This is a genomic window from Collinsella sp. TF08-11AT (genome assembly GCF_003437035.1).
GTDB lineage: Bacteria > Actinomycetota > Coriobacteriia > Coriobacteriales > Coriobacteriaceae > Collinsella.
The window spans coordinates 1-57671 of sequence record NZ_QSRL01000011.1 but is presented as its reverse complement, the minus strand read 5'-3'; the positions used below and the strand labels follow the sequence as shown (position 1 = coordinate 57671).

47 protein-coding genes, 4 tRNA genes, 1 other RNA gene, 1 pseudogene and 1 riboswitch (1 of these 54 running past the window's edge) are annotated in these 57671 nt (G+C 61.5%); of the genes and pseudogenes, 10 read left to right on the top strand and 43 right to left on the bottom strand.

What is annotated here, in order from left to right; genetic code table 11:
- The 23 genes from tig to glp form a co-directional block, all read right to left on the bottom strand.
- Positions 1–638, bottom strand: partial view of a trigger factor gene (gene tig, locus DXC79_RS07730; protein WP_233503072.1) — the start only. The gene continues 664 nt to the left of window position 1, outside the view; the window shows 638 of its 1302 coding nt (coding positions 1–638); its start codon is at positions 636–638; its stop codon lies beyond the left edge, outside the window.
- 88 nt (positions 639–726) lie between these two features.
- Positions 727–810, bottom strand: a tRNA-Leu gene (locus DXC79_RS07725).
- Between the two features lie 140 nt (positions 811–950).
- Complete coding sequence (locus DXC79_RS07720) at positions 951–3782, bottom strand: molybdopterin cofactor-binding domain-containing protein (RefSeq protein ID WP_117635751.1); 2832 nt, start codon at positions 3780–3782, stop codon at positions 951–953.
- Positions 3782–4684, bottom strand: a complete 903-nt coding sequence (locus DXC79_RS07715) for a xanthine dehydrogenase family protein subunit M (protein WP_199408674.1) — start codon at positions 4682–4684, stop codon at positions 3782–3784. Before DXC79_RS07715 ends, DXC79_RS07720 begins: the two co-directional genes overlap by 1 nt.
- A 167-nt stretch (positions 4685–4851) precedes the next feature.
- The gene (gene gdhA, locus DXC79_RS07710; RefSeq protein WP_117635749.1) at positions 4852–6207 is read right to left on the bottom strand and encodes an NADP-specific glutamate dehydrogenase; all 1356 of its coding nucleotides are present in this window, start codon (positions 6205–6207) and stop codon (positions 4852–4854) included.
- Between the two features lie 262 nt (positions 6208–6469).
- Positions 6470–6566 (bottom strand) — tRNA-Sec (locus DXC79_RS10065).
- 214 nt (positions 6567–6780) lie between these two features.
- Positions 6781–8751 carry a selenocysteine-specific translation elongation factor gene (selB, locus tag DXC79_RS07705; RefSeq protein ID WP_117635748.1) on the bottom strand — a complete coding sequence of 657 codons (1971 nt, stop codon included), beginning with the start codon at positions 8749–8751 and terminating at the stop codon, positions 6781–6783.
- A complete protein-coding gene (gene selA, locus DXC79_RS07700; protein ID WP_158550993.1) occupies positions 8751–10205 on the bottom strand; it encodes an L-seryl-tRNA(Sec) selenium transferase in 1455 nt (484 codons plus the stop codon). Before selA ends, selB begins: the two co-directional genes overlap by 1 nt.
- Positions 10206–10391: 186 nt before the next feature.
- Positions 10392–11228 (bottom strand): formate/nitrite transporter family protein, encoded by an 837-nt coding sequence (locus DXC79_RS07695; RefSeq protein WP_117635770.1) that lies wholly within the window; start codon positions 11226–11228, stop codon positions 10392–10394.
- A 323-nt stretch (positions 11229–11551) separates the two neighbouring features.
- A tRNA-Gly gene (locus DXC79_RS07690) sits at positions 11552–11625 on the bottom strand.
- Positions 11626–11631: 6 nt separating this feature from the next.
- A tRNA-Pro gene (locus tag DXC79_RS07685) sits at positions 11632–11708 on the bottom strand.
- A gap of 91 nt (positions 11709–11799) precedes the next feature.
- Positions 11800–13158: a branched-chain amino acid transport system II carrier protein gene (gene brnQ / locus DXC79_RS07680; RefSeq protein WP_117635746.1), complete on the bottom strand. Its 1359-nt coding sequence runs from the start codon at positions 13156–13158 to the stop codon at positions 11800–11802.
- A gap of 68 nt (positions 13159–13226) precedes the next feature.
- The gene (locus DXC79_RS07675) at positions 13227–14366 is read right to left on the bottom strand and encodes an aminotransferase class V-fold PLP-dependent enzyme (protein WP_117635745.1); all 1140 of its coding nucleotides are present in this window, start codon (positions 14364–14366) and stop codon (positions 13227–13229) included.
- Positions 14363–14614: a DUF3343 domain-containing protein gene (locus DXC79_RS07670; protein WP_022095212.1), complete on the bottom strand. Its 252-nt coding sequence runs from the start codon at positions 14612–14614 to the stop codon at positions 14363–14365. Before DXC79_RS07670 ends, DXC79_RS07675 begins: the two co-directional genes overlap by 4 nt.
- A 19-nt stretch (positions 14615–14633) precedes the next feature.
- Positions 14634–15260 (bottom strand): sulfurtransferase-like selenium metabolism protein YedF, encoded by a 627-nt coding sequence (gene yedF, locus DXC79_RS07665; protein ID WP_117635744.1) that lies wholly within the window; start codon positions 15258–15260, stop codon positions 14634–14636.
- 61 nt (positions 15261–15321) lie between these two features.
- Positions 15322–16371 carry a selenide, water dikinase SelD gene (gene selD / locus DXC79_RS07660; RefSeq protein ID WP_117635743.1) on the bottom strand — a complete coding sequence of 350 codons (1050 nt, stop codon included), beginning with the start codon at positions 16369–16371 and terminating at the stop codon, positions 15322–15324.
- Positions 16372–16441: 70 nt separating this feature from the next.
- The gene (locus DXC79_RS07655) at positions 16442–17206 is read right to left on the bottom strand and encodes an acyl-CoA dehydratase activase (protein WP_117635742.1); all 765 of its coding nucleotides are present in this window, start codon (positions 17204–17206) and stop codon (positions 16442–16444) included.
- Positions 17207–17365: 159 nt separating this feature from the next.
- A complete protein-coding gene (locus tag DXC79_RS07650; protein ID WP_199408672.1) occupies positions 17366–18532 on the bottom strand; it encodes a double-cubane-cluster-containing anaerobic reductase in 1167 nt (388 codons plus the stop codon).
- Between the two features lie 431 nt (positions 18533–18963).
- Positions 18964–20034, bottom strand: coding sequence for a sulfate/molybdate ABC transporter ATP-binding protein (locus tag DXC79_RS07645; protein ID WP_117635741.1), 1071 nt, complete (start codon positions 20032–20034; stop codon positions 18964–18966).
- A 3-nt stretch (positions 20035–20037) separates the two neighbouring features.
- A complete protein-coding gene (modB, locus tag DXC79_RS07640) occupies positions 20038–21480 on the bottom strand; it encodes a molybdate ABC transporter permease subunit (protein WP_233503068.1) in 1443 nt (480 codons plus the stop codon).
- A 68-nt stretch (positions 21481–21548) separates the two neighbouring features.
- Positions 21549–22421 carry a molybdate ABC transporter substrate-binding protein gene (gene modA, locus DXC79_RS07635; protein ID WP_117635739.1) on the bottom strand — a complete coding sequence of 291 codons (873 nt, stop codon included), beginning with the start codon at positions 22419–22421 and terminating at the stop codon, positions 21549–21551.
- A 205-nt stretch (positions 22422–22626) separates the two neighbouring features.
- Positions 22627–23106, bottom strand: a complete 480-nt coding sequence (locus tag DXC79_RS07630) for a molybdenum cofactor biosynthesis protein B (protein ID WP_117635738.1) — start codon at positions 23104–23106, stop codon at positions 22627–22629.
- A gap of 10 nt (positions 23107–23116) precedes the next feature.
- Complete coding sequence (gene glp, locus DXC79_RS07625; protein ID WP_117635768.1) at positions 23117–24379, bottom strand: gephyrin-like molybdotransferase Glp; 1263 nt, start codon at positions 24377–24379, stop codon at positions 23117–23119.
- A 211-nt stretch (positions 24380–24590) separates the two neighbouring features.
- Here glp and DXC79_RS07620 point away from each other — a divergent pair, with 211 nt between their 5' ends.
- Together DXC79_RS07620 and DXC79_RS07615 are read left to right on the top strand one after the other, a co-directional pair.
- Positions 24591–26012, top strand: a complete 1422-nt coding sequence (locus DXC79_RS07620) for a chloride channel protein (protein WP_192934585.1) — start codon at positions 24591–24593, stop codon at positions 26010–26012.
- An 86-nt stretch (positions 26013–26098) separates the two neighbouring features.
- Complete coding sequence (locus DXC79_RS07615; RefSeq protein WP_117635737.1) at positions 26099–27061, top strand: diacylglycerol kinase family protein; 963 nt, start codon at positions 26099–26101, stop codon at positions 27059–27061.
- 21 nt (positions 27062–27082) lie between these two features.
- Here the strand turns inward: DXC79_RS07615 and DXC79_RS07610 are convergent.
- From DXC79_RS07610 to DXC79_RS07595, 4 genes and pseudogenes are all read right to left on the bottom strand, one after another.
- Positions 27083–27391, bottom strand: a pseudogene (locus tag DXC79_RS07610) (peptide chain release factor-like protein); the annotation flags it as partial.
- 156 nt (positions 27392–27547) lie between these two features.
- Positions 27548–28126, bottom strand: coding sequence for a xanthine phosphoribosyltransferase (locus DXC79_RS07605; protein WP_117629416.1), 579 nt, complete (start codon positions 28124–28126; stop codon positions 27548–27550).
- 158 nt (positions 28127–28284) lie between these two features.
- Positions 28285–29589: an MFS transporter gene (locus tag DXC79_RS07600; RefSeq protein WP_117635736.1), complete on the bottom strand. Its 1305-nt coding sequence runs from the start codon at positions 29587–29589 to the stop codon at positions 28285–28287.
- 141 nt (positions 29590–29730) lie between these two features.
- A complete protein-coding gene (locus DXC79_RS07595) occupies positions 29731–31014 on the bottom strand; it encodes an O-acetylhomoserine aminocarboxypropyltransferase/cysteine synthase family protein (RefSeq protein ID WP_117635735.1) in 1284 nt (427 codons plus the stop codon).
- A gap of 234 nt (positions 31015–31248) precedes the next feature.
- On the opposite strand from DXC79_RS07595, the gene DXC79_RS07590 reads away from it, so the two are divergent.
- Positions 31249–31695, top strand: coding sequence for a C-GCAxxG-C-C family protein (locus DXC79_RS07590; protein WP_117635734.1), 447 nt, complete (start codon positions 31249–31251; stop codon positions 31693–31695).
- A 67-nt stretch (positions 31696–31762) separates the two neighbouring features.
- Here the strand turns inward: DXC79_RS07590 and DXC79_RS07585 are convergent, their stop codons facing one another.
- The 3 genes from DXC79_RS07585 to rpsA form a co-directional block, all read right to left on the bottom strand.
- On the bottom strand, positions 31763–32401 hold the full coding sequence (locus tag DXC79_RS07585) for a YigZ family protein (protein WP_195403962.1): 639 nt from the start codon (positions 32399–32401) through the stop codon (positions 31763–31765).
- A gap of 213 nt (positions 32402–32614) precedes the next feature.
- Positions 32615–32976: RNase P RNA component class A (gene rnpB / locus DXC79_RS07580), an RNA gene on the bottom strand.
- Between the two features lie 340 nt (positions 32977–33316).
- Positions 33317–34483: a 30S ribosomal protein S1 gene (gene rpsA, locus DXC79_RS07575; RefSeq protein WP_022095232.1), complete on the bottom strand. Its 1167-nt coding sequence runs from the start codon at positions 34481–34483 to the stop codon at positions 33317–33319.
- 315 nt (positions 34484–34798) lie between these two features.
- Here rpsA and DXC79_RS07570 point away from each other — a divergent pair, with 315 nt between their 5' ends.
- A complete protein-coding gene (locus DXC79_RS07570) occupies positions 34799–35557 on the top strand; it encodes an HAD family hydrolase (protein WP_117635733.1) in 759 nt (252 codons plus the stop codon).
- A gap of 271 nt (positions 35558–35828) precedes the next feature.
- Here DXC79_RS07570 and DXC79_RS07565 read toward each other — a convergent pair whose 3' ends face one another.
- Positions 35829–37148, bottom strand: a complete 1320-nt coding sequence (locus DXC79_RS07565) for a serine dehydratase subunit alpha family protein (protein ID WP_117635732.1) — start codon at positions 37146–37148, stop codon at positions 35829–35831.
- A 271-nt stretch (positions 37149–37419) separates the two neighbouring features.
- On the opposite strand from DXC79_RS07565, the gene rpiB reads away from it, so the two are divergent.
- The gene (gene rpiB / locus DXC79_RS07560) at positions 37420–37887 is read left to right on the top strand and encodes a ribose 5-phosphate isomerase B (RefSeq protein WP_117564619.1); all 468 of its coding nucleotides are present in this window, start codon (positions 37420–37422) and stop codon (positions 37885–37887) included.
- 176 nt (positions 37888–38063) lie between these two features.
- Here rpiB and ndk read toward each other — a convergent pair whose 3' ends face one another.
- The 4 genes from ndk to DXC79_RS07545 form a co-directional block, all read right to left on the bottom strand.
- A complete protein-coding gene (ndk, locus tag DXC79_RS07555; protein WP_055251725.1) occupies positions 38064–38468 on the bottom strand; it encodes a nucleoside-diphosphate kinase in 405 nt (134 codons plus the stop codon).
- Positions 38469–38845: 377 nt separating this feature from the next.
- Positions 38846–40276: an argininosuccinate lyase gene (argH, locus tag DXC79_RS07550; protein ID WP_117635731.1), complete on the bottom strand. Its 1431-nt coding sequence runs from the start codon at positions 40274–40276 to the stop codon at positions 38846–38848.
- A gap of 118 nt (positions 40277–40394) precedes the next feature.
- Complete coding sequence (locus DXC79_RS10060) at positions 40395–40565, bottom strand: hypothetical protein (protein ID WP_158550992.1); 171 nt, start codon at positions 40563–40565, stop codon at positions 40395–40397.
- A 231-nt stretch (positions 40566–40796) separates the two neighbouring features.
- Complete coding sequence (locus tag DXC79_RS07545) at positions 40797–42023, bottom strand: argininosuccinate synthase (RefSeq protein ID WP_035138001.1); 1227 nt, start codon at positions 42021–42023, stop codon at positions 40797–40799.
- A 553-nt stretch (positions 42024–42576) separates the two neighbouring features.
- Between DXC79_RS07545 and DXC79_RS07540 the strand changes: the two genes are divergently transcribed.
- Complete coding sequence (locus DXC79_RS07540) at positions 42577–43404, top strand: Cof-type HAD-IIB family hydrolase (RefSeq protein ID WP_117584207.1); 828 nt, start codon at positions 42577–42579, stop codon at positions 43402–43404.
- Positions 43405–43748: 344 nt separating this feature from the next.
- On the opposite strand, the gene polA is transcribed toward DXC79_RS07540, so the two are convergent.
- On the bottom strand, positions 43749–46499 hold the full coding sequence (polA, locus tag DXC79_RS07535) for a DNA polymerase I (RefSeq protein ID WP_117635730.1): 2751 nt from the start codon (positions 46497–46499) through the stop codon (positions 43749–43751).
- A 166-nt stretch (positions 46500–46665) separates the two neighbouring features.
- Here polA and DXC79_RS07530 point away from each other — a divergent pair, with 166 nt between their 5' ends.
- Both DXC79_RS07530 and DXC79_RS07525 read left to right on the top strand, forming a co-directional pair.
- Positions 46666–48063 carry an aminopeptidase gene (locus tag DXC79_RS07530; protein ID WP_117635729.1) on the top strand — a complete coding sequence of 466 codons (1398 nt, stop codon included), beginning with the start codon at positions 46666–46668 and terminating at the stop codon, positions 48061–48063.
- A 103-nt stretch (positions 48064–48166) separates the two neighbouring features.
- A complete protein-coding gene (locus DXC79_RS07525) occupies positions 48167–48976 on the top strand; it encodes a YaaA family protein (protein WP_117635728.1) in 810 nt (269 codons plus the stop codon).
- A 23-nt stretch (positions 48977–48999) separates the two neighbouring features.
- Here the strand turns inward: DXC79_RS07525 and DXC79_RS07520 are convergent, their stop codons facing one another.
- Positions 49000–49515: a hypothetical protein gene (locus DXC79_RS07520; RefSeq protein ID WP_117635727.1), complete on the bottom strand. Its 516-nt coding sequence runs from the start codon at positions 49513–49515 to the stop codon at positions 49000–49002.
- Between the two features lie 62 nt (positions 49516–49577).
- A riboswitch (TPP riboswitch) is annotated at positions 49578–49694 on the top strand.
- Between DXC79_RS07520 and thiC the strand changes: the two genes are divergently transcribed.
- Together thiC and thiD are read left to right on the top strand one after the other, a co-directional pair.
- Entirely contained in the window at positions 49686–51020 is a 1335-nt protein-coding gene (gene thiC / locus DXC79_RS07515) for a phosphomethylpyrimidine synthase ThiC (RefSeq protein WP_117635726.1), read from the top strand. (Overlaps the previous riboswitch by 9 nt.)
- Positions 51021–51198: 178 nt before the next feature.
- A complete protein-coding gene (gene thiD / locus DXC79_RS07510) occupies positions 51199–52029 on the top strand; it encodes a bifunctional hydroxymethylpyrimidine kinase/phosphomethylpyrimidine kinase (RefSeq protein ID WP_117635725.1) in 831 nt (276 codons plus the stop codon).
- A gap of 145 nt (positions 52030–52174) precedes the next feature.
- Here the strand turns inward: thiD and DXC79_RS07505 are convergent, their stop codons facing one another.
- From DXC79_RS07505 to DXC79_RS07480, 6 genes are all read right to left on the bottom strand, one after another.
- The gene (locus DXC79_RS07505; protein ID WP_117635724.1) at positions 52175–52786 is read right to left on the bottom strand and encodes a pentapeptide repeat-containing protein; all 612 of its coding nucleotides are present in this window, start codon (positions 52784–52786) and stop codon (positions 52175–52177) included.
- 79 nt (positions 52787–52865) lie between these two features.
- A complete protein-coding gene (locus DXC79_RS07500; RefSeq protein WP_158550991.1) occupies positions 52866–53525 on the bottom strand; it encodes an SGNH/GDSL hydrolase family protein in 660 nt (219 codons plus the stop codon).
- 75 nt (positions 53526–53600) lie between these two features.
- On the bottom strand, positions 53601–54734 hold the full coding sequence (locus DXC79_RS07495; protein WP_117635722.1) for a TIGR02452 family protein: 1134 nt from the start codon (positions 54732–54734) through the stop codon (positions 53601–53603).
- Between the two features lie 140 nt (positions 54735–54874).
- Positions 54875–55570 (bottom strand): Bax inhibitor-1 family protein, encoded by a 696-nt coding sequence (locus DXC79_RS07490; protein ID WP_117635721.1) that lies wholly within the window; start codon positions 55568–55570, stop codon positions 54875–54877.
- Between the two features lie 80 nt (positions 55571–55650).
- Positions 55651–55989, bottom strand: coding sequence for a hypothetical protein (locus tag DXC79_RS07485; protein ID WP_147327487.1), 339 nt, complete (start codon positions 55987–55989; stop codon positions 55651–55653).
- A 377-nt stretch (positions 55990–56366) separates the two neighbouring features.
- On the bottom strand, positions 56367–57629 hold the full coding sequence (locus DXC79_RS07480) for an IS30 family transposase (protein ID WP_117635719.1): 1263 nt from the start codon (positions 57627–57629) through the stop codon (positions 56367–56369).
- Positions 57630–57671: the final 42 nt, after the last annotated feature.

Sequence of the window (57671 nt, the reverse complement as noted above, 5' to 3'; positions counted from 1 at the left end):
GACTTGACGTCGTCAACGTTGGCGCCGATCAGAGCCTCGTTGAACTCGGCGGGGTTGCTGTCGCTACCGGCGATGAGCATACGGCCCTCGGCGGCAAAGTTGTCGGCGTTCTCGACGGCCTTGAGGTCGACGGTGACGTAGTCCTCGGCCTCGACGGCGCGACCCTCAACGTCCTCGAAGGCGGCACGGTAGTTGAGGAGCATCTCGACCTGGTTGTTGATCTCGGACTCGGTGACCTCCGCAGGGGGCATCTCGATCTCGACAGCGTCGAAGGAGGAGAGCTCAGCGGCGGGACGCAGGGAGAACTCGACGGTGTAGGTGTAGTCCTCGTGATCCTTAGCGAGGTCGAGGTCCTTGTAGTCACCGTTCTTGGTGGGGACGATGTCCAGCTCGTTGAGGACGGCGGGCTCGTTGGCGGCGATCAGGTCGTTGGTGGCCTGAGCGAGGGTAGCCTCGGCGCCAAGAGCAGAGTCGATAACCGGACGGGGAGCCTTACCGGCGCGGAAGCCCGGGAAGCGGTACTTCTTGGCGGTGTCCTTGTAAGCCTTCTTGATCGCGGCGTCGACGTCGGCGGCCGGGATGGTGACCGTAGCGGTGAGCTTGGCGTCCTTGACGTCAGAAGCGGTGATGTTCAACACGTTCCTCCTCATACTGCCCAGCTTATCTGAGGTGCTGGTACCTTTATGCAACAAAGAGTCGCGACGGCCAGGGCCGACGCAGATGCGTTGGTGCGGGCGAAAGGACTCGAACCTTCACGGGAATCCCACCAGAACCTAAATCTGGCGCGTCTACCAATTCCGCCACGCCCGCATGAGCGCACAGACTAGGAATGATAGCAGATACGAGCGACAAGCGCACGCACACGTTTTACAGGCTCACGACCTCACCACGAGTGCAAAAGGCGGGTCGAGTTGCCCCGCCCCGCCAATTACGACTTGTTCGCCGACCCGCTACTCCCCCAGCAGGGCCTTCTCGGGCGTGATCGGCAGCGAGCGAACCTGATGGCCGGTGGCGTGTGCGACGGCCGAAGCCACGGCGGCGAGCGGCGTGTTGATGACGACCTCGCCGATCGACTTGGCGCCAAACGGACCCGTCGGCTCGTAGCTCGGCTCAAAGGCCACGCGAATGCTGCCGATGTCCAGGCGCGTGGGCAGCTTGTAGCTCATAAAGTTGCCGGTGCGCAGGCGGCCGCGATCGTCGTGCTCAACAATCTCGTAGAGCGCGTGGCCGATACCCTGGGCAATGCCGCCCTCGGCCTGGACGCGCGCGAGTGCCTCGTTGATCACGGTGCCGCAATCCACAGCCGCCGCGTAGTCCACCACGGTCACCTTGCCGGTGGCCTTGTCGACCTCGACCTCGGCAATGCCGGCCATAAACGGCGGGGGCGAAACGGGCAGGCAGGCAGAGGCGTGCGAGGTGAGCGCGTCGCCGCCCGCGATGTTCTTGACGCACAGGTTGGCAAAGTCGCGCAGCGTGAGGTAGCGGCCGCGCTCACGAGCGGCACGCTCGTCGGACAGACGCACGTACTGGCCATCAAAGACCACGTCGGCGGCGTCCACGTCCCACATCTGGGCGGCCTTGACGCAAATCTTCTCGCGCAGCTCGGTCGCGGCGTTCTTGGCGGCAAGGCCCGTCACGTACGTGCCCGAGCTCGCGTACGAGCCGGCGTCGAACGGCGACACGTCGGTGTCCACACCGCGCACCACGATAAGCGAGCTCTCCACGCCCAGCTCCTCGGCGGCAATCTGCGCCAGGATGGTGTCGACACCCATGCCGTTATCGGTGGCGCCGGTGCCGATGGTAATGAAGCCGTCCTCTTCCAGGCGCATGTCGATACCGGCGATATCCACGTTGGAAATGCCAGAGCCCTGCATGGTGAGCGCACAGCCCAGAGCACGCACACGGTCGCCCAGGTCGACGGCCAGCGGCTTGTCGCGCCAACCGATCATGTCCATCGCGCGCAGCAGGCAGCGGTCGAGCGCGCAGGCGTTGAGCTTCTCGTTGTAGTACTGCGGCATGATCTCGCCCTCGCGCACGATGTTCTTAAGGCGCAGGTCGGCGGGGTCCATGTGCAGCATGTCGGCGAGCTCGTTGACGGCGCTCTCCACGGCAAACTGGCCCTGGGTGGCACCGTAGCCGCGATACGCGCCGCCGCGGTTGGTATTGGTGTAGACGGCGTCCCAGCTAAAGCGGCTCGCCTTCACGTGGTTGTAGATGGGTAGGCTCTTGTGGCCCGACAGGCCGATCGTCGTGGTAGCGTGCTCGCCGTACGCACCGGCGTTGGACAGCGTATGCAGATCGATGGCCGTGATGGTGCCGTCGTTCATGGCACCCAGCTTAACAGTCATCTGCATCTGGTGGCGCGAGTTGCCCGCGGTGATGGTCTCCTCGCGGGTGTAGCAGCAGTAGCTCGAACGGCCGGTCTGCTGGGTCACGAACGCAACGAAAATCTCGCAGCAGCCCGTCTGCTTGGAGCCAAAGCCGCCGCCGATGCGCGGCTTAATGACCTGCACCTGCGACTGCGGAATGTCGAGCGACTGCGCGACCATGCGGCGCACGTGGAAGGGCACCTGCGTAGAGGTGGTCACCGAGATGCGGCCGAACGCGTCGGTCGTCGCGAAGGCGCGGAAGGTCTCCATGGGCGCGGTCTGCGTGGCCTGGCTGGTATAGGTGCGCTCAAAGACGATGTCGCTCTGGGCGAAGGCCTCGTCAAGATCGCCAAAGTCGCTCGTGCCGCTGCACACCAGGTTGCGTGGGACGTCGCCGCCCTGCGGGAACATAAAGGTCACGTCGCCCTCGGGGTGGACCACGATGTCGTTATCGAGCGCCTGGGTAAAGTCGAGCAGCGGCTCGAGCACCTCGTAGTCGACCTTGATGAGCTTAAGTGCCTTGTCGGCGGCCTCCTCGGTCTCGGCGGCGACGATCGCCACCTCCTCGTTTTGGTAACGGACGAGGTTCTCGAGAATCAGGCGGTCGTAGGGACTCGGCTGCGGATAGCTCTGGCCGGCGATGGTAAAGCGGCGCTTGGGCACGTCCTCGTAGGTGTAGACGCCAACCACGCCGGGCACCTTCAGGGCGCGCGACGTGTCGATGGAGCGGATCTTGGCGCGGGCATACGGGCTGCGCTTGAGCTTGACGATCAGGGCGCCGGCGGGCACCAGGTCGCCCGTGTAGACCGGACGGCCCTCGAGCAGGGCCTTCGAGTCCTTCTTGGGCTGCTTGTGGGTGATCTGCTTGTAGGAGACGCCGTCGCAGCTGGTGTCGTTGACCGGCAGCTCGGGCATCTCAAAGCCCACCTGCACGCCGGACTCGTTGAGAAAGCGCACGATGGCGCGCAGCTGGCTCTCGTAGCCGCTGCAGCGGCAAAGATTGCCGGCGAGCTGGCGCGACAGCTCCTCGCGCGTGGCGACAAGGCTCGGGTCCTCCTTGGCGGCGCGGGCAAGCGCCAGCACGTTCATGATAAGGCCGGGGGCGCAAAAACCGCACTGCTCGGCGCCTTCGGCAGCCATCGCGCGGGCAAGCGCCTCGGACTCGGCCTTGAGGCCCTCAAGCGTGGTGATGGTGTGGCCCTCAACACGGGCGGCGGGAACCGAGCAGCTCAGCACCGGGTCGCCGTCGAGCCACACCGTACACAGACCGCAGTTGGTGGTTTCGCAAGCACAGCGCACCGACGCGCAACCCTGCTCACGCAAAAGCGAAAAGAGCATGGTGTCGGGGGCAATCTGAACCTTGACCTTGCGGCCGTTGAGCGTAAAGGAAAGATCGATGAGTTTGGCAGCCATTAGCGCACCTCGCTAGAATCGACGCCGGGCACGCGGCGGCAGGAATACTCGTCCGTGGCGAACTTGGGAATCTGCACGCCCTCGAGCTCGTGCGCAAGCGCGGCCGAAAGCTCGATGCCGGCGGCGCGGCGCACGGCCTGGACGGCGAGCGGGGCCGAGATGCGACGGCGGTAGTCGGCCGAGCCCCACAGGTTGGTTCCGTAGCTCAGGGCACGCACGGATGCAGCAAGGGCGCGAAGCTCGTCCTCGGAAGGCTGCTCGCTGGAAAGGCCACATGCCTCGCCCTGCAGCAGGGTCGCGCGCAACGGGCGGGCGCCCACGGTGACGTGCCAGGAGCCGTCCCACCATGCGGCGGTGACGTTCAGCGAGGGGAAATCGGTCGCGGCCTTGCGCACGGCCTCGTAGCTCGCACGGTAATCGTGCTTGACGACTACGACATGCTCGATAACGTCGCGCACGTAGCCCATCCGCACGAACTCCGCGAGCGACACGCGGCCGGCACCCGTCAGCTCAACATAGGAATCGAGCGCGAGGAACGCCGAGAGAACGTCCGAGAAGCCAAAGCGGCCGTAGATGCTGCCGCCCACCGTGGCGGTATTGCGCAGTTGCACGCCCACGATATCGTGAACGGCGAACTCGAAGACATTGTTGACAAGCGCGTTGAGCCCGGCATGGCGCTCGAGCTGGCGCAGGGTGCACATGGCACCGATGCGAAACTCGGTCTCGGTCTCCTCGATCTGATCGAGTCCGCAGGCCGAAAGGTCAATCGCCGTCGCCACACGACGCGAACCCAGACGCATCCAGATGCCGCCGCCCACAATCTTGTTGTTGCGGTTCTTCTGCAGGAGCTCATAGGCTTCGGCCGCGTTTCCAACACGGACGTAGGTACCGAACTTGAGCACGTTCTCCCCCATCTCTTCACTTGTCCAGTACCTTTAAGTGTACCAAACGAGGGGGCACAGCTCATGTCGGGACAAAATGAACCGTTTTCCTCCGTCGCATGCGGATCAAAAAAGGCTCCCAGCCAAGATGACTGGGAGCCTTCTGCGATGCTATGTCGAGCGAAAATTTAGCAGACGCCCTGGGCGAGCATGGCGTCGGCAACCTTCAGGAAGCCGGCGATGTTGGCGCCCATGACGAAGTTGCCCTCCTCGCCGTACTCCTTGGCGGTGTCGTCCACGTTGTGGAACATGCCGCGCATGAGCTGCTCGAGCTTGCCGTCGACCTCCTCGAAGGTCCAGGACAGGTGCTCGGCGTTCTGGCTCATCTCCAGGCCGGACACGAGCACGCCGCCGGCGTTGGCAGCCTTGCCGGGCATAAAGGCGACACCGTTCTCCTGGAAGTGGGTCGTGGCCTCGATGGTCGTGGGCATGTTCGCGCCCTCGCCGACCACCTTGCAGCCGTTGGCGACGAGTGCCTGGGCATCCTCGAGCAGCAGCGTGTTCTCGCGAGCGCAGGGCAGCGCGATGTCGCAGGGAAGCTGCCACACGCCGCGGCCGTCGCCCTCGTGCCACGTGGCATTAGGCTTCTCGTCGACGTACATAGCGAGCGTGACGCCCTTGTCGTGGCCGGAGCGCTTCTTGTTGTAGACATGCTCGAGCACGGTGTAGTCGATGCCGTCGGGATCCTCGACCCAGCCGTGAGTATCGGAGCAGGCGAGCACCTTGCCGCCGAGCTGGGAGACCTTCTGGACGGCGTAGATGGCGACGTTGCCGGAGCCGTGAACGACGACGTTCTTGCCCTCGAAGGAGTCGCCGCGGCTCTTGAGGTACTCGTCCACAAAGTAGACCAGACCGTAGCCGGTGGCCTCGGTACGGGCGAGCGAGCCGCCAAAGGAGAGGCCCTTGCCGGTGAGGACGCCAGTCCACTCGTTGGTCAGGCGCTTATACTGACCGAACAGGTAGGCAACCTCGCGGCCGCCAACGCCCAGGTCGCCGGCGGGAACGTCGGTGTTGGGGCCGATGTGACGATAGAGCTCGGTCATGAAGGACTGGCAGAAGTGCATGATCTCGTTGTTGGACTTGCCCTTGGGGTCAAAGTCGGAGCCGCCCTTGCCGCCGCCCATGGGAAGGGTGGTCAGGCTGTTCTTGAGGATCTGCTCCAGGCCCAGGAACTTGAGCATACCCAGGGTGACCGTCGGGTTAAAGCGCAGGCCGCCCTTGTAGGGTCCAATGGCAGAGTTGAACTCGACACGATAGCCGCGGTTGACCTGGACCTTGCCCTGGTCGTCGACCCAGGGAACACGGAACATGACGATGCGCTCGGGCTCGACGAGGCGCTCAAGCAGGGCGGCCTCCTCGTACTCGGGATGGGCGTCGAGCGCCGGCTGGATGGTGCCGAGGATCTCGGTCGCGGCCTGGATGAACTCAGGCTGCTCGGGATAGCGGGCCTTGAGCTCGTCGAGAACTTTCTGCGTGTAGCTCATGCTTCCTCCAATTGATGGAAAAGAAAAGTGTCGTTCGAGGCGCCCCATGCGCCCCGAGCTTTATCGAGTATGGATAATATCGCACTGTTGCGGGAAAGTTTCGCATAAGCAGACGAGCAGATGTTTCGTTTTGATTACGATGCAGGTAGAGGCGTTTTTGAGTGCCTGACGTGCAAATCGCGTGTTTCGAAGCTGTTTCGTCCACATGGTCCATACCACCACAAAGAGGACAGGCACCTTTGTGGTGGTTGGCAGGATGCGTTGGCGGGAACGTATGTGAATCGAACACATCCAAGACGTTTTGCACGCCTCACAACGGTTTTGAGGACCGCGGGGCCCACCGGAGCCCATCCGTTCCCAAACGTGGCGGTATTTTACCAAACGCGCAGTGTCGCGCCACGAAAACGGCCCATCTACTACGTTTAACCAGCAAGGGTAAACCATACCCACTTTTTCGTAACATCGGCAAGTCATCTACCTGCGGTTTTGTTTTTGCGGTTTTTGAAATGGTCGAGGGTAGTCACTTAAACGTAGTAGATAGGCCGGTTTTGTGGCGAGCGGCGATTCGGAGCCCTAGCGCAGGGATCTGAGACCGCCGGCCTCCTTGTTGAGCGTCGTAAAACGCACCGCATCCAGGTGCTCCAAGATGCTAATGGCTCGTTTGCGCGACACGCCTAAGGCCTCGCGCAGCACACTCGTCGTGGCAACGCCGCCAGCAGCCTCGATAGCCGCGGCGACGACCTCACGTGCATGGGCCTCGGAGGCGGCAGACAAGGCAACGTCGCGTTCGATCTTAACGATCGCGCGGTTGAGCGAAAGCTCGCGCAGGGCACGCGTCATGGTGTCGCGATCGAGCTGCAGACGCTCACCCACCTCGGGCAGCGTCGCCGCACCGAGACCCGCCTCGTCGAGGGCGGCCACGATGCGCTGGCTCGCCTCGCGCACCACACGTATCGCCGCAGCGGCAGAGTGCGGGTCGAACACCTCGGCACCGTCGACGGTGCACACGCCGCGCGCACAGCCCTCGAGAACGAGCGCGGACGCGATGTCTTCGCCCGCTGTCGGCCAGGCGGCATGCGCGACCTCGCCCGGCGTGAAACCCGTCTGCTTGGGCGCGGCCCCGTGCATGGCGGCCAACGTGACGGAGAGCGTGGCGAGGGCGGCATCGAGCACAGCGGGGGCGGCATAGAGCTCCTCGGTCGAGCGCTCGGCATGAAGCGCCACGGCGTCACCCGAGGAAACCGCCCCGTGCAGGAGCGCAGCCGCCTCGGCATGCGAAAGATCGAGAGCACGGGCTGCGGCCGCGGCAGGCACAGGCAGGCGCTGCAGCCCCAACCATGCGGCAACGGCGGCGGCGCGGTCGTCGGCATCCAGGGCCCCGAGCAGCGCGCACTCGCCCGCGGAGAGGACGCGCGAGCGGCGGCACCGCGAAAGAAGAACACGACCGCCGCCGATAAGCACCACCGGCGAGAACGCGAGCACAATGAGGCCGTCGCCCGATCGCACGGGAAGGCGCTCCTCCAGACGGACCTGCACGATACGGGTCTCGCCAGCCTCAATGGGTCCCTCACCCTCCATGAGCATGATACGGCCAAGGACCTCCGCCGTACCCGCCATCACATGAACGCGCGTACCGGACTCGAAGGGCGCGGGCTTGGTGCCCTCGCGCACCAGATACGTGAAGCGGGCGATGAGCCTGAGCGTCGAGCCCTCAGCACCAGACCCGCAGAGGACCTCGCCACGCGGAAGGTCGCCCGCACCGTCGCCCACGATGTTGAGCGCCGCGCGCTGCCCGGGCAACGCCCGAGGAGTATCACCATGCACCTGAATCGCGCGCACGCGGCAGCGCACGCCCGCGGGACATGAGACGAGCTCGTCGCCCACCGCTACGGGGGCATCGTGAAGCGTGCCCGTGACGACCGTCCCGGATCCCTTGATGGTGAAGCAGCGGTCGATGGGCAGGCGCGGGGCCAGACCGGGGCGCACCGGGCGGGATCCGGCATCGGCCAGGAAAGAGTCGATGGCTGCATCGAGGGCAAGGCGAACGTCCTCGATGCCCACGCCCGTGCGCGAGGAAACAGGCACCACGGGCGCATCGGCAAAGACGGTATCGCCGAGGAAGTCCATCACGTCGAGCTCGGCGAGCTCCGCCGTCTCGTCATCGGCCAGATCGCGCATCGTGAGTGCCACCACGAGGTGCCTCACGCCCAACAGCTCCAACACGTACACGTGCTCTCGCGTCTGCGGCATCACGCCCTCAACGGCAGAAACCACCAGCAACGCAACGCCCACGCCGGTGGCACCCTGTACCATCGCGCGCAGGTAGTGCGCATGCCCGGGCACGTCGACCAGGCCGACAAGCTTGCCGCTGGGAAGCTCGAGCTCGCCAAAGCCGAGCTCAGTGGTCATGCCTCGGCGCCGTTCGACCTCCAGACGGTCGGGATTTTTGCCGGTCAGTGCCTCGATAAGGGCCGACTTTCCGTGGTCGACGTGTCCTGCTGTTCCAACGACAACGGGACACTCGACAAGCTCAAGCGCGGTCATCAACGCAAACCCGCCCGCACGGCATCCACCAACGCAGACGCACACAGGTCAAGGTCGGTGTCGCGCAAAAGCGTGCGAACGTCAAACAGTACCTGGTCGTGTCGCACGCGCGTCACAACCGGCGTATCGGGCTCCTGAACCAAAGCGCGCTTTAGGCCATCGGCAGATAGGCGCCCATCGACGGGGCAGACGGCAACGCAAAATGTTGGGAGCTCGACGGTCGGCAGCGATCCGCCGCCGGGAGCAGAGGCGCCCTCGACAACCTGCAGCTCCACCGCCTCCTCGAACTGAGAGTCGCGAAGCTTGCGCAGCATGCGGTCGTGCAGGCGCTTGGCCTGGCGCTCGAGCGGAGCCGGCGCGCCGGAAAGCATGTTGAGTACCGGGATCTCCCGATGCGCCGCATCGGGACCGGTCACATACAGATGCAGGGTGGCCTCGAGCGCCGCGAGCGTGAGCTTACCGGGGCGAAGCGCGCGCATAAGCGGATGAGAGGCGCAGGCGGCAATTGCCTGGGCGTTGCCAAGGATGATGCCCGCCTGCGAAGCACCGAGCAGTTTGTCGCCCGAGCACGAGACGACGTCAACGCCGGCGCAAAGCGAGGCGGACGTGGGCTTCTCCCCCGCATCGGCGAGCACCCCGTCTGCAAGCAAAGCGCCCGAGCCCTGATCCTCGTACAGCAACAGCCCGTGCTCATGCGCCAGCGCAGAAAGCTCCGCCACGGAAACCTCCTCGTGGAAGCCCTCGATACGGTAGTTGGAAGGATGGACTTTGAGGATCATCGCCGTGTTGGGCGTAATGGCGCTTCGATAATCGTCCAGATGCGTGCGGTTGGTGGAGCCCACCTCGACAAGCTTGGTACCCGAAGCCGCCATGATGTCGGGGATACGGAAACTGCCTCCCACCTCGACAAGCTCGCCGCGGCTCACGATGACCTCTTTGCCGAAGGCATGCGCGGCAAGCACCAACAGCACCGCGGCGGCATTGTTGTTGACAACTAAGGCGTCCTGCGCCCCCGTGAGCGTGCGCAGCAGACGCGCGGCATGCTCTTTTCGGCCCCCGCGAGCGCAGGTTGAGACGTCATACTCAAGCGTGCTGTAGCCTCGGGCGACATCGGTCACCGCCTGCACCGCCGCGGGAGCGAGCGGAGCGCGGCCCAGATTGGTGTGAATCACAACGCCCGTCGCGTTGACGGCAGGGCGCAGGGTCGGCAGCGACAGGCGATGGGTCCGCTGCTCAATTGCCAAGGCGAGCTCGCGCTTGTTCCTTGCAGGGGCGCCGGAGCGAATCGCCGCGCGCTCGGCATCGAGCTCGGCGTCAATCGCCTCGCGTACCATCGTGTCGCCTGCATCGCCAGCAGCCTTCATGACCGGCCACTCGGCAAGCAGCTCGTGAACGGCGGGAATGGAACGCAGGCGGCCGCGCACCTCGGCAGACATGGATTCGCAGTCGCTCATGAAAAGCCTTTCGACATGTTCAATAAAAAGCTGGTCCCCCGCGATCGTCATCGGGCAAATAAATACCGGCGCGCACGCAAAAGGGACAGGTCCATTATGGCAGCTCGTGACAAGACGTCGAAGCGCCTCGTCTAAAACCTGCCAAAATAAACCTGTCCCTTTTTGGTCGGTTATGGCTTGGGGCCGTTAGGCCTCTTTGTTGGCGTAGATAAACCAGTAGCCCAGTGCCACGATCAGGGCGCCGCCCACGATATTGCCCAGCGTGGCAACGGAAAGGTTGAGCGCCAGCCCGGCGGCGTTGAGGGCATCGGCGCCGGCGATATCGGCTCCATAGCCGCAGGAGTGCATCAAAATGCCCATGGGCAAAAAGTACATGTTGGCAACGCAGTGCTCAAAACCGCAGGCCACAAAGGCGGCAATGGGCAGCAAAATGCCCACGACCTTATCGACCACGGTCTTGCCGGCAGTGCCGATCCATACGGCCAGGCAGACAAAGATGTTGCACAGAATGCCGCGGAAGAAGATGGTAACGGCGTCGATCGTAACCTTACCGGCGGCGACGCTCACCATGGCGTTGGCGACGGCCTCGCCGTTGAGCTTGTAAATAGCTGCCATGTAAATCAAAAAGACAACGAACAGGGCGCCGGCAAAATTGCCGATCCACACAATAGCCCAAGCCTTGAGCATCTGGACGAGCGTGATCTTGTTGCTCTTAAGCGCGCAGACCATAAGCGAGTTGCCGGTAAACAGCTCCGCGCCGCAAATAAGCACGAGCACCAGCCCCAGGCAAAAAGCAAGGCCACCCACAAAGCGCTGAGCGCCCCAGCCAAGGGACGCATCGCTCAGAAAGACCGTGAAGAACAGGCCGCCAAAGGCGATGAACGCGCCGGCGAACATGGCGAGCAAAAAGGCCTTCGAGACCGGCAGGTTGGCCTTGGTAACGCCTGCGGCCTCGGTCTTCGCCTCGATCGCGGCGGGCGCCAGGCAATCGGAGGTGGGGTATTCTGCCTTGCTCTGCGCCATGGCAATCACTACTTTCTTACGATTTGGGACAAACGCTCCTGGTTCATTTGCCCCGCGAGGTCGGACGGTATAAAAATAAACGCGAGCCAAATTAGCATATTGGCCTGCGATTATATAGCTTGGAGCGGGCGACGGGAAGTCCAAGGATTTGCTTCGCAAATCCTTGTTTCGCTGCGGGCCTTCGGCCCTTGCGTGCTGCGCTGGAAAATGCTCACGCATTTTCTCAGCTCCGCACCCTGGCGGGCTCGATTCCCGTCGCCCGGCGCGTAAACGAAAACAGCTCTGATCCCCAAAGGAAACCAAAGCCGTTAAAACAATTCTTATGGAGCGGGCGACGGGAATCGAACCCGCGTCATCAGCTTGGAAGGCTGGGGTTCTACCATTGAACTACGCCCGCAAGATATGGTCGGGACGACAGGATTTGAACCTGCGACATCCTGCTCCCAAAGCAGGCGCGCTACCAAACTGCGCCACGTCCCGAAGGTGTTGAGCAGCTAAGGCATAAACCTTGCGTGTCCCAAAGCGTAGGAAATTATAGGGGAGACTCCCCGCCTGTGCAAGCGGCGATATTCTAGCTCCTCGAATGTGCGACAAACCGGCTGTGGAGCAGGCCTATCACAAACGCCACCACGGCGACCGGCGCCCACGCGGCTCCAATGTCCGCCAACGGCAGCGCATCGAACGGTAGCCACGCGCCAGCAAAGAACGCGTCGCGGACCGAGGTGATCACGCTCTGCACCGCGACGACGCCGCCGACCCAGACCCATACCTGCGGATGCGCGTCGCAAAAACCGTGCACCAGGCCCATAAGCACCAGCACAATGGCAACGGGATACAAGGCATTGAGCATGGGCACCGAGAACATAAGAATCACGTCGAGGCCCACGTTGGAGAGCACGCACGAAAACGCTGCGAACACAAAGGCGAGAACCGCAAAGGGGCGGCGCATGGCCTCCTCAGAGGCCTCCGCTCCCCCTTCGACCACATACGTCTCGCAAAAGTAACGCGAGCAGCAGCTGATGAGGCCGATGCACACGTTCATGCAGGCGAGGAAGAAGATGGCGAAGACCACGACCGTGCCGGCAAGACCAAAATGCATGGAGGCCGAACGGGCGAGGATGGCGGCGCCGTTGGTAGCGTCGGGCATCACGGTGCCGAGCTGCATACCGGCAAGGCCCAAGCCGCAGTAGATGATGGCCATGAGTACGCCGGCGATCACACCGGAACGCGAAATCTCGAAGGCCACGCGCTTGTCATCGGTAACACCCAACTCGTGGATGGTCTCGGCGATGATGATGCCAAAGGCGAGCGACGCGAGCAGGTCCATGGTCTGATAGCCAGTCAGAAAGCCCTGCACGGCAGCGCCTGCATCGTAGGGGGCCTGCGGCGCGGCAGCGGGACCCAGCGGCGAGATCACGGCAGCACCAACGACCAGCACGATGAGCGCAATGAGCGCGGGGCCCGTAATGCGGCCGAGCACGCGTGTGATGACGCCCGGGCGCAGCGTGAGCGCAAACGCGACGACAAAGAAGCCGACGGCAAACACCAGGCGCGCCGTGCCGAGCGAGACGCCCTCGGGCAGCAGCGGCACCAGCATCTCGAAGGCCGTGGAGCTCGTGCGCGGAATGGCAAGGCACGGGCCGATAGCCAGATACACCGCCGCGACAAAGAACTCGCCGAACTTGGGATGCACGCGGCCGGCAAGCTCGCGCGCCGTTCCGGCAAGTGCCACGGCGATAAAGCCCATGACGGGCAGGCCGATGGCGGCAATGAGAAAGCCGAGCATGGCGATCGGCGTGGCAGAACCCGCCTGCAGCGCCAGCAGCGGCGGAATAATAAGGTTACCGGCGCCAAAGAGCATCGAGAACAACGCAATGCCGACGGTAACGACATGGTCGGAGCGCAAACCACGCGGGGCGGATGAGGCCATAGGCACACCTTTCGGGTCGAAACAAAAACGGGACGGGCAAAAACACCCGTCCCGCAAGTATATACGCTTTAGCAGGCTAAATCGCGCAAAGCGTCAATCGCGATGTCGACTTCCTTATCCGTGTTGAAATACCCAAACGAGAAGCGGACGACACCCTGGCGCTCGGTCCCCAACGCACGGTGCATGAGCGGAGCGCAATGGGCACCGGGGCGCGTCGCAATCCCCCACCCTTGCATGAGCGCGTCCGAGATCTCGGCAGAGTCGATATCACCCACGTTGAGCGACACGATCGCAGAGTGCGCCGGCTGGTCAAAGGCACCGTAGAGCTTAATCCCCGGAATCTCGCACACACCGGCAAGGAAGCGATCGGCGAGCGCACGCTCGTGGGCAGCAATCGCCTCGACCCCACCCTGGGCCTCGATAAAGTCGAGGCCGGCAGAAAGGCCCGCGATGCCGTGGCCGTTGAGCGTGCCCGCCTCAAGGCGCGTGGGCCACTCAAGCGGCTGCAGCGCATCGAAACTGTGCATGCCCGTGCCGCCCATGGCCCACGGCGCCACGTCAATGCCCTCCGCCACGGCCAGCCCGCCGGTGCCTTGGGGTCCCATGAGCCCCTTGTGGCCGGTAAAGCACACGACGTCGAACCCCATGGCTTGCATATCGATATGCGCCGTACCGGCAGACTGAGAGGCATCGACGATCACCAACGCGCCGACCGCATGGGCGATGGCAGACACACGCGAAACGTCGACCGCGTTGCCGGTCACATTGGAAGCGTGCGTCACCACCACGGCACGCGTACCGGGCGTGACCAACCGCTCGAGCTCGTCGTAGTCGAGCGCGCCGTTCGCGTCGCAGCCCGCATGCTCAACCGTCACACCCTGCTCCGTCGCCAAGCGATTGAGCGGACGCAGCACCGAGTTGTGCTCAAGCACCGTCGTGACCACGCGGTCACCGGGACGCACCACGCCATTGATGGCGGTGTTGAGCGCAGCCGTGGAGTTGGGCGTAAAGCACACATGGTCCGCCCTCGGGCAGCCCAAAAGGCGCGCGAGCTTGGTACGGCAAGCGTGAATCGTACGAGCGGCATCGAGGGCACCCGACGTGGCACCGCGCCCGGCATTGCCGAGCGAGCACATCGCCTGCGTCACGGCATCGATGACCGTCTGAGGCTTGTGCATGGTCGTCGCCGCGTTATCCAGGTAGATCATCGCACGACCTCCCACATATCAATCACGGTATAGCCCTCGGTAGGAACGCCCGCCGCGGCGAGTTCGCCGCGCAGCAGCTCCTCATCGGCAGGCAACGCCTTCCACGCCAGACCACAGCCGGCAGCGACCTCCCCGGGCACGGGAATCGTTCGCCCGGGAAGGCCGCGCTCGATGCACAGGGACTCGCAGCCCATGGCGGCCGCCGTGGTGGGAAACGTGATGACAAGCGCCGGGCGCTTCTCCCTCATGGCAACTCCAACCAATACGCTACGGGCGCACGACGCGCACGGCCTGCTCCATCTTCTCCACGATCACGTACATGTTGGTGACCTCGCCCACCGCAAGCTGGTCTTTAATGCCATAGTGGTCGAGGCAGGTACCACAGGTGAGAATCTCGACACCCTGCTCGGCCAGGCCCTTCAGGTCGTCGAGCACCGGCGAGCCCTCAACGGTGAGCTTGGCGCCGCCGTTGTAGAACAGCATGGTCGCGGGCAGCTCCTCCTGCTGCGTCACGGCAAAGATAAACGCTTTCATGAGCTTGTGGCCCAGCTCGTCGTCGCCACGGCCCATGCAGTCGGTGTAGACGGAAATGACGAGCCTGCCCTTGCCGGCGCTGGCATCACAGAAGGCAGCGCCATCCTGCTCGGGATCGGCCATGGCAATGGCGCCAGAGGTCGCCACGGTCACGTGCCACTCGGCGTCAGAAACCTTCTCGACCGAGGCCGTGCAGCCCTTCTCCTGCGCCATCTTGGAGATGTTCTTGACGGCGGTCTCGTTGTCGACCGAGGTCACGACGGCGCCCTCGCCATCGAGCTGCTTCAGAGCTTTGAGCGTCTTGACGACGGGCAGCGGGCAGGCATCGCCCATGGCATTGACTTCAATCTTGGTAGACATAGCAAATTCCTTTCGAAAGAGCCGTTCTAGAGAACGGCAAACAGTTACATAAACGTGCGGGCTAGCGAACAACGCGGACGGCAGGACCGCCCGGCTCCGCCTCGCACACGCGCCCGACAACGGCCGCGATGCGCCCCTCGGCATGCAGGCGACGCGCAAGCTCATCCACATCGGCAGCAGGCGCTGCGATGAGCAGGCCGCCCGAGGTCTGCGGATCGTACAGCGCATCCAGCATGCCCGGCTCCAGGTCATCGTCGGCCGCCACGCGCGGGCCAAAGAAGTCCTGGTTGCGGTAGGAGCCAGCGGGGATAATGCCCAGACGCGCCATGTCGAGCACCTGGTCAAAGAGAGGCACCGCCCCCGACGCAAGCTCAATCTGCACGCCCGAGCCCTCGGCCATCTCGCACGCATGCCCAATCAGGCCAAAGCCCGTAATGTCGGTGCAGCCGTGAAGTTCGAGCCCCTCGGCCAAACGGATCGGGGCCTCGTTGAGGGTGCGCATAGAATCAAACATCCGGCTGGCCTCGTCCTGCTCGATGAGCTCGCCCTTAATGGCCGTGGTGATAATGCCCGAGCCGATCGCCTTGGTCAGCAGTAGGACATCGCCCACGCGCGCGCCGCTGTTGGCGAGCATGCGGTCGAGCGAGACAAAGCCGCTCACGGACAGGCCGTACTTGGGCTCGTCGTCGTTGATGGTGTGGCCGCCCGCGATGGTGCAGCCAGCCTCGACGCACTTGTCGGCGCCACCCGCCAAAATCTGCCCGGCAACCTCAACACCCAGGCAATTGGGAATGCACAGCAGGTTCATAGCATGGCTCGGTCGTCCGCCCATGGCGTATATGTCCGACAGCGAGTTTGCCGCGGCGATCTGGCCAAACAGGAACGGGTCGTCGACCATCGGCGGGAAGAAGTCGATGGACTGCACGAGGCCCAAATTATCGCCAACACGGAAGACACTCGCATCGTCGGAGGTATCGAACCCCACGAGCAGGTTGTCGTTATGCACATTGGGTAAGTCGCCCAGGACCTGGGCGAGGGCTCCAGGAGCCAACTTAGCGGCTCAACCGCTCGCGGCAGTCATAGACGTGAGCTTCATCTGATCGTCAGGCATCGATACCCCCTCTCATCGGTCAATCATTTCCTCCCAGTATACGCATGAATGCAGGCCCACGGCCGATGCATTAATCGAGCGCCTGTGCGCGAATCGCCGCGCCGATGGCACCGGCAAAGCGGGCCTGGGGCGAGGTGGTCACCGGCGACCCCAGTAGCTCGCCCAACCGCTCCACCACGAAGGCGTTCTCGCACAGGCCACCGGTCAGGTAGTACGGGGCGCCCGCGGCCTGCCCGGCCATGGTCGCCACGCGCGAGACCACGCTGTCGATCACGCCACGCGCAATGTTCTCGCGCGGCTCACCGCGACCGATCAGGCTGATGACCTCGCTTTCGGCAAACACCGTGCACATGCTGCTGATCTTGGTGGGCTCGCCGGAACGCGCCAGGTCGGCCATCTGCTGTTGAGAAATACCTAGGCGGTCGGCCATGATCTCCAAAAAGCGCCCCGTACCGGCAGCGCATTTATCGTTCATGGCAAATTTAGCCACGCGGCCGCCTTTAAGCTGGATGACCTTGGTGTCCTGACCGCCCACATCGATCACGGTGCCATGGTCGCCAAACAGACGCACGGCACCGGTGCCGTGGCAGGTGATCTCGGTCACAACCTTGTGCGCATAGGGCACCGCGATGCGACCGTAGCCAGTCGCGATCACGCGCACGTCGTCGGCTGTCACGTCATAGCCGACCGCTGCCAGTGCCTCGCGCAGCCGCTCGGAAGCATCGACCGAGGAGAACCCGGTTGGCTGCACGCACGTCCACGCCACCGAACCCTCCCCATCGACCACAGCAGCCTTAGCCGCCGTAGACCCGATATCGATCCCGATCCCTATCATGGCTCTCTCCTAATCAGCAAGAAAATCAAACGATCAGACACTGCTGCAACAACGGCCCTCTGGCGTCTGAGGTGCCCGAGATTCCGAGCGACAAGCCCGACGAAGCGTACTCAAGGTACGCGAGGAGGGTTGGAGCCGGAAGGTCGGGTGCCTCAGACGTCAGAGGGTTTCGATAAAGGCGGCGATGCGCGTCTCTATCTGGCCCATGTCGCCGTTGCTGTAGTCGGTCTCGATCTTCATATACGGAATACCCGCACCCTCGACAGCCTCCTGCATGCGCGCACTCTCCACGTTAAAGGTGTGGCAGGCCTGTAGCACGCTCTCTACCACGCCATCGACATGATACTTCTCGCACATGGCCAGCGTGTTTTCCATACGACCGTCGTTGGGCGTCATGACCGAGCAGTTGATGTCCAGGTAGCGGTCGGCGATGGCGCGCAGGATATCGGGAGCCTCCGGGTCGATCAGCATGGCCGCCGTGCGCTCGCCCGAGCAGTCGTCCATGCACACGACCACACCGCCGTTGGACTCGATAGTACGGCCGATCTTGTTGATCACGCCGCCCACCGGGCAGCCAGTGATCAGAATGCGCTTGGCATCCGCCGCAACCGGGCGCTCGCCCGCGTCGTAGGCCTCGCGCAGCTTGGCAACCTTTTGCTCCAGCTGCTGCGTATAGGCCTCGATATCAAAGCTGAACGTACCGGCAAACATGGTGCTCATCAGGTCGACGCCGCTCATGGCCGCCGGCTGGTTAGCCTGCAGTGCAAACATCTCGAGCTGGGCCGCACGCAAGCGGTTGCGACGACGGACGGCAGCGCGCAGGTCATCGTCGGTAATCGTGATGCCGTAGAAGCCCTCGAGCTCCTCCTTGAGCAGGCGGCACTCCTCGTACCAGCCTTCACGCTCGTAGGCACGATCGCGACCCTGCGGAAGATGCAGAATGTGCGTGCGCTTGAGCTCGTTGAGTAGCTCGTACATCTTCTTCTTGCCGTCGCAGGTGGTCTCGCCGATGATCATGTCGCTAAAGTACGTAAACGGACACTTTTGCGAATAGGCAAAACCATACGTAGACTTGATGAGCGGGCACAGGTTTGCCGGCAGCACCTTCTCGGCCTCGGGAATCACCTCATCGGACGTACCGCACAGAGCCACGCTCGCAGCCCCCGCGGCATCGATAATCTCGAGCGGCGTATAGCTGCACAAAAAGCCGACCAGGCGATTACCCGCCTGCTTGTAATCCTTAACGCGAATAAACGCGGCCTTGCGCTGCTCGTTGAACTCCTCAAACGTGCTGGGCAACTTGACCTCTTCGATTGCTTCAGCCATGACGGTTCCCCTCTCGAACCAAAAACGGATAACAGCGGTATCGATGCACGACGGACGGCGATTGCCCGACCGTGCTCAAACCCGGAATTTTAGGGAACCTGCTTTGCGGTCGATTATTTAGTTGTGCGTCGTCTCTCCCGGAGCCGTGAACATACCTGCTCATATGCGGCTCCGAGCCATATATAGGGCACGCGCGGCAACGCGGCGAATGTATGTCGTCTGCGGCATGTGCGCACCCTCCTTTACAAGTTGAGGTCAACTATACCAACGGTCATCGACCATGCGAACACCGTTGACATTCGTACGGCAGCGTCGTGTGCCGTCGTTTAATAAATAATTATCTTGATTAATAAGAGTTTGTCATTCCTCATTCGGCGAACGGCAAAAACAAAGCCGCCGAGGCTTATATTCCCCGACGGCATTACCCGGCGCTATCGACAAACCAAATGGATCCTGCTGGCATCAAAATGCATGCGCAGCGTCTCGCCTGCTTGCGGCAGCTCGTCGACAGGCATGCGCACTTTGTTGACCTTCCACTGCAGGCGCGTCTGCGCGTCGGCGCGCGGCACGTCCAGCAGCACCAGGCGCTCAAAACGTGAATCGCTCACGCGGGCCACATGCAGGTCGTAGCTGTTGCGACCCCGCTCAGCACGGTTGTCCACATGGAAGTAGCTCGCACGAATACCCAGGTACGCCACGTTATCGGGAACCTCACGGCCCACGTTGAAGGTCATGCCCCAGTCCAGGGCTTCAACTTCCTGAAGCCCGATCTTGCGCGCGCGGCTCGTATTCTTGCAGCCCGTCAGGTGCAGCGCGGCCAAGGTTTGCGGCCGGCGGACCACGTCCTCGGCGGAGCCGATCTCCTCGATATGCCCGTTATGCATCACGCAAATGCGCTCGCACAGGCGGCATGCCTCGTCAATATCGTGGCTCACGTAGAGCACGGTGCGGTTGCATACGTCGAACAGATCGAGCATGTTCTGCTCAAGGGCGCTCTTAAGATAGGAATCGAGCGCGCTCATGGGCTCATCGAACATAAAGATGCCCGGATGCGCCGCCACCATGCGCGCAAGTGCCACGCGTTGCTGCTGACCGCCCGAGAGGCGCGCGGGGTAGCGGTCGGCAAAATCGGCCAGACCGAAAATGCCCAGATAACGCTCGGCGAGCTTTTTGCTCGCGGCGGCGTCGCCCGCATCCTTAACGCCGGCGCATACGTTATCGGCTACCGTCATATTGGGAAACAGCTGATAGTTTTGGAACAGCAGGGCACACTTGCGCTCCTGAGGCGACAGATTGATGCCCGCGTCCGAGTCAAAGAAGGTTACGCCGTTGACGACGATCTTGCCCTCGTCGGGTGTCTCCACACCGGCAATGCAGCGCAAGGTGCAGCTCTTGCCGCATCCGGAGGCGCCGAGCAAGCCAACGCGCTCCTCGCCGGCTTCGAGTTGGATGTCAAGGGTGAACCCCGGATAGCGCTTTTTGATATCCAGAACAAGCGACATGGCCTATCGCCCTCCCTTCGAGACGGCGTCATCGCGCATGAGCTCGGCCAGCGCCTCGCGATCGATACGCAGTGCATCGCCGCCGACTGGGTCGAGCGAATCGCCCTGTCCGGTGAGCTCTTTGGCCTGCTTGCGCTCCACACGGGAAAGGCCCCGCTCGCGATACTTTTGCGAATGCGAGGTGTACATGTTAATGAACAGGATGACCAAAAAACTAAACACGATCACGACGACGACCCAAAAGAGCGCCACCGACGTGTTGCCGCCCATCCACTCAAAGTAGATGGCGATGGGAATAGTCTGCGTAATGCCGGCATAGTTGCCTGCAAAGAACAGCGTGCAACCAAACTCGCCCATCGCGCGGGCAAAGGCGAGCACCGTGCCGGCGGCAATCGAGGGCCAGCCAAGCGGCATCATAAGCTTGGCAAAGATGCGACGTTCGGACCACCCCAAGGTTCGCGCGGCGTCGAGCATCTGCGTGTCGAGGCTCTCGAAGGCTCCGAGCGCCGTGCGGTAGACCAGCGGAAACGACACAACGACAGCCGAAATGACCGCCGCGGGCCAGGTAAAGACGATCGAGATGCCGTGCGCGATGAGCCACTGGCCCACCCCGGTCGAGCGGCCAAACAGCATGAGGAGCAGAAAGCCGCAGACCGTGGGCGGCAGCACCATAGGAATCGTAAAGACCGAATCGAGCAGGCCCTTGATGCGACTCGAGGTACCCATAGTCTTCCACGCGGCAAACAGGCCCAGTGCAAAGGCAATCACCAGGGCAAGGCCGCTCGTTTTGATAGATACCCAAAACGGGCGGTAGTCGATGCCGCCTAAAAAGGAGGCCAGAGAGGTCAAGGGCCCCTGCTCATCCCGCAATACGACAGACGATGCTTCTACCATTTGAGCGCTATCAAGCCAACGCGCGCCGCCCTTAGCATCACCCGAGGCCGATGCAATCACCACATAGCGGTCCCCATCCGCACCACGCACATCAAAGCCATAGGTATACCCGCCGGCATCAAACGTTGTTTCCGCCGTAACATACCAAGGAAGATCAACGTCCCCCAGCTGCGCACCTCCCATGGAGTTTGCGCTGTCGAGCTCACAGACGAGGGCCTTGAGACCCGATACGCACTCGTTATCCTGCGGATCCAATCCATACTTCTCGGCCGCCTTGGGCGATATCCACACCACAACGCGATCGGCAGCAGGCGCCACTACAAGGTCCACGTCCTCGTCAACGGGAAACCGGTAGCCCTCAGGCTGGCCCTCCATAGCACGAGCGGTCCCCTTGGCCAACCGCTCAAAACCCTCGATCCCATAGGAAAGCCCATGAGCGGTCGCAGCAACCTGGGCCCCGTCCTCAGCGACCCCAGCAAACGCAAATCCCGGCACCCAGCAAAGCGCGAAGGTCAAAGCACAGGCGACAAGCATGCGGAATCTATTAAGCACGAAAAGCTCCAAGCGAATACAAGGACGGAGTGAAACACGAAACGATGGAATTATCGCGCCAAGCCGCACTACTCGGAAAGCTCAAAGCCGTACTTAGCCCAAATCTTCTGAGCCTTCTTGTTGGTCAGGCAGAAGTCGATGAACGCCTTGGCCTCGTCGGCGTGCTCGGAGCTCTCGGCAACGGCGCCCGGGTACACGATGGGCTTGTGCGAATCCTCGGGGCACACGAAGGCCTCCTCGATGCCGTCATAGCGGAAGATATCGGAGCTGTAGACAAAACCAGCCACGCAGTCGCCCGTAGAGACGTAAGACGCAGCGGTGCCGACCTTGTCGGCCAGGGCCACCTTGTCGGCAAGCTCGGGTGCATACTCGCCGTCGTCGCCCTCGGTGCCGGTGTAGAGACCCACAGAAGCTAAGGCCTGGTTGGCGTACTTGCCGGCGGGGACGGTCTTGGCGTCGCCAATGGCGATCTTGCCGTCCAGGTTCGCGACGTCGGCGATGGCCTCGACCTTGGTGCCGGAGCCCTCGGCGCGAATAATCACGAGGTCGTTGACGAACATGTCCTCACGCGTGTTGGCATCGACGAGCTCGGCGGCCTCGGCGTCGTCCATGGTGCCCTTGGAGGCCGTGATGAGCACGTCGACGGCGGCACCGGCGCGCATCTGCTCGACAAGGTCGCCGGACGCTTTGAACTGCGTGTCGGCAAACGTGGTGCCGGTCTGCTCGGTGTAGAGCTCCTGGACCTCGGGCAGAGCCTTCTCGAGAGAGTTAGCAGCGAAGACCTGAAGCTCGACAGCCTTCTTGGACGAAGTCTTGGCGGAACCGGCATCGGAGCCAGTCGACTCAGGTGCATTATTGCCGGAGCAGCCGGCAAGGCCAAGGCCAGCAGCGGCGACAGCAGAAAGCGAGACGAATCCGCGGCGAGAAACCATATCGAACATGTTCAACCCTTTCGAAGACTACACCCGGGCGCCCCGCCGCGAGCTTTGTTCTGTTACTAGATTATACTTTCACGCGAATAATGTTTCTGATGAATAGCTCTCGCCCGATAATTTTCTTTTACCAATAACCGCGAGACGGCCCGCACCGTCGCTGCATAAAAAAGGCGGAGCAGCCCGTAGGGTTACTCCGCCGCAGGTAGTGCGCTTATTTGGCGTGCCCGCCGCCCGCCGTCATTTGGGCCGCATGCTCCAGCTGATCGCTCACGGCCTCCCAGCTTTCGCGGGCCGCTTTCGTGGATCCCGGAAAGTTGATGACAAGCGTATACCCACGTTGCATGCACACGGCGCGCGAGAGCATGGCGCGGCGCGTCTTGGTCATGGAGTACGCACGGATTGCCTCTGCAATACCCGGCACATCGCGCTCGCAGACGGCACGCGTCGCCTCGGGCGTCACATCGCGCATCGAAAGCCCCGTGCCGCCGCAGGTGAGCACGACATTGGCGTGGCGCTCATCGGCGGCTTCCACAATGGCATCACCGATCTCGCTGACGTCGTCGCGCACGACCACATGCGAGGCGACCGTCCAGCCCTGCGCCTCGATAAGTTCCTCGAGTGCGGCTCCAGCCTCGTCCTGGGCTAGATCGCGCGTATCCGAGCACGTCACGATCGATATCTTCAGCTCCACAGCATTCCTCCTACAACACGGCGCCCTCTGGCAGGTCGACGCGAACAACGTCCACGACGTCGCCCGCCTTGAGGTCGCACGGCCCTTCTTCAATACGCAGTAGGCAGTTGGCCCGCTGCATCGTGCCGAGCAACGCCGAATTCTGCGTCTTGGCCTCGGTCACCAACAGCTCACCGGTCTCGGGGTCGCGCAAAACCGTGGCGCGATCGAAGAAGCGGCGATGCTGTCGCTTTTTCACGCCGTGCGTGAGCGTCGCCTGCTGCACTGGACGCGCACCCTCGGAAAAGCCGCGCATCTTGCGGATCGCCGGACGCGCAAGCATCTCAAAGCCTACATACGCCGAGGCCGGATTGCCTGAAAGTCCCAGGTAGGGCTTACCCCCGAGCAAGCCAAACGTGATGGCCTTGCCCGGACGCATCGAGATGCGATCGAACAGCACCTCGCCCTCGCGCCGGACGAGCGCCGTCACGTAGTCGTAGTCGCCTGCCGAGGCGCCACCGCTCGTAATGACAAAATCGCACTCCAGCACGGCGCGATGCACCAGCTCGGCAATCGTCTGCTCATCATCGGGCGCAATGCCGTAGAACACGGGCTCGGCTCCTGCATCGAGCGCTTCGGCCATCAACGCCGACGAGTTGGAGTCGCGAATCTGCCCGCGCGCCGGCACGTTGCTCGGTGCAACCAGTTCCGTGCCCAGCGAGATGATGCCCACACGCGGGGCAGCGTGCGCCTTCACGCTCGCGTATCCGGCGCTTGCCAGCAGACCCGCGCCCGCCGGAGCCACGACCTCGCCGGCGTGCATCACAACGTCGCCGGCATGGGCCTCCTCGGCGGCAGAGCGAACGTTCTCCCCTACCTTGGCAGGCGCCGAGAACCTCACACGCGAGCCCTCGTTGCCGTCACCGTCGAGCACGTCGACGATCTCGTATTTCACCACGGCATCGGCACCTTCGGGTACCGGCGCGCCCGTCATGATGCGAACCGTCTCACCCGCGCCGATTGCGCCCTCAAACACATGGCCCGCGGCCTCGTGTCCGATAACGTCGAGCGTCACCGGCGCCTCGCCAGATGCCTGCGCCAAGTCCGACGAGCGCACGGCATATCCGTCCATAGCGCTGTTGGCAAACGGCGAGATGTCGATATCGGCCACCGCGTCCTCGGCCAAGGGAAGACCGACGGCCTGCCACACGGGAATCTCGACAACTTCGGTGCGATTCACGTGCGACAAGACGATCGCCTGCGCGTCCTCCAACGGAATGAGTTTCTCAGCCATATACACCTCTAGCATGCTGCGGCGCGCAACAAAAGCGCCGATTCTTTATGTTTCTCTCAGTATAATCCCTCGACGCGCGACCGCGACTTGGCCTGTACCCGCAAATACACCTGTCGGCCGCAAGCCGCGAAACAAAACCAAAACCAACCCACCGGCTCGTCGCGTTTACCGCGTTTTATAATGCTCGTGTTGCAACCCAAAAGAGGAACGTATGACTTTTACCGACAAACCCGAAAGCGCAAACGAAGCGCAGGATCATTCTCAGTCGCTCGACGACGGCGGCTTTTTCTCCCTGAACGACGTCATCATGGCCGGCAGGCATCAGCTCACCCGCTCCGAGCATCTCTTGGCCGCCGACACGCGCCGCAACGCCCGCAACCTACTCGCGAGCGCCAAGTTGCTCACACTCGTCGTCATCGTCTCGCTCGCCATGGGCGTTGCCGCCTGGGCGTTTTTGACCTCGCTGAATATCGCAACCGACTATCGCGAGCACCATGCATGGGTCTACGCCTTGCTTCCCGTTGTGGGCGTTGCCACCGCATGGGTGTACAAAAACCACGGCCTTGCCGCCAAACGCGGTAACAACCTGGTCATCGACTCCGCTCTGGGCACACGCCTCATCCATATGCGTATGGCCGTTCTCACCTTCGTCTGCTCCACGCTCACGCACCTAACGGGCGGATCTGCCGGTCGCGAGGGGGCCGCGGTGCAGATTGGCGGCACCATCGCCAGCAACATCTCGAACCTCGCCCACCTCAAAAAACATGACCACCACGACCTCATGCTCGCCGGCATCTCGTCGGCCTTTGGCGCCGTATTCGGCTCGCCCCTTGCTGGAGCTTTCTTTGGCATGGAGATGTGCTTTATCGGCAAAATCGACTACACCGCGGGCATCTACTGCCTGGTCGCCTCGTTTACCGGCTACTTTACGTCACTTGCCTTGGGAACCGAGTACGAGGCGAATGTCATCGCCAGCGTTCCCAACATGACACCACGGACGGTTGTCATCGTTGTTATCAGCGCAATTATCTTCGGTCTGACGGCACGCCTCTTTGCCTGGTCGGTTCGAACCGTCAAAAGCCTTTACGGTCGCTTTATCACCAATTACCTTACTCGCGCACTCGTGGGCGCACTCGTGGTTTTGGCCGCCTATGCCCTCCTTGACGCCTGGGACTACGCCGGCCTTTCCACGTGGCTTTCCGGCGCCGGATTTGCAGGCAACACCACCCTGGCGGACGCAGCCATCAAGTTGGTCGTCACAGCGCTTACCCTGGGCGCGGGCTTCCAAGGCGGCGAGGTCACGCCCCTGTTTGGCATCGGTGCGGCACTCGGTGGCTGGATCGGTTGCCTTACCGGGCTTGACCCCAGTTTTCTGGCGGCTCTCGGCATGCTCGGCGTGTTCTGCGCCGGCCTCAACGTGCCCATCACCACCTGCATGATGGCCATCGACCTGTTCCACGGCACGGCCGCCGGGTTCTTTGTCATCGTGGCCTTTATAAGCTACCTAACCGGCGGACACCGCGGCGTGTACCCCGCCCAGCGCATCATCTCACCCAAGCGCCGCTCGCTTATTGTGGATGAGGGAGGTACGGTAGCGGATGCTATCGAGCGCCACAACGACCTGATAGAGTAGATGTAATAATCGCCGTGCAGCCACAATCGGGGGTAATTCGACCTGAGCGCGACCGCACTGTCATGTCACACGCCGGGAGTCGCCCCATGCACGCAACTGATTTTGGTCGCACGCTCATCATCGCCAACCCAGCCGCCCAGTCGGGCGCGGCACGCGAAGTTGCCGAGCGCCTGCAACGCTTTTTGGACATGACTGCACGCGCATCCCAGTTTGACCTGGTGCTGACCGAGCGTATGGGACACGCCAAGGAGCTGGCCGCGCAGGCTCAGGGCTATCGCACCGTTATCGCCCTTGGCGGCGACGGCGTGATTCACGAGGTCGTCAACGGGCTTATGACGCAAGAGCAGGACGCCCGCCCCGCTCTTGCCGTCCTGCCCGTGGGCTCCGGCAACGATTTTGCCCAGACGCTCGGTATCGACGATTTCTCCGGCAAGGATTTTGGCGCGCTGCTCACCTGCGAGCTGCAGCGTCAGGACATCGGGCGCATTCGCTCGTGGAACCCTGCGAGCGGCAGCGGCGATGCTACCGTTGAGTACTACGACCAGACGCTTTCGGTCGGCATCGATGCCGCCATCGGCCTTGACACCACCGAGCTGCGCAAAAAGACCGGCTTGACGGGCGCGCCGCTCTACACCCTCTCGGGACTTGAGCAGTTTGGACTACGCTATCGCAACTACCCCATGACAGCCAGCTTTGACGGCGCGCCCGCCGAGCGCGTAAGGGCGATCATCATGGCGGTTCAGCTGGGCCCCACGTATGGCTCGGGCTATCGCATCTGCCCCGATGCCGATCCCTGCGATGGCATACTCGACGTCTGCTACGCCTGCGGTCCCGTCCCTCGCGCGGTTGCCCTGCCAATGTTCCTTTCGGCCAAGGACGGCCACCATACCAAGTTGCCACCGATTCGCATGCGCCGCTGCCGCCATGCCGAGCTCACCTTTGAGGAGCCCGACTACCCCATCCAGGCCGACGGCGAGCCCGTTGTCGCCTCGCGCATCGAGGTCGACATCCTCGCCGGCGCCCTCCAGGTCTGGCACCCCACCCGCTAGCAAGACCAGCGAAACAATCGGCTACTCGTCGCTCCCCGGCTTGCGACGGTTGGCCTTTTTAATCGCGTTGAAGTGCTTGTCATTGAGCCTGCACTGGCGAGAGCGCAAAGGCACCTTAGTCTTTACGCGTCGGCGCGGTGGACGCCCGCGACGCTCCAGCTCAGCGCGCAGCTTACGCAGACAGCTCGCGCGATTCTGAAACTGACTACGGCTCTCACGCGCCGTCACGACAATCCCCGTGGGCCCATGCTTCATACGCACCGCCGAGTCCGTCGTGTTCACGCCCTGCCCGCCCGGACCCGTCGCGCGAAACACCTGCACCTCGCAATCGCGCGCCAACTCCTCGGCCGACATCTCGGCATAGCGCGCATACTCGCGCCATCCCATCTTGTTCTCGTCCATATCAGCACCTCCCCTCATACAAAAAAATGTGACAAAGGGACAGTCCCTTTGTCACATCGCATACCAATCGCTTGTGTTGCGCGCTTAGGCGAAGGTGATCTCGCCGGTCTCGCAGTCCATATCGGCGATACGGGCCAGGCTCTCGACGCGGAAGCCGCGCTCGCGGAGCTTATCGCCGCCGCCCTGGAAGCCCTTCTCCACCGCAATGCCAATACCGGACACCTCGGCACCCGCAGCCTCGCAGATCTTGATAAGACCCTCGAGCGCGCAGCCGTTGGCCAAGAAGTCGTCGATGATCAGGACCTTGTCGCCCTCGGACAGGAAACGCTTGCCAACGATGACCGGGTACTCCTTCTGCTTGGTAAAGGAGTAGATGGTCGTGGCGTACTGCTCGCCGTCGAGGTTGATGGACTGTGCCTTCTTGGCAAAGACCACCGGCACGCCGCCAAAATGCTGAGCCGCGATGCAAGCCATACCAATGCCCGAAGCCTCAATCGTCAGGATCTTGTTGATCTCGACATCCTTGAACAGACGGGCCCACTCGGCGCCCATGTGGTCGAACAGCTCAACGTCGCATTGGTGGTTGAGGAAGGCATCAACCTTAAGGACGTTACCGGCCTTTACGATGCCGTCATGGCGAATACGATCCTCAAGCTCCTGCATGGCGCAACCCCTTCTCGCGGCAACGATACCGCGCGATTAATAAACGTTGTTCGATAGTCTACCACGGACCGACCCCCGCCCGTCCCACAAGCCGCATCGCACCACAAACCAGTTTTTTTGAGACGGCGCGAATACGTGGCAGGCAGCCTCCCAACACGCTAATGGCGGGCGCGCATCCTCACCAAACGAACCATCGAGAGGACAAAGCCCACGGCTGCCACGGCCATCAACACATAGAACACCGAACGAAAACCAAACAGGAACACATCCGGACGGCCTGCAACAAAACTGGTCACGGCCTCGCCCATCGCCACGCTCATCTGCCCATACAGGATATTCGACGCCACCGTAATGCCGAGTGCCATGCCAGCGTAGCGCGCCAAACTGCCCAAGCTGCCCGCAAAACCGAGCGCTTCGCGCGGAGCCGAGCCCATGTACAGCGAGTTATTGGGGCTCTGAAAAATCGACGTTCCGCACGACATAAACGCGACACAGCACACGATCACAGGGATGGAAGAGTGCTCGTCGAGCGTGCTCACTGCAAAGAGCCCGCACACGTACACGCCCAGGCCAACGGCCGTGGGGCCCTCGCAACCAATACGATCGGAAATCGTGCCCGAAAGCGGGCCGATAAAAGCATTCACCATCGGAAGCGCCAAAAAGAGCAGTCCGGAAATGTCGGAACCAAAGCCGTGGGCGTCCTGAAAATAAAACGGCAGGATAAACTCAGATGCGCCAATACCAACGAACACGATGAGCATGCAAGCAAGGTTGATGGTGAAGGCCGAATTTGCAAAGCAGCGACGAGCGGCCTCGATCAGGGACATGGGGCGCTCGCCGGCCTCCGGCTTAACATGCGGCAACGTGTAGAGCCCCACGATAAACGAGATAACGCCAATGGGCAGGTTGATGAGGAAGATGCTCTCCCAGGGAAAGCTCGCCACCAGCATGCCGCCAAGCACGGGACCACACATCATGCCGAGGGCCACGAAGGTCGCAAGGATGCCCATGGCACGGCCGCGCTCGCGCGCTGGAAACGACTCGGTGATGATGCCCATGTTGTTTGCCATGGCCGCCGCGCAACCGACGCCCTGCACAATGCGTGCCAGAATAAGAACCTCGAGCGAGGCCGAAAGACCACAAAGCAGCGAGCCGACCGTAAAGACGATGACGCCCAGCTGGAACACGCCCACCTTGCCGCGCACGTCACCCAGGCGGCCAAACGGCAGCATAGCCACGCACGTCGCAAGCAGGTACACCGAGCTCACCAGCTGAATGCGGTCGAGGCCCACGCCCAGCTCCTTTTGCATCACGGGCAACGCCACGGTCACGACGGTCGAATCCAGACACGACATAAACGTCATGATGAGCACGGTAAACAGAATCGCCCATTTGTTCTTGCCATGGGTGTCGCCCTCTAGGGCAATGTGCTCGCGGCGCAGCTGCTCTGCGGTTTTCTCCATATCCATCCTTTCGAGTGGCGCAATGCAAAAAACGGGACCCCGATCGCCTGCAAACAGTCGCGATTGGGGTCCCGCCTACGGAATCGGAACGAAAAGTCACCGAAGCTTTCTGCCAGCATCGGCACCTTGTACGGAGCTAGCCTAGCACTGCTCGAGCGCCTGCTCAAGGTCGGCAATCAGATCGGCCGTGTCCTCGAGGCCGCACGACAGGCGTACCATGTCGGCGGAAATGCCACAGGCGATGAGCTCCTCATCGTTCATCTGGCGGTGCGTGGCGTTAGCGGGATGCAGGCAGCAAGTGCGGGCGTCGGCCACATGCGTGGCGATCTGGGCGAGCTTGAGGCTCTTCATAAAGGTCTCGGCCGCCGCGCGACCACCGTTAAAGCCAAAGCTCACGACGCCGCATGTGCCGTTGGGCATGTACTTCTGAGCCAGGTCATAGTACTTATCGCCCTCCAGGCCCGGATAGCTCACGAAGCGCACCTTGGGATGACTCTGCAGGAACTTGGCAACGACCAGGCCGTTCTCACAATGACGCGGCATACGCACATGCAGGCTCTCGAGTGAGCTGTTCAAGAAGAACGCCGCCTGCGGGTTCTGCATGGGGCCAAGATCGCGCATGAGTTGCGCGGTGGCCTTGGTAATGAAGGCACCCTCGCGACCGAACTTCTCGGCATACGTCACGCCGTGGTAGCTCTCGTCGGGCGTGGTGAGACCCGGGAACTTGTCCGCATGGGCCATCCAGTCAAACTGGCCGTGGTCGACAATCACGCCACCCAGGTAGGCTGCATGGCCATCCATGTACTTGGTGGTGGAGTGCGTGACGATGTCGGCGCCCCACTCAAAGGGACGGCACATCACAGGCGTCGGGAAGGTGTTGTCGACCATCAGCGGCACGCCGTGGTCATGCGCGGCCTTGGCAAAACGCTCGATATCGAGCACGGCAAGGGCAGGGTTGGCGATCGTCTCGCCAAAGACGAGCTTGGTGTTGGGCTTAAAGGCGGCCTCGAGCTCCTCATCGGTGCAGTCGGGGGCAACAAAGGTGCAGGTGACGCCCATACGACCCATGGTGTGGGCGAGCAGGTTGTAGGTACCGCCGTAGATGGCAGAGCTTGCGACCACGTGATCGCCGGCACCGGCAACGTTAAAGATCGCGAGGAAGTTCGCAGCCATGCCCGAGCTCGTGAGCATCGCCGCGGTACCACCCTCCATCTCGCAGATCTTGGCAGCGACCAGATCGCACGTGGGGTTCTGCAGGCGGCTGTAGAAGTAGCCCGACTCCTCCAGGTCAAACAGCTTGCCCATGTGCTCGGACGTGTCGTACTTCCACGTGGTGGACTGGTAGATGGGCACCTGGCGCGGCTCCGCATCGCCCGGATGATAGCCGCCCTGAACACATGTAGTTCCGATGGTCTGCTCGCTCATATCCAACTCCCTTACTTGGGTTTTGTTTTTATTCGGTTCACGATACCGCTACCCCGCACCCCTCTCAACCCATCCCGCCGATAGGTTATGGGACAAATTAATCAGGTTTATTTGTCCCAAATCTTAAGAAAGTGTTCGATGGCGAAAAACAATGAGATATGCACTGCGGTCTCGATAAGCGAATGCGCCAGCAAGGGTACCATAGGCGGGTACACCGCAATCAAGGAGACACCGATGAAGCAGATTGATACCACTCAGCTCAACACTGCCACCTGCCAGGCTCAGGCTGCCGAATACCACGCCCGCGGCTTTAACTGCGCGCAGGCCGTCGCCTGCACGCTCGCGCCCGCCGTCGGGCTCGACCCCCAGGTCGCCTTTACCCTCACCGAGGGCTTTGGCGCCGGCATGGGCGGCATGACCGAAACTTGCGGTGCCATCTCGGGCGCCGTGGCCATCATGGGCTTTGTAATGAGCGATGGCATGGAAAACCCCAAGACCAAGGGCCAGACCTACAAACTGTCGCGCGAGATTGCCAAGCGCTTTGGCGAGAAGAACACGACGACCGTCTGCGGCACGCTCAAGGGCATCGGATCGGACAAGGGTCCGCTCCGCAGCTGTCCCGGTTGCATCGACGATGCCGTCGAAATCGCCTGCGATGTACTAAAGCAGCTCGCCGAGTAAACGGCAGCGACATAAAACGACAGCCGGCGCGCTTGGGATTCATCCAAATGCACGCCGGCCGTCGTCGTTAGAACTCAGCAAACTCGGGAGCGCTGACCTCAATCTCCTCGCGCCCCGCCATAAGCTCGCGCATCTTAGCGCAAAACGGCTCTTGCTCCCCCGCTTTAAACACCAAGTGAAGTGTCACAGCATCCGCGTAATCGGTATCCGAAACCTTGGCACCCGAATCCTGCGCCAAGCGAAGCACCTGCTCATACTGTGGATAGGCCACATGCACATCAACCGGCACGACGCTCGTCATCTCGACGATCTGCCCGGCCTCCTGAGCCGCGGCCACCGCCGCCTGCGTCGCCGCGGTATAGGCGCGCACCAAACCACCAGGCCCCAACAGCGTGCCACCAAAATAGCGCGTTACTACGCAGCAAACATTTTTGAGCCCCGCACCGCGCAGCACCTCGAGCGTCGGCATACCACTCGTGCGGCTCGGTTCACCATCATCGCTCTGGCGCTCGCGTCCATCGACCAAAATCCACGCGGGAACATTGTGTCGAGCGTCATAATGACGCTTGCGAACCATCTCGATAAAGGCATTCGCCTCGTCCTCGGACTCAATATGGACCAGCTGGGCAATAAACCGGCTCTTGCGGTCCACAAACTCGCCCGAAACCTCAATATTCGATTGCAGAGTAAAATAGCTGTCCAACAAAGCCCCTCAACAAAATAAAGCGCAGCAACAAACAGCCTCAATAATACGATAACCCTAGTAAAAAGAATGGCAACGCCGATGATTCCGTCAACGAAAGCGAGAACCCGTCAGCGCGAGCAAGGTGCCTTGAAAGCCGAGGGCATTGACCTTATGGTCATGCCCGAAGGTTTGAAAGGCAGATTGCCGCGCTGACGGGTTCGCAGCGTCAACAAAGTGCCGAGTGGGCCGATAAGCCGGGTTCTGTCGTGAACGGTCATTTATCTTGTCTGCACGTTACCGTGCAGCTCCACGCACGCTACCCGAACGCGGACCGGGCCGGCCCATAGCGTTCCTATTCGCGCTTGCTCCGGATGGGGCTTGCCAAGCCGCCGTGTTGCCACGACGCTGGTGGTCTCTTACACCACCGTTTCAGCTTTTCCCTTTACGCCTTGCGGCGCAGGTGGGAGTCTTCTTTTCTGCGGCGCTTTCCGTCGGATCACTCCGCCCGGCCGTTAGCCGGCATCCCGCCCTCTGGAGCCCGGACTTTCCTCACGCGTACTGCAAGCAGCACATCGCGCGACCGTCTGGCCCACTCAGCAGTGCAAGAGTGTAACACACCGTTACCGCAGGCAATGGCACAACGCAAACGCTCGACACGATAAACCAAGAACCGCCATGCGTTACAATGGTCCTGTCGATGGGCAACGTCGTCAGTCGAGACGCGACCGCGCTCCGCACCCCTCCGTCTACTCAGTGTGTTCCCGCCTCCTCCCCGAGGCGGGATGTCGGCATTTTTCATGCACCGACAACCCAATAGCAAACAGACAACCCGGGCAGCATTGCGCACGGGCAGCATCACGCACCTCAGCAGCAAATGCAAAAAGGGACCCGTCCATTGCGGACGGATCCCTTAAAACAAGTGATCGTCAAACCGATTTACTCGGCATCGGTCTCCTCGTCCTTCTTCTCGGAAGGCAGCGGAGTAACCTCGATCTCGACGCCCAGAGTCTCAGCAGCAGACTTCATGGACAGGGAGATACGACGACGGTCGAGGTCGATTTCCATGACCTTGACCTGAACCTTGTCGCCCACATGGGTGACCTGAGAAGGCTGATCGACGTGCTTGTTGGCCATCTCGGAGATGTGCACCAGGCCCTCGATGCCCTCGCCCAGATCGACGAAAGCGCCGAACGGGACAAGCTTGGTCACAGTGCCCTCGACGATAGCGCCGACGGGGTACTTCTTGACCAGTGCGCGCCACGGATCCTCGGTGGTCTGCTTGAGACCCAGGGAGATGCGCTCGCGGTTGAGATCGACGTCGAGAACCTCGACCTCGACCTCCTGGCCGACCTTGACAACCTCGGAAGGATGGTTGACGTGGTTCCAGGAGAGCTCGGAGATGTGGATGAGGCCGTCGATACCGCCGAGGTCGACGAAGGCGCCGAAGTCGACGATGGAGGAAACGGTGCCCTGGAGACGCATGCCAGACTTGAGCTTGGACAGGATCTCGGAGCGCTCGGCCTTACGGGACTCCTCGAGCACGACGCGACGGGAGAGGACAACGTTGTTGCGGTTGCGGTCCATCTCGATGACGCGGGCCTCGATGCGGGTGCCCATGTAGGAGGTGAGGTCCTTGACGCGACGGAGGTCGACGAGGGAAGCGGGCAGGAAGCCACGCAGGCCGATGTCAAGGATCAGGCCGCCCTTGACAACCTCGATAACCTCGCCCTCGACGTTCTCGCCGGAGTTGAACTTCTCCTCGATGCGGTTCCAAGCACGCTCGTACTCGGCACGCTTCTTGGACAGGACCAGACGACCGTCCTTGTCCTCCTTCTGGAGAACGAGGGCCTCGATGGGATCACCAAGTGCAACGATGTCTGCAGGGTTAGCGTCCTTGCGGATGGACAGCTCGCGGACCGGGATAACGCCCTCGGACTTAAATCCGATGTCAACGAGCACCTCGTCATGCTCGATCTTAACGACAGTGCCGTTAACGAGATCGCCCTCATCAAAGTCGGTAATCGTACCGTCGATGAGGTTGTTCATCTCCTCCTCGTTGACATCGTCAAGAGAGAAAATGGACGAGTTCTGAATCTCACTCAAAGGTGGACCCCTTTCGAACTACGGGGCCCCGATTGCTAGGACCTACAGAAGGGTGCGACAAGCACACAACGTTTAGGAACACTCGGGAGCCGACAGATACTGATGTGACGCTTATGCAATCACGTCCGTATAGATTACGGGGAAATCACTTCGATTTCAAGCGTGAACTGCGATTTTTTACTCGTATGGAGACTTTTTCGCAATCTTGTGAACGACTGTCTCCACAAGTTGACGATAAGCAGTGAAGCATACTGCTTTGGGGTAAAGTATCCCAGACATACGATTCTGGAACGATTTTTCGAGAAAGGTGCCCGCGTGCTCAAAGCAGTCGTTTTCGATATGGACGAGACGCTTCTTAGCATTAACCTCAATGCGTTCATCCTTCGCTATTTTAAGGATGTCTCATCGATGCTCGCGGATATCGGACGTCGCAGCCGCGGGGGCACGATGGCACGCCTCGGCACCATCCTGGTCGACCTCAACGCCAATCGTCGCAACAGTACGGACAATCGCACCAATCTTGAGTTTTACCAGGAAGAGGTTGAGCGCCGGTGCGGCATTTGCCTCTCGGACCCACTCATCTACGAGGCGTTTACCTACTACGATCGCGAAGTCCTGCCGTACAAGAATGACGAACTCATCAACGCCCATGCCATGCCGGGCGCACACGCCGCGCTCCAGGCCGTACAGGACGCAGGGCTGCGCTGCGCGCTCTTTACCAACCCCAGCTTTCCGCAGGGGGTCATCGAGTGCCGCATGGGTTGGGGCGACCTGGCCGACGCCCCCTTTGAGCTCGTCACGCACATGGGAAACGCCACCCGCTGCAAGCCTGATGCCACCTACTATCTAGAGCAGCTTCAGGTGATGGGGCTCGAACCGCACGAGGTCCTTATGGTGGGCAACGATCCCAAACGCGACTTCCCTAGCCCCGCCTGCGGCATTCAGACTGCCTATGTAGGCCAGGGCAAGCCCAACCGAGTCACCTGGCGCGGAACCATGGAAGGCTTCGCCCGCGACTTTAACGCCGTAGTAGAAGCCTTCTACGAACACCAAGTAGCCGACGAACTCTCGTAAGGGTTAGCCGTTGGGGACGTTCTAAAAAACTAGTCAAACAAGAACGTCCCCAACGGCTAGTCATTTAAGAACGTCCCCAATGACTACCTTTGTCACATTACAGGTTGAGCATAAGTCAGCGAAAACGTCCCTAAGCGAGCAATGTGCCTTGAAAGAGGAGGGCATAGGCCTTCTGGCCATGCCCGACGATTGAAAGGCAGATTGCCGCTTAGGGACGTTTGCAGCGTCGGCCGGTCCGCCGTTCGGCAGAACGGCGGAACCTCAGGCGTAACTAACAAACTCGAGTCTTGCCGATCATGATGTTGAGGATCTCGACGTCGGTGTCCTTCATGCCCACACGGCCCACGTAGCCCATGCTGGCGATTGTCTGCTCGACGGTATCCTGGATGAGGCCCTCACCGGCGCGGAAGCCGCGACCCTGCATGGCCATATCGTGACCCAGAATCGCCGCATCAACGGCAGCGGAAATCTTGGCGGCGCAGCTTGCCTTGGCGCCATCGCACACGATGCCGCCAACGTTGCCGAGCGTGTTCGAGACCGTCGCGCCAATCTGCTCGCGCGTGCCACCACACAGCCAGGTAATCGCGGCACCGGCACCGCATGCGGCGCAAATAGCACCGCAAAACGCCGAGAGCGCACCAATATAACTTTTGATATGCACGGCGATAAGATCGGACAGAATTACGGCGCGCACCAGGCGATCGTGGTCGCAGCGCAGGTACTCGGCATACTCCATGACGGGCAATGCGCAGGTAATGCCCTGATTGCCAGAGCCGCACACAATGGCGACCGGCAGCGCGCAACCGTTCATGCGGGCGTCGGACCCGGCGGCCGCACGGGCACGGGCACGGCAGGCGACGTCATCGGCACGAGCACCCAGCAACGTACGGCCCACCTCGGCGCCCCAAGCGTGCGCGAGGCCCTCGGCACTGATCGCACCGTTCAGCTCAATCTGGCGCTCAACGGCCGCGCGGACGCTCTCGATGTCGCCGCCCTCGATAAAGTCGATGATGGACTCGATCGACATGGGCGTGTCGGCGTTATCTGCCGCGCGCTCGGCCACGACGCGCTCGGCGCAGGCGGCGCACTCCCCCGCCGACTTGCCGCACACCGGAATACCGTCGAGCGTATGGCACGTGACATTGGTGTGGTGGTCGGTAATCTCGACGACCGCGGTATGGCCCCCGGCTGTGGCAGTCACCTTGATGTAGAGGTTGGGCACACCCTCGACAAGCGACACATCGCAGTAACCGGCATCGACGAGGAGCTCGGCCACGCGAGCACGATCTTCGTCGTTAACGCACTCGAGCACCTCGAGCGCGCTCTTGGCGTCACCGCCCACGGCACCCAGTACGGCCGCTGCTTCAATACCGTGCATACCGCCCGAATTGGGCACGGTCACGCTCTTAACGTTCTTGATGATGTTGCCCGAGCAGGCAACGTCCATATGATCGGGCTCGCAACCGAGTGTCTGGCTCGCCAGCGCCGCTGCATAGGCAACGGCAATAGGCTCGGTGCAGCCGAGCGCACAGACAAGCTCGCGGTTCAAGACATCGCAAAAAGCGGCATCGCGGATGGAATCGGTAGGCATAGGTATCTCCTGCTTACATAACGGACTGGACTCTCGATAATAGTTAGCTCTTTTATTTGATAACAATGCATCAAAAACCGCAACCATAGTTCCGACGGACGGCGTTCAAGCGCAATCCGACGGCATTCATTCATGAAAAGCCGGTCTTGTTGCATGCTAAAGCGTTTGACCAAAAAACGCCCGAGCGTTTACACAAAAGTCGCGCTATCATGCAGTCGAACGCGGTAAAACCTTTAGCAATTCCGCCGCACGGACCAGAGAGGAACCACTCATGAAGATTGGTATCGGTAACGACCACGCCGCCGTCGAGCTCAAGAACATCATTTCCGAGCACCTGAAGGAGCGCGGCTGTGAGGTCGTGAACTTTGGAACCGACACCTCCGAGAGCTTTGATTACCCCATCGCCGGCTACAAGGTGGGTAAGGCCGTTGCCAACGGCGACGTCGACCTGGGCATCCTGATCTGCGGCACCGGCGTCGGCATCAGCCTGGCTGCCAACAAGGTGGAGGGCGTTCGCGCCGTCGTGTGCTCCGAGCCCTTCAGCGCCAAGCTCTCGCGCATGCACAACAATACCAACGTGCTCGCCTTTGGCGCCCGCGTCGTGGGCTCCGAGCTCGCCAAGATGATTGTCGACGAGTGGCTCGACGCCGAGTTTGAGGGCGGTCGTCACGAGCGTCGCGTCAATCTCCTCAACGAGATCGACCAGACGCGCGGCCTTAAGATCGTCGACGAAGCCTAAAGATTCACAAAGCCATACGCTAACGCCAGCCCCCGCCCGGAAGAAACATCCGGACGGGGGCTCTTTAGTAGATTTGTGGGCGTTTACCAAAATCTACTGGAATAAAAAGGGCGCCGCGGATGGAGTTCCGCGGCGCTCAAGCCACACGCTAACAGCTTTAAGGAGTCAAAGCTGGTTTAGCCAAAAAAGCGCTTGATCTCGATCTCGGCGTTCTCCAGGCAGTCGGAGCCATGGATCACGTTGGCGTTGACATCGACGGCAAAGTCGCCGCGAATGGTGCCGGGAGCGGCATCAAGCGGGTTGGTGGCGCCCATAAGGGTGCGCATCTTGGAGACAGCGGAGAGACCGGAAACGACCATCTTGACGACCGGACCGCTCGTCATAAAGTCACACAGACCGCCAAAGAAGGGCTTATCGGCCAGATGAGCATAGTGCTCCTCGACGGTGGCGCGCTCAAGCGTGGTCATCTCCATGCGCTCGATAACAAGGCCGCTGCGCTCGATACGAGCAACGATCTCGCCGATCTTGCGATCGCGCACGGCGTCGGGCTTAATCATGATGAAGGTCTTCTCGATAGCCATAAGGTAGCCTTTCAAGTAGGTTCGCGCGTGCCCAAGTCCCATTCCGGCACCCGCCTGGACTGCATCGTAACAGAGTTCTAGCTGCAGTTAAACAAAAAGCCGTTTATTGAAGCGTTATTATTTATTGAAGCGCTCCATATGTGTCACTTCTGTTCCGAAGCCCGACTAGAGTACCATCCGCCCCACTTCCAACTGCACCGAACAGAACGGACGGTCGATTGCCGCCCGTGAACGCACCCCCTTCACAACCTGCGCAAATGTCCTACAAAAGTTCTCGACAAGCTCTTTCCTTCTCTATAACAAAACGGGCGCCTACCGTAGCGGGCACCCGTAAAGGCAAGATATGGTGAACGCACCAGACAGACGCATCCAATAAGCTAATTAGCTCCGTGGCCCATCTCGACGACCTTAGTCAACGAGCCAAACACACCCTCATCGGCCGCAAGCTGCGCTTCGGCGCGCCCCAACTGCACGGCAACGGCGGCGGGAGCGGTGCCGCCCTCGGTCGTGCGCGCGGCGACAATCGACGGGATGTCAAGCGCCTCGGTAATATCGCGCTCAAAGAGCGGGCTTGCTTCCTGGAACACCTCAAACGGCAGGTCCTCAAGATTGCAGCCACGCTTCTCACACATCAGGACCAAATGCCCCACCACGGCGTGCGCCTCGCGGAACGGCAGACCACGCTTAGCCAGGTAGTCGGCAACGTCGGTGGCGGCAAGGTGACCCACGCCGCACTCGCGTGCCATGGCGCCCTCGTTGACGGTCCAAGTCGAAATCATACCGGCCATAACCGACAGGCACTGCATGAGCGTGCGGGCGGTATCGAGCGCGCCCTCCTTGTCCTCCTGCAGGTCCTTGTTATAGGCCAACGGCAGACCCTTCATGGTCACCAGCAGCTGGACCAGGTTGCCGTACACGCGACCGCTCTTGCCGCGAATAAGCTCGGCAAAGTCGGGGTTTTTCTTCTGAGGCATGATGGACGAGCCGGTGGAGTACGAATCGGACAGCGTGATAAAGCCAAATTCAGAGCTCGACCACAGCACGATCTCCTCGGAAAGACGCGACAGGTGCATGGCCATGACGGAGCCGGCGTAATGCAGATCGAGCAGGAAATCACGGTCGGAAACAGCATCGAGTGAGTTAGGAATCACACCCGCAAAGCCAAGCTCGGCAGCCGTCATCTGGCGATCGAGCGGATAGCTCGTACCGGCAAGCGCAGCAGCACCCAGCGGGCAGTTGTCGGCGGCATCAAAGGCGGCCTTCAGACGTGTAAAGTCGCGCGCGAACATCCAGGAATACGCCAGCAGATGATGTGACAGCAGCACGGGCTGAGCATGCTGCATGTGCGTGTAACCCGGCAGAATCACCTTGTCGTACTTCTTGGCCGCATCCACCAGCACGTGGCGCAACTGCAGGTTGGCCTCCATGAGCTCCTTGGCCAACGCCTTGACGCCCAGGCGCGTATCGGTCGCCACCTGGTCGTTGCGCGAACGCCCGGTATGCAAGCGCTTGCCGGCCTCGCCGATGCGACGCGTCAGCTCGCTCTCGATGGACATATGGATGTCCTCGTCGTTGATATCGAAGGTGAAGTTGCCGGCATCGATATCCTGTTCGATTCCGGTCAGGCCCTCGGAAATCGCCTGCTCATCCTCGGCACTGATGATGCCCTGGGCCGCCAGCATCTTGGCATGCGCCTTAGAACCGGCAATATCCTGCTTATAGAGATGTTTGTCGACCGGCAGCGACGCGCCAAACTCCTGCGTAACCTCGGCCACTCCCGCCTCAAAACGACCGCCCCAAAGAGCCATGGAACCGTCCCCTTTCTCCAAATACCAAAACAAGCGCCCAAAGCAATGAGCCATGTCGCTAAAGCGATTTTTCAACCGCTAGTTTTACACATTCCCCACCGTGCACGGGGCCATGTAGCTAATATGCAAAGAAGTGACGCACGAGGCACTTGGTGCCCAACTTCTCCCTCCGGATGTTGCCTTGCGAACCATCGATCCAGGCCTTCAGGCTCACAGGAACGTCCTCGACCTTTGCAGCATCGAACTCGGGCGCGAGGGCAAGTAAGGCATGCGCGATAGCGTTGGACATAATGGATACTCCTCATATATAGGCCCAGAGCCGCCAAATTGATAGAAGGAGCCCCGCCGGACAACCCCGGCGGGGCTCGGACTCAGCCGCAGACGCGGCATCATATATGCGGGCGGAACGTAGGGGCCACCGATGTTAAGAAGTGTCAGCAAGCATAACGAAAGGTAGGGACCCCGTGCGCCCGTTATGTATCACGCGGATGGGCCGCGCGGATACCAAGGAAAGGAGGCGCTAGGCCTGAGCGGCAGCGGAGCTGGGACCCTGGACCTTTGCCCACGTCTTGAGCGACAGCGTATCGATCTCGATAAAGCCGGCGCTGGCCTTCTCGTCAAACGTGGTGTCGCGGTCGTAGGTAGCCAGACCGTAGTCGTAGAGGCTGAAGGGGCTCTTGCGGCCGACGACATGACAGTTGCCCTTAAAGAACTTCAGACGGACGGTACCGGTCACGAACTTCTGGGTGTCGGCCATAAAGGCGTCGAGCGCGTTTTTGAGCGGGCTGTACCACTGGCCATTGTACACGGCGGTGGCCCAATCCTGCTCGAGCTTAATCTTGGTCTTGAGCAGGTCGCCCTCAACGCAGATATCCTCAAGCGCCTTGTGGGCAGTGATGAGCGTCAGGGCGCCGGGAACCTCGTAGCACTCGCGGCTCTTGAGGCCCACCAGACGATCCTCGACCAGGTCCAGGCGACCAAAGCCGTTGTCGCCCGAAATCTTGTTGAGGGCGATGACGATCTCGGAGAGCTTCATCTTCTTGCCGTCGACGGCGACGGGCTTGCCCGCCTCAAACTCAATCTCGGTATACGTCGGGGTGTCGGGCGTGTCCTCGGGATTCTTGGTCATAACCCAGGCGTCATCGAGCGGCTCGTTCCAGGGATCCTCCAGGTGGCCGCACTCAATGGCACGACCCCACAGGTTATCGTCGATGGAATAGGGGTTGTCATTGGCACCCTCGGGAACCGGCACGTTGTGGGCGTGAGCATAGGCGACCTCGTCGGGACGGCACTTCAGATCCCACTCGCGAACCGGGGCGATAACCTTAAGCTCGGGGTCGAGGGCCTTGACGGCAGCCTCAAAACGAACCTGGTCGTTACCCTTGCCGGTGCAGCCGTGAGCGACGTAGGTCGCGCCAAACTCGTGAGCGACCTCGACAAGCTTCTTGGCGAGCAACGGGCGGGACAGGGCGGAGAGCAGCGGATACTTGTTCTCGTACATAGAGTTTGCGGCGATAGCCTTAGTCAGGAACTCATCGGAGAACTCGTCGCGCAGATCGAGCACCTGGCAATCCAGAACGCCCAGGTCGAGGGCCTTCTGCTTCTTGGCGTCCAGACCGGTCTCCTCCTGGCCCACGTTGCCGCAGACACAAACAACATCGAGATTCTTCTCGTCCTGGAGCCACTTGACACATACGGATGTATCAAGACCACCGGAATATGCGAGAACGACTTTTTCCTTGCTCATGGCTGTTTCCTTTCGCCCTTGGTAGCTAGTTAGAACATCGGTCAGTTGCAAGTCATTTCGAGGTCAAAAACCGTGCAATATCAGGTTAAATAGCAAAAAGCAGCACAACATGCCCTAGAAACATGCAGCAATGTCGTGCTAAAACCCAACGACCTCAAAATGACTCTGTTGAGGCAATTCGCCCCATACGGACAGAGACGATTGTTATCGTCGTCGGGAAATTGCGCGCTGGCGTCGGATGGCATTGTCTGCAGTAGTGATGATCTTTACGAACTGCATCTGCCTCTCCTTTCACCTATCGCCGGGCGCAATTCTAATATCGCAAACGGTACCTTTTCCTCGGTAAGCGGTGCTTTTGCCGTCTCCGTTTTCGATGGTCGCTATATTACGCTAAAGTGCCTGCTGTACAAGCGACAAATTCAAATTTCTGAAAAGTTTTTTCATTAGTTTGTGAATTGCAGTGCAAGTACGCACCATTCCTGCGAAAATACGCTCGATTACATAGCAGAGGGTCATTACGCCCGAAACAATCTGGAAACGGAAAGGCGCATTTATGCAGACTTATGAATCAGACGCCAACATCGGCAACATTAAACTCATCGCCGTCGACATGGACAAGACGCTGCTCACCGACGAGCGCGTGTTGCCGCAGGGTCTTGATGAGCGTCTGGACAAGCTCGCCGACGCCGGCATCGTATTCTGCCCCGCCAGCGGACGTCCCGCTCCCAAGCTCGAGGAGATGTTCGAGGGCATCAAGAACCGCCTTGCTTTTTGTCCCGACAACGGAGCCTGCGTCATCTATCGCGGCAGCTATATCTATAAGAGCAACATCGATGTGGCGCTGTATCAGCAGGTGCTCGCTCGTGCCTCGGAGGACCCGCGCGCCGTTCCCGTCCTGTGCTGCTACGACGAGTTCTATGTGCTCGCCCGCGACCATCAATTCCACGACGAGATCAGCGTCTACTACAACACGATCAACTACGTCGACACCTTTGAGGGCATTGATATCGAGTCCAATAAGATCTCGATCTTTTTCCCTGCCTACGATGCCGAGCCCGCGTTCCGCGAGACCTATAACCCCGCGTTCTCGGATCAGCTCTATGTCACCAATGCCGGCCGCGAGTGGATCGACTTTATGAACCTGGGTGTCGACAAGGGCGCCGGCGTCGCGCATCTGTGCGAGCAGTTGGGCATTGATATCGCCGATGCCGCCGCCGTGGGCGATACCTACAACGACATCCCCATGCTGGAGCGCGTCGGACACAGCTTTATCGTGGACAATGCCGAGGAGCACATGAACGCGCATGCCAAGTGGCGTATTCCGAGCAACAACGACGGGGGCGTACTGACGCTCATCGACGCCATCTTGGCGGCTCGTTAACGTGGCTCGTCGGGCCTGGCCGGGCGTCGCGGGTTAACTTTTCGCTCGGTCAGGTCCTGCGCAAGACGAAAGCCACATTAAGTGGCTTTCTTTGCGTGCGGAATCTACGAAAAGTTAACCCGCGACGCCCGGCCAGGCCCTAGGTTTACTTACCTGCCGCCAAGATGGCGTCTTGAGTGTCTAGATACTTAGCTGAAATGATTTGAGCAGAGGGGAGCCCCTTGTTGGAAGGGGCTCCCCTCTGTTTTGGTTTACTGTGGGACAAATTAATCAGTAGTGTTTGTCCCAAATCTTAAGTATGTGGGGGCTTGCGCCTGGGCGAGCTTGCCTTACGGAGTGCTTTCCTATTTCGCGTCGGCCCAGGTTACTCCGGTTGAGGCTTCGGCGATCAACGGGACGCGGAGGTCTACTACGTGTTCCATGACGTCGCGGACCATGGCGGTGAGGCGCTCGACTTCGTTGACGGGGCACTCAAAGTCCAGTTCGTCGTGTACCTGCAGAATCATGTGGGCGGCAAAGCCCTCTTCTTCCAGACGGCGGCTCACGCGGGCCATCGCGATCTTGATGATGTCGGCCGCAGTGCCCTGCATGGGGTGGTTCATGGCCGTGCGCTCGCCAAAGCCGCGGAGTTGCGGGTTTTTGGCCTTGAGCTCGGGAATATGGCGTCTGCGGCCATACATGGTCTCGGCATAGCCCGTCTGCTTGGCACGTGCCACCACGTTGTCGAGGAACTTGCGCACGCCCGGGTAGGCCTCGTAGTAGCGATCGATCATGTCGCGCGCCTCGGCCATCGAGATGTGCAGCGACTGCGACAGGCCATAGGCCTGCTGGCCGTACACAATGCCAAAGTTCACGGCCTTGGCGCGGCTGCGCAGGTCGGGTGTCACCTCGGACACCGGCACGCCAAATACGCGCGCGGCCGTCTCGGCATGGAAGTCCTCGCCCTCGTTGAAGGCGCGCACCAGGTGCTCGTCACCCGAAAGATGCGCGAGCAGGCGCAGCTCGATCTGCGAGTAGTCCACCGCCAAAAAGACGCTGCCCTCGCCCGCCGAGAACGCCGTCTTGACGGTACGACCCAGCTCAGAGCGCGTCGGAATGTTCTGCAGGTTCGGGTCGCTCGAGGACAGACGTCCCGTTGCGGTAATGGTCTGGTTGTACGTGGTGTGCACGCGACCGTCACCACGGCGCAGCGGGCCCAGCGTGTCCAGATAGGTCGACTTAATCTTGGACTTCTCGCGCCAGTCCAAAATCAGGCGCACGATCTCGTGGTCGCGGGCAAGGTCGCTCAACACCTTGGCGTTGGTCGAATAGTAGCCGCGCTTGGTCTTTTTGAGGCCCTTGGTCGGAAGCCCCATAACATCAAACAGCACGTGCGAGAGCTGCATGGGGCTGCCGATGTTAAAGGTCTCGTCGCCAGCCAGGTCGCGAATGCTGCGCTCAACCTCGGAAATCTGGGTCGCCAGGCCCTCGGACAGACTGTGCAGGCGGTCGGGGTCCACGAGCATGCCCGCGCGCTCCATCTTGGCAAGCACCGGCACGAGCGGCATCTCGATGCCATCGAACACGTTGGCGGCATTCTCACGGGCCATGCACTCGCGCAACGGTGCCACGAGCGCCAGCGTCAAGGCCGCAGTACGGGCGGCAGGCGCAGGAGCGTCCTCGCCGGCACCCTCTGCGCCGCGCGCCGCAGGCAGCGCCATCTGCAGATAGGTATCGGCCAGATACGCCTCATCGAACTCGGAGCGATCGGAATCCAGCAGATAGGCAGCGACCACGGTATCGAAGATACGCGTGGAATCAGCGGACAGCGGGTCCATGAGCTCGGGCTCAGAAGAGTCGACGGGCGAAAGCTCATGCAGCAGCGCCTTCGTATCCGGGCTCGCCACACGGCCTTCCATAAACAGACGCGCGAGCACGCCGGCAATCACGCCGTGGGCGAAGTTGAAGCCCTCAACCTCAGCCGCCGCACCGCTGTCGCCCTCCTCGAGCGCAAACAGGCCCTTGGACGTCGCCAACCACAGCGTGCGCGTCAGCCCAAAGAGCGCGCCCTCTTCCTTGTCATCGTCCACCACGGCGGCGACCCACTCGCCGACATCAATCGCGCGGGAGACCTCATCTGCAACGGCACCAAGCGCGTCAGTATCGCCGGCGGCTGCGCGCAAAACGGCGGGCATCTCAAACGTGCTGACAGTGGCAGCAGCGCCACCCTCGCCGCCGATCAGCGCCAAGAAACGGTTCTGCATGGCGGTGATGCCGAGCGTGCCCAGTGCCGCGGAAACCTCATCGGCGGAAAACGCCGGGAAGGACGTCGCCTCAAAATCGAGCTCAACGGGTGCATCGGTGCGGATGGTTGCGACCTTGCGGCTCAGCAGCGCATCATCGATGTGCGCGCGCAGGTTTTCTCCCATCTTGCCCTTGACCTCGTCGGCGTGTGCGATGACCTCGTCCAGGCTACCGTACTGCGCAATGAGCGCGCTCGCCTTTTTGGGGCCGATGCCCGGCACGCCGGGGATGTTGTCGGACGTGTCGCCCTTCAGACCATAAAAATCGGGCACGAGCGCCGGCGTGATGCCGTGATACAGATCGTCCACGCTCTCGGGCGTCATGATCGCCACGTCGGACAGGCCCTTGCGGGTCGAGACCACGTTAACGTGCTCGGTCACGAGCTGATACATATCGCGATCACCGGTCACCAGCAACATATCACAGCCGGCCTGCTCGCCCAGGCGCGCCATAGTGCCCAAGATGTCATCGCCTTCCCAGCCCTCGGACTGCAAAATCGGCACGTTGAGTGCGGCGAGCAGCTCCTTAATCATGGGAAACTGTGCGTGCAGATCGGGGTCCATGGGCGGGCGCTGAGCCTTGTACTGCGGCAGCATCTCCATGCGCACGCGCGGCTTGCCCTTGTCAAACGCCACGACAACGCCGTCGGGATTAAAGGCGTCAATCATCTTGAGGAACATATTCAAAAAGCCAAAGATCGCGTTGGTGGGACGACCGTCCGGCGCGTTCATGGTGGGCGGCACGGCGTGGAAGGCGCGGTGCATGAGCGAGTTGCCGTCGATGACGGCAAAGGTACGGCGCTTGTCAGACATATTGAATACCTCGCTTTGGGCTGGGCACGGCTTGCTCACACCAGTTTACACGCTCCCCGCCCCACAGCCACAGCACATCAAGCTTCCCCGCCGCCGCGGGCCCGCGCGTGATACGATGGCTCACGGTACATCAACCAGCACGATCGATCCGAAAGGAGCCTGCGTCATGGAGCGTCCCTGCGCATGGAAAAAGTACACGCCACAGCAAATCGAGGAGCTCGAGGAGCTTTGCCGCGGCTATAAGCAGTTTTTGAGCGAGAACAAGACCGAGCGCTTGTGCGTCAAGACCGGCATCAAGATGGCCGAGGAGGCGGGCTACGTCGACCTGGAGACTGTGATCGCCGAGGGCCGCGAGCTCAAGGCCGGCGACAAGGTGTTCGCCGCCAACCACGGCAAGGACCTGATGCTCGTCAACCTGGGAACCGCCCCGCTCGAGCAGGGCTTTAACATCCTGGGCGCCCACGTGGACTCGCCGCGCCTGGACCTCAAGCAGAACCCCGCCTTCGAGGCCGGCGACATGGCTTATCTCGACACGCACTACTATGGCGGCGTCAAGAGCTACCACTGGGTCGCTTCCCCGCTCGCACTCGTAGGCGTCATCTGCAAAAAGGACGGCACCACCGTCGACATCAACATCGGTGACAAGGCCGACGACCCGGTCTTTACCATCTCCGACCTGCTGATCCACCTCTCGAGCGAGCAGATGGCCAAGCCCGCCAAGGACGCCGTCGACGCCGAGATCCTCGACGTGATCGTGGGCGGCCGCCCCGTCAAGTTTGACGAGGACGACAAGGACGCCCCCAAGGAGCCCGTCAAGCAGATGTTCCTGGACATCCTCAAGGAGCAGTACGCCGTCGAGGAGGAGGACTTCCTCTCCGCCGAGATCGAGGTCGTGCCCGCCGGCCCGGCCCGCGACATGGGCCTCGACCGCTCCATGATTCTGGGCTATGGCCACGACGACCGCGTCTGTGCCTACCCCTCCATGCTCGCCCAGATCAATGTGGCCAATGTCGAGCGCACGAGCATCACGCTCATTGTCGACAAGGAGGAGATCGGCTCCGTGGGCGCCACCGGCATGACGAGCCGCTTCTTCGAGAACACCGTCGCCGAGATCATGACGCTCGCCGGCGAGGATAGCCCGCTGGCCCTGCGCCGCGCGCTCGCCCGCAGCCGCATGCTCTCCTCTGACGTGTCTGCCGGCTTCGACCCGGGCTATGCTGGCAAGTTCGAGACCAAGAACGCAGCCTTCATGGGTCGCGGCCTGTGCTTTAACAAGTACACGGGCAGCCGCGGCAAGGGCGGCTCCAACGACGCCGACGCCGAGTATGTGGCCCTCATCCGCGACATCATGGACGAGGCAGGCGTGGACTTCCAGACCTGCGAGCTCGGCCGCGTCAACGCGGGCGGCGGCGGCACCATCGCCTACATCATGGCCAAGTACGGCATGAACGTCATCGACTCCGGCGTTGCCGTCCTGTCCATGCACGCCCTGTGGGAGGTCGCCAACAAGGCCGATATCTACGAGGCCTACCGCGGCTACAAGGCCTTCATCGAGCGCGCCTAACCAACCCTTCGTCAGTTGCGGTGAAATACGGACTAAACTGGCCCACAAACGGCCAAGACAGACCGTATTCCACCGCAACTTCCTTTTTGGCAGAGGAGAGTCCATGCTGCAGGTCATCATTTCGCCCGCCAAGCAAATGCGCGCGGCCCAAGATGCTTTTGAAGTCCAGGGCATTCCACCCTCTGCGCACGAGACGGCTCGCCTCCACCGCGCATTGCTAGATATCGAGCGGAATGAAGGCAGCGGCGGCCTGCAGGCGCTGTGGAACGTGAGTGACAAACTGCTGGGACCTTGCCTCAACACCCTGCGTGAGTTCCGGCCCATCCTGAATAACGGCGATCTCGACAATCCCGCACTCGCCCGCCACCTCTCCCCTGCCGTCATGTCCTATCACGGCATTCAATACGAGAGCATGGCGCCCGAGGTGATGGATTCCGCGCAGCTCGCATGGCTGCAAGACCATCTGTGGATCCTCTCGGGCCTTTACGGATGCGCACGCCCCTTCCACGGCGTGTCGCCCTATCGGCTCGAAATGGGGGCGAAGCTTGCCGTCGACGATGCCCGAGACCTCTACGCGTTTTGGGGCGACAAACTCGCACGGGTCATCGCTCCGGCGGGCTCCAACGCTACGATCGTCAACCTTGCCAGCGTGGAATACGCCAAAGCCGTCCTGCCCCATGCTGCACAGGATACAACGGTTATCACCTGCCTTTTTGGCGAAGACGTCCGCAACGATAAGCCCGTTCAGCGATCGACCGCCAGCAAAAAGGCGCGCGGCTCCATGGTGCGCTGGATGGCAGAAAACAAGCTCGAGGATGTAAGCGGGCTCACCGCATTCAACATCGGCTATCGTCACATCCCCGAGCTTTCAGACAAAAACACCCTGGTTTTCATGAACGCGCAGGCACAATAGGCCCGCCGTTTCCAAACACTCCGTTACTCCGCCAAGCCATCGGCCTTTGCAATCCCGTTTGTCGAACCGTCCTGATAGACAATCTTGACGTGCTCAACCTCGGACACCGCAACACCCGTCGGAGGCTCCAGACGCCATTCCGTCAGGGCGATATCCATAGTCGTGGGCACATCTCCTTGATCTTTGAGCTTCACCGTCAGCGTTTTGAGCGCCGCATCATACGTCACGCGTTCGATTTCCTCACCAGGAATAGACCCACCGCTCAGCTGAAGCTGGACAAATCCATCGCGCGAATACCAATAGTCGCCCGGCGCGGCAACGGTATTGCCGCCCGTAACCTTCACTGTCATGATCGGCAGGGCATCGTCGGCCTCGAACTCCCATGCAGCGCCGCCGTGACCGCCAAACGTCCAGATAAAAAAGGCAATCACCAGCACGGCAAGCACCGCAAAACCAATCGCGACAAGGCCATGGTGCGCACGGCTTTCCTCGGCCGATACATCCCATTGCGTCTCTCGATATAGATGCTTGTCTTCCATGTTCGCCTCCCCACAGGCACGCTCGTTGGCCCAATCGTACCCATTCAGGCTATACTTGAGCCCATGACATAACGGGGAGCTTGCAGGACAAGACGACAGGCTGAGATTGGGCGCGCCCGCCCTGACCCGCAAACCTGATATGGGTAATGCCAACGAAGGGAGCCGTGCCAATGAGCACACAGACCGAGCCCAAGCTCGTCACACAAATCGACTTCGCCCGCGCCGGGCAGATCACACCGCAGATGAAGGAGGTCGCCGAGCGCGAGCATCGCGACCCCGAGTACATCCGCGAGCGCGTGGCCGACGGCCGCATCGCCATTCCCGCCAACATCGTGCATATCAAAAAGGGCATGCGCGCCTTTGGTGTCGGCGAGGGCCTGGCCACCAAGGTCAACGTCAACCTGGGCATCTCGGGCGACAAGGCCGATGCCGCCGAGGAGTGGAAGAAGGTCAAGATCGCCGAGGACTACGGCGCCGACGCCATCATGGACCTCTCCAACTCGGGCAAGACGCGCCAGTTCCGCCAGCAGCTCATCGACGAGACGCCGCTCATGGTGGGCACGGTGCCCATGTACGACGCCATCGGCTACATGGAAAAGCCGCTGGTCAAGCTTACCAAGGACGACCTGCTCGAGGTCGTGCGCGCACACGCCGAGGACGGCGTGGACTTTATGACCATCCACTGCGGCATCAACAAATCGGTCATCAAGACCTTTAAGGAGACCGGCCGCCTGATGAACATCGTCAGCCGCGGCGGCTCGCTGCTGTTTGGCTGGATGGAGGTCACCGGCAACGAGAACCCCTTCTACGAGTTTTACGACGAGGTGCTCGAGATCTGCCACGAGTACGATGTGACGATCTCGCTCGGCGACTCCTGCCGCCCGGGCTGTCTCTACGACTCCAACGACGCCACCGAGACCGCCGAGATGATCGAGCTGGGCAAGCTGTGCAAGCGCGCCTGGGCCGCCGGCGTCCAGGTCATGGTCGAGGGCCCGGGCCACATGGCGCTCGACGAGATCGCCGCCAACATGAAACTGCAGAAGCGTCTGTGCCACAACGCCCCGTTCTATGTGCTCGGGCCGCTGGTGACCGATATCGGCGTGGGTTACGACCACATCACCGCTGCCATCGGCGGCGCCATCTCCGCCAGCTCCGGCGCCGACTTCCTGTGCTACGTGACGCCGGCCGAGCACTTGTGCCTGCCCAACGCCCAGGACGTGCTCGATGGCCTCATGGCCACCAAGATTGCCGCGCACGCCGCCGATATCGCCAAGAAGGTGCCGCACGCCCGCGACATGGATGACAAGATGGGCCAGGCACGTCGCAAGCTCGACTGGGATGCCATGTGGAAGTGTGCTCTCGATCCGGTCACCGGTAAGAAGCGCTACGAGGAATCCCCCGCCGCCACCGAGGGCACCTGCACCATGTGCGGCAAGATGTGCGCCGTCCGCACCGTTAACAAGGTGTTCGAAGGCACGACGATCGACCTCGGCATGGAGGACTAACTCGTCATCGGAGCCACAATCGGTAACATGGTGTTCGTCAATTGTTGACGTGTGAACATTTGCTTACATTTGCGTAAAGATTGCATCGCCCGCCCGGGTTCGACATAGAGTCGGCCCGGGCATCTTTATAATGCTGGCTTAAAGACCCATTTGATTCCGACCGAACAAGGGAGCAAACATGGATCGCAGTAAGGTACCTGCCGTCCTGTCCATCGCAGGATCCGATTCCAGCGGCGGCGCCGGCATTCAGGCCGACATCAAGACCATCACGGCGCACCGCCTGTATGCCGAGACGGCCATCACCGCCATCACCGCACAAAACACGCTCGGTGTCACCGCCGTGCAGAATATCTCCCCTGATATCGTCGCTGCGCAGATCGACGCCGTATTTGACGATATCCGCCCCAGCGCCGTCAAGATCGGCATGGTTTCCTCTGCCGAGATTATCGAGGTTATCGCCGACCGCCTGAGCGCCTGGAACGCGACAAACGTGGTCGTCGACCCCGTCATGGTAGCCACCTCGGGCGCACGGCTGATTGCCGAAGATGCCGCCGAGGCGCTCACCCGCCGCCTGTTCCCACTAGCAACCGTCATCACGCCCAATATTCCCGAGGCCATGGCCCTGCTTGACTACGAGGTCGACTCCGAGCGCACACAGCAAAATGCTGCCATGCTCCTCACCCGCCGCTTTGGTTGCGCATCCCTCGTTAAGGGTGGGCATCTTGTCAACGAGGCTAACGATGTATTGGCCGAACCCGCACCACTCGATGACGAGGGCAACCATCTGGGCGATCCGCTCACCACGTGGTTCCGCCACAAGCGCATCGAGACCGACAACACACACGGCACCGGCTGCACGCTTTCGTCCGCCATCGCCTGCGCGCTGGCCCAGGGCATGGATCTTGCCGACGCCGTCAACGGCGGCAAGGCCTACCTAACCGGCGCTCTGGCCGCCGGCCTGAACATGGGCAAAGGCTCCGGCCCTGTCAACCACATGTGGCAGTACTAAATAGCCAGTAACCTGCCAAAAAGGGACAGGCTACCTTGCACCAAAAACCGTCGCAACATTCGATGAAAATCGTGCAAACGCAAAAAATCATTAAATGTTGCGACGGTTTGATTTTAGATAGCGGTCGAGCAAAGGACCAGAGCGCCTATTCGTCGGCGAGTTGAATTCCCAACAAACCCGAGAGTGCCAGCGCCTGCTCGGCATTGACCGTCAAGCCACGCAACTCATGGTAATCGCCCGAAACAACGGGCGCTGCAAATGTACAGCGCGACACATCAACGCCGGAAAGCGACGTCTTGAACACATCAACACGCGTCAGGTCACAGCCATCCAGGCGTATCTGAACCAGCTTGGCACCCTGAAACGCAGCCTCTCTCAGACGTGTATCGCATGCTGTCATAGGGCCAATGCGTCCCTCCGAAAGGTTCGCATAGCTCAAATCGCACGATCCAAACGACACGCTCGACAGGCGCGCCTTGAGCAAGTTGAGTCCCGGTGCCGAGCAGTCAACGAAGTCACAGCGGCTGAGCCAGCAGCCTTCCATGTTGCAGCGGATAAAGCGGCAACCGCGAAACACCACGTCGCGAAACGTCGAGCCGCTCCAGTCAACGCTATCGAACTCGCAAGATCGGAACACAACGCCATCGAAGGTCGCGCCGTTCGCCACGTCGTAGGCAAGATCCAAATCCTCAAAAGCGGTATTGGAGACGAGCTCATCGCCCTCGGCAAAGAGGTCGATGAGCTCGTCCATGCCCATATGGCAGCCAATCCGTTCGTTTACCCGGGCAAAACCACCACAAAGGTGCCTGTCCCCTTTGCGGTGGCTTGGGGTCGCGCTACTCACCGAGCATCTCTTGGAGCTTGGCTGCCACGGCATGTCCCAAGCTCTCGTGGCTTTCGGGCATCATATGCAGATAGTCGATATCGCCCGGCTCGGCAAACTCGGCGGCATTCAAAAAGTCGCAGCCAAACTGCTCAGCTACGTGCGCATAGTATTCAGCAAAATGCTCCGAGGCCTCGACGGAACGCTCGTCAAAATCGGTCATATATACATCGGCGATTTGGGGCTTGATCTTGATAGGTGCCATCAGCAGAATACGCGGGCAGGGTGCGGCATTGGTCCAGGGAAATGCACGCACCGCGCGAATCAGCGCCATGGTGCCACGGGCAATATCGGAGGCCGTCACACCAAAGACCGTCTTGCAATCGTTAGTTCCCAGCATAATAACGATCGCATCCAGCGGCTTATGAGCCTCGAGCAGCATCGGCAGCGCGCGGATGCCGTTAAGATTGGTGTCCAGATGGCACATATCGTCGCGTACCGTCGTGCGGCCGTTGAGGCCTTCTTCAATTACATGCCAGCCCTCGCCTAAATCACGTTGGGCCACGCCACACCAGCGCACATCCTGCGCATAGCGCACCGAAATGCCATCGCGCATACCAGCCGGATCATAGCCATAGGTGTTGCTGTCACCAAAGCACAGAACGTTTTTCATCGTAAGCTCCCCACTCAATAAAAAGCCGACGGGAGCAGCCCCCGTCGGCTCGGCATGTCGCATCACGTGCACCGTTTACAGGTACTTGCGCCAGTCGTCGTCATCCTCATCGTCCTCGGCAGCGGCCTGAGCCTGCTCGGCGGCACGGGCGGCTGCGGCGCGGGCGGCAACCTGAGCATAGGACTCCTCGTTTCGCTCGGGGAAGTTTGCCAGCACGTGCTCGAATTTGGCGAAGTCCTCGTCCCAGCGCGTAGAGGGCACGGCAAAGAAGACCTGCTTGACCTTGAAGTCGCCCGATGCGAGCTCCTTGCGGAAGAGCTCGGCCACGGCCTCGGCATCAAAGCCGTTGTTGTCGCAGCCCCATGCGCCCAGCACGAGCTTCTCGCGACCCAACTCGTCGCAGATGGCGAGCACAAAGCGGATGCGGTCGCGCAGGGCATCCAGCAGAGCATCGTCGCTCACGCGATACTCCTGGCGGGCACGCTTGACGTTGGGCGCGGCGGCCACGATCACGTCGGCATAGGCGTGCACATGCTTGCGCTCGAAGCGCACCGCGGGCACCACCAGCGCACGGTTGCGGTACAGCTCACAGTTGATGTTGCGGCGACGGTTCTCACCGTACCACTTACGCTGCCTATCGAGAACGTTGTACAGATACGAATCGGCGCACAGCGTGGCCTCCTGGCCCAGATAACCCTGAATATATCCACCGCCCGGATTGGTAAACGAGGCAAAGGCGAGCACGGCCATGTCGCAGAACTGCGCATAGCCGCGACCGTTATCGAGGATTGTCTGCGTGGCGGAGGCATCGAGCACAGTGACCTCGGGCAGAACCGGAGCGGGCTCCTCAGCAGGCGCGGACTCAGCTTCGGCGATTTCCTCGGCAGGCTCCTCGACGGGCTCGGGCGCTGCCTCGGTCTCGGGCGCTGCCTCGACCTCGGCAGTCTCCGCGTCCTCGACGTCCTCGGCGACCTGCTCTTCGGGGGCCACAGCAGTCTGAACCTTGGCCTTCATCGCCGCGACAAAGCCGGCGGGCATGCCGTCAAACTCGCGAACACCGGCAAGCGAACGCTCGATATCCTTGGCGCACGCTTCGGACACAGTCGCCACATGGCGCTCGGCGGCCTTGGCACGCGCCTCACGCTTGGGATTGGGCTGTCCCGCGCGGTTGGGCCTGCGGTTACGGTTCCTGTTGTCGACGTCTGCCATACGTGGCCACCTTTCCTGTCGCTGCCGCTGTCGGCTTTTTCCCATCCATGATACCCCGCCGTGCACAAAAAAGACGGCCCCGCAGGACCGCCTTTCACATCGTTTTACCGCGTCCGACAAGAAACGCTGCAATCCCCGCGCTAGTCGCGACGACCGAGGATGTTCAGGATGCGCAGGAACACGTTGATAATGTCCACGAACAGGTTGGACGCCATGAGCACCGCATTGGGCAGCGTGGGCGGCACCGTCGTGGCAACATAGGTATCGTAGCCAATAAAGCCGGCGAACACCACGATCACGATCAGGTCGGTGATGGTCTGCGAGACGCCCATGAACATCAGCACGATCTCGACCAGAATAGTGGCGAGCAGAATGCCAAAACCGATGCCATATACGCGCTGGAAAAACTTGGGGAACGTCACGCCCAAGGCGCCAAAGACAAAGGTGATGGCGGCGGTGGCGATAAAGGCGGTGTTGATGGTGGGCAGGTCGTAGTTGGCAAGGCCAAACGACGCGGTCAGGCCAAAGGTGCTCGCAAAGATCACGTAGCCCACGAGTGACAGGCCCACGGACTGTTTGCTGGCAGCAGCCGACATCATGACCATGCCGACGATGGTCAAAATAAATGAGCCAAAGACCAGCGGCAAAGCGGCGCCGCTCATCATCATGCGCGCAAACGACATGGTGCTCGTAAAGTAAACACCGGCGCCCATGGCGCAAAAGCCCAAAAAGATCAGAGCAGACATGACAAGGTTGTACGCGCGCGGCGACATCTCCTTGGCACGGCTTGCGCCGGTCTCGATGGGGCCATTCTGATAGCCCTGGATATCGTTCATAATTTCGTCCTTTCAAAAAGCACCGCGACGGCGCCGTAGCTGACAAGTTTCCTGCCATTGTACCCGAACGCCACGCGTTCTTACCTGCGGCGCTCGCTCTCGAGTGTTCGGTCGAACGCCCACACCCACCAACGCATCACGTGTGCCTGCGAGCCGTCCGCCCGCTCGCGCGTCTGGTCCTCCAGATACAACTCGGTCGCGTGCCCGCCAAAACGCACCTTATAGGTTGCCGTACGAATGCCGTGAACCGTCAGGCCAAACCCAGTGGTCGAGACAATCTCGTCAATCGTAAAGCAACGACCGTCGACCCAGCAGACGGTGACCGGCACGACCTGTCCGCCCGCGAGGATGCGAGCCACGACGTCCACATACTGCTTGTGCACGCGCCGAGTTTTGCCATCTGTCTGTCGATATTCCATGCCTCCTATTATCGAACGCATGTTTGCATGTTGTAAAGCGAACAGGCTGTGGTTTTGGGATGTTGGGACGCGCGCACGTGTCCTCATGGCGTGTTAGCAAAAAGAACACCCGCGGTCAACAGGGCTAATATTCAATGTTAGTGCCAAAAAATGGTTGATTTTCAATCTCAACGCAACAGCCTGAACGGACCCCGCGTTTCCGCAGCTAGCGCAACGCGGAAATAGCCCCCGGCGCCTGGCCGTCGCCTCGTTTCCGCAGGTGGAGAGGCTGTGGAGGCCGGTGCCCCCATGCCGCCGCCGCATGCTCCGCCAGCCCGCCGCGCAGCCGTTCCGGACTCAGCGCAACGGGCCCTCCGGCCCATGTCCCGGCCCGCCGCCTATCCCGCCAGCGGCCCCTCGCCCCTCGCGGCCCTGGCCCTGTCGATGCAGCCGGGCGTGAGGTCGAGCTCGCCGGGCGCCAGCTCCTCTATCCCGAACGCGTCCATGAGGGCGGAGGCGTCCTCCCCGAGGGCCATCCGCAGCACGCGCGCCGGCGTCAGGAACCCGAGCGCCCCCCTCGGCTCGGAGTTCACCTGCGACATGAGCAGCGCGCAGTCCGCCGCCTCCAGCCGGTCGAACCTGGCCCCGGCGCCCTTGGGCAGCAGCTTCCTGATCTCCACGTGGTTCTTCTCGCACGCGCCCTTCTGCTGGCTCTGCCGGGGGTCGCAGTAGAAGAGCCTGGTCTCGCCGTCCCGCTCGCCGAGCAGCGCCGCGATGGCGCCCTCGTCGGCGAACTCGCTGCCGTTGTCGGTGAGCACGGCGCCGAAGGCGCGCCTCGCGCCGTCCTCGCCGAGGACCCCGCGCAGGGAGGAGAGCGCCGCCAGGACCGAGGCGCACGTGCCGTCCGGCAGCGGCAGGGCCAGCTGGAAGCGGCTCGGGCGGTGCAGGAGCGTGAGGAGCCTGGCGGAGTCGCCCCTGGAGCCCTCGACGGTGTCCATCTCCCAGGCCGCGGCGCAGGCGTCCTCGCCGAGCGCGAGGAACGACGCGTGCGACCTGCGCGCCGAGTGGGACGTCGCCCTCCCCGGGGCCCGGCGCGACCTCGGCCTGTAGCCGACCTTGCGCCTGAGCTCCATGTTCGTCATGCCGTCGTATCCGGCGTCCACCCACCTGTAGACGGTGGAGGCGCTGAGCCCGGGGGTCGCCGCCGCTATCTGCTGCGGGGAGAGCCCGCGCGCGAGCCCGTCCCTGATGGCCGCGAGCTTGGCGGCGGCGCCCTCCTCGGACTCGTCGATCCCGGACCTGCTCGCCGACAGCTCGGCGTCGGCCGCCTCCTGCGCCCTCCTGGCGCTGTAGAACACCCTGGGCCTCCTCGAGCAGCCGTAGCCCCTCCTGTGCGAGCAGCCGTTGCAGCACCTCGGCCACGCCGAGAGCCTGGGGCAGGCCCCCGACAGGTCCGCGGGCGCGGGCTCGCCGTAGCGCGAGCGCGGCGCGGTGACGTAGCGGTGCGCCGCCACCTCCCTGGTCACGGTCGAGGGCGACCTGCCGAGCTCCGCGGCGATCTCGCGGGCGCTGCGGTTGCGGTCGAGCATCCTCTCGACCGTGTTCCTCTCGTGCCTCGTGAGCCTCCCGTACGACCTTCCGGACGGCTTGGGTCTGGACATTTCGGCCTCCCTCCATCGCGGGCCGGGGGATTCCGGCCCCTC

Excerpts from the sequence above, each read along its gene's own strand:
- DXC79_RS07720 (WP_117635751.1), bottom strand. The coding sequence starts at position 3,782 with ATGGCTGCCAAACTCATCGATCTTTCCTTTACGCTCAACGGCCGCAAG.
- DXC79_RS07670 (WP_022095212.1), bottom strand. The coding sequence starts at position 14,614 with ATGAGGGAGAAGCGCCCGGCGCTTGTCATCACGTTTCCCACCACGGCG.
- DXC79_RS07650 (WP_199408672.1), bottom strand. The coding sequence starts at position 18,532 with ATGGCTGAAGCAATCGAAGAGGTCAAGTTGCCCAGCACGTTTGAGGAG.
- DXC79_RS07645 (WP_117635741.1), bottom strand. The coding sequence starts at position 20,034 with ATGTCGCTTGTTCTGGATATCAAAAAGCGCTATCCGGGGTTCACCCTT.
- ndk (WP_055251725.1), bottom strand. The coding sequence starts at position 38,468 with ATGGCTATCGAGAAGACCTTCATCATGATTAAGCCCGACGCCGTGCGC.
- yedF (WP_117635744.1), bottom strand. The coding sequence starts at position 15,260 with ATGTCTACCAAGATTGAAGTCAATGCCATGGGCGATGCCTGCCCGCTG.
- thiD (WP_117635725.1), top strand. The coding sequence starts at position 51,199 with ATGGATCGCAGTAAGGTACCTGCCGTCCTGTCCATCGCAGGATCCGAT.
- polA (WP_117635730.1), bottom strand. The coding sequence starts at position 46,499 with ATGTCTGACAAGCGCCGTACCTTTGCCGTCATCGACGGCAACTCGCTC.
- thiC (WP_117635726.1), top strand. The coding sequence starts at position 49,686 with ATGAGCACACAGACCGAGCCCAAGCTCGTCACACAAATCGACTTCGCC.
- DXC79_RS07485 (WP_147327487.1), bottom strand. The coding sequence starts at position 55,989 with ATGGAATATCGACAGACAGATGGCAAAACTCGGCGCGTGCACAAGCAG.
- DXC79_RS07620 (WP_192934585.1), top strand. The coding sequence starts at position 24,591 with ATGACTTTTACCGACAAACCCGAAAGCGCAAACGAAGCGCAGGATCAT.
- brnQ (WP_117635746.1), bottom strand. The coding sequence starts at position 13,158 with ATGGCCTCATCCGCCCCGCGTGGTTTGCGCTCCGACCATGTCGTTACC.
- DXC79_RS07565 (WP_117635732.1), bottom strand. The coding sequence starts at position 37,148 with ATGCCTACCGATTCCATCCGCGATGCCGCTTTTTGCGATGTCTTGAAC.
- DXC79_RS07595 (WP_117635735.1), bottom strand. The coding sequence starts at position 31,014 with ATGAGCGAGCAGACCATCGGAACTACATGTGTTCAGGGCGGCTATCAT.
- DXC79_RS07505 (WP_117635724.1), bottom strand. The coding sequence starts at position 52,786 with ATGGGCATGGACGAGCTCATCGACCTCTTTGCCGAGGGCGATGAGCTC.
- DXC79_RS07605 (WP_117629416.1), bottom strand. The coding sequence starts at position 28,126 with ATGCAGGAGCTTGAGGATCGTATTCGCCATGACGGCATCGTAAAGGCC.
- DXC79_RS07490 (WP_117635721.1), bottom strand. The coding sequence starts at position 55,570 with ATGAACGATATCCAGGGCTATCAGAATGGCCCCATCGAGACCGGCGCA.
- DXC79_RS07500 (WP_158550991.1), bottom strand. The coding sequence starts at position 53,525 with ATGAAAAACGTTCTGTGCTTTGGTGACAGCAACACCTATGGCTATGAT.
- DXC79_RS07675 (WP_117635745.1), bottom strand. The coding sequence starts at position 14,366 with ATGATCTACCTGGATAACGCGGCGACGACCATGCACAAGCCTCAGACG.
- DXC79_RS07540 (WP_117584207.1), top strand. The coding sequence starts at position 42,577 with ATGCAGACTTATGAATCAGACGCCAACATCGGCAACATTAAACTCATC.
- rpiB (WP_117564619.1), top strand. The coding sequence starts at position 37,420 with ATGAAGATTGGTATCGGTAACGACCACGCCGCCGTCGAGCTCAAGAAC.
- DXC79_RS07545 (WP_035138001.1), bottom strand. The coding sequence starts at position 42,023 with ATGAGCAAGGAAAAAGTCGTTCTCGCATATTCCGGTGGTCTTGATACA.
- modA (WP_117635739.1), bottom strand. The coding sequence starts at position 22,421 with ATGTTCGATATGGTTTCTCGCCGCGGATTCGTCTCGCTTTCTGCTGTC.
- DXC79_RS07520 (WP_117635727.1), bottom strand. The coding sequence starts at position 49,515 with ATGGAAGACAAGCATCTATATCGAGAGACGCAATGGGATGTATCGGCC.
- selA (WP_158550993.1), bottom strand. The coding sequence starts at position 10,205 with ATGAGCGACTGCGAATCCATGTCTGCCGAGGTGCGCGGCCGCCTGCGT.
- DXC79_RS07600 (WP_117635736.1), bottom strand. The coding sequence starts at position 29,589 with ATGGAGAAAACCGCAGAGCAGCTGCGCCGCGAGCACATTGCCCTAGAG.
- DXC79_RS07615 (WP_117635737.1), top strand. The coding sequence starts at position 26,099 with ATGCACGCAACTGATTTTGGTCGCACGCTCATCATCGCCAACCCAGCC.
- DXC79_RS07480 (WP_117635719.1), bottom strand. The coding sequence starts at position 57,629 with ATGTCCAGACCCAAGCCGTCCGGAAGGTCGTACGGGAGGCTCACGAGG.
- DXC79_RS07495 (WP_117635722.1), bottom strand. The coding sequence starts at position 54,734 with ATGGCAGACGTCGACAACAGGAACCGTAACCGCAGGCCCAACCGCGCG.
- DXC79_RS07590 (WP_117635734.1), top strand. The coding sequence starts at position 31,249 with ATGAAGCAGATTGATACCACTCAGCTCAACACTGCCACCTGCCAGGCT.
- gdhA (WP_117635749.1), bottom strand. The coding sequence starts at position 6,207 with ATGAGCTACACGCAGAAAGTTCTCGACGAGCTCAAGGCCCGCTATCCC.
- DXC79_RS10060 (WP_158550992.1), bottom strand. The coding sequence starts at position 40,565 with ATGTCCAACGCTATCGCGCATGCCTTACTTGCCCTCGCGCCCGAGTTC.
- DXC79_RS07695 (WP_117635770.1), bottom strand. The coding sequence starts at position 11,228 with ATGGCGCAGAGCAAGGCAGAATACCCCACCTCCGATTGCCTGGCGCCC.
- DXC79_RS07525 (WP_117635728.1), top strand. The coding sequence starts at position 48,167 with ATGCTGCAGGTCATCATTTCGCCCGCCAAGCAAATGCGCGCGGCCCAA.
- argH (WP_117635731.1), bottom strand. The coding sequence starts at position 40,276 with ATGGCTCTTTGGGGCGGTCGTTTTGAGGCGGGAGTGGCCGAGGTTACG.
- DXC79_RS07530 (WP_117635729.1), top strand. The coding sequence starts at position 46,666 with ATGGAGCGTCCCTGCGCATGGAAAAAGTACACGCCACAGCAAATCGAG.
- glp (WP_117635768.1), bottom strand. The coding sequence starts at position 24,379 with ATGGCTGAGAAACTCATTCCGTTGGAGGACGCGCAGGCGATCGTCTTG.
- DXC79_RS07655 (WP_117635742.1), bottom strand. The coding sequence starts at position 17,206 with ATGATAGGGATCGGGATCGATATCGGGTCTACGGCGGCTAAGGCTGCT.
- selB (WP_117635748.1), bottom strand. The coding sequence starts at position 8,751 with ATGACCGCGCTTGAGCTTGTCGAGTGTCCCGTTGTCGTTGGAACAGCA.